Raw genomic sequence first — 57,671 nt, forward strand, 5'->3', positions numbered from 1 at the left:
TAAAGCGCAATTGTCTTTGTCTTTAGATAATTCTCCAAATTCAGATGAGGAGTTATGTCTGGAGCGGTATTTTTAACAGTTTGTAACGCTCTACTTCAGGTCTCAGATTGGCTTGCTGACCAGTTTGTGACTTTTGTCCTTTCCAGTCATCAAGATCCAGCCATCCAAATCTAACTAAATTGATTTGTGGGTTTAATAAACTAATAATTAATTTTTGGAAGTTAATTACAAGGTAATAACCTGATTTTGTTTTAGTTCCTGGATTTACAGTGGAGCTTTTTTGAGTATAGCTACGATTACCATATGTATTTCGCTTGCTAGAGGATGTTTTAATCTCTATCGAGAAGTAGTCATCAGGTACATAAACCAAGTCTTTTTCGTATTTATTTGACTGAATGCGCCAGATTTGCGGATATCTATAGGCAAATTCTAATGGTATGAGATCGTGTAAAAACGACCCTAAAACTTGCGGACTTGGAAAAAAGTCTACTCCAATTTTATATCCCCTACTGGTTATACTTGATTGAAAAATTTCACTCCATACTTGAATTACAACTTCATAAATTTCATTAGGGTCAAGTGGGTGTTGGTCTATCAGCTCTAGAGTCTTGGCTTGCCACTCTTGAACTAAAAGCCCTTCGTAGGGAGAGTTATTCATTCAATTTCTTTAAGCAATTCACTTGGTGACACACGCAAAGCTCTTGCTAATCTGACGATATTGACTAAGGCAACATTTCTCTCACCCCGCTCAATACCACCAATGTATGTGCGGTGTAAATCTGTTAGTTCTGCCAGTTTTTCCTGAGAAAGGCCGCGAGCCTTTCTCAACTGCCGAACTTGATCGCCAAATTTTTCTAGCTCAGGATTTGTCACCATTAGGAGAAAGGATGATGCTTCAGATGCCTATTATTCCACAGACGATAAGTATCAATTTGAGCGTCGCCCCCAAGCGGCGCGATCGCGCCGCTGGGGGGTGCCGACAGGCTACTCTCAAAAAGAGATACTGGATATATGGTTTATTGCTCTAATTAATCTGTGGAATTGTCTCAAAGCAAAGACGCGCAAAATCGCGCTTCTTCAACCCAACCGTTTAAATTTGACGCGATTGACGCCGCCTTGGCAGACCTGAAGGCTGGGCGGGTGGTCGTAGTAGTAGATGATGAGAGCCGGGAAAACGAAGGCGACTTGATTGGCGCGGCTCAGTTCGCGACGCCCGACATGATTAATTTCATGGCGGTGAATGCACGGGGTCTGATTTGTCTGGCGCTGACAGGCGATCGCCTGGATGAACTGGATCTGCCCTTGATGGTTAGCAACAACACCGACAGCAACCAAACTGCCTTCACCGTCAGCATCGACGCCGCACCGAATATGGGAGTTCGTACCGGCATCTCAGCGGAGGATAGGGCGGTGACGATACAAGTCGCCCTCAACCCATCGACCCAGCCGAATGACTTGCGCCGTCCCGGTCACATTTTTCCCTTGCGGGCGCGGGAAGGGGGCGTCCTGAAACGAGCCGGTCATACAGAAGCCGGAGTTGATTTGGCAAAATTGGCGGGATTGTATCCGGCTGGGGTCATCTGTGAAATCCAAAATCCCGATGGGTCGATGGCGCGGTTGCCAGAGTTAATCGAGTACGCCAAGACCCACCAACTGAAAATTATTAGCATTGCTGACTTAATTAGTTACCGCCTCAACCACGAACGGTTTGTCTGCCGCGAGACGATTGCTGAACTGCCGACTCAGTTTGGGAATTTTCAAATTTACGCCTACCGCAACAGCCTGGATCAATCCGAACACGTCGCCATTGTGAAGGGAGACCCAGCCGAGTTCTCAGACCACTCAGTGATGGTGCGAATGCACTCAGAATGCCTCACGGGTGATGCTTTAGGTTCCATGCGCTGCGACTGCCGAATGCAGCTACAAGCGGCGCTGAAAATGATTCAGAATGCCGGGTCGGGGGTTGTGGTTTACCTGCGCCAAGAAGGACGGGGAATTGGGCTGGTGAATAAATTGAAAGCTTACTCGTTGCAAGATATGGGGCTGGATACCGTCGAAGCAAACGAGCGCCTAGGTTTCCCTGCTGACTTGCGGGATTACGGGGTGGGGGCGCAAATTCTCAACGATTTGGGAGTAAAAAAAATTCGCCTGATTACGAATAATCCCCGCAAGATTGCAGGTTTAAAAGGGTACGGCTTAGAGGTGGTGGATCGGGTACCGCTGCTGATTGAGGCGAATGATTATAACTCGATCTATCTAGCGACCAAAGCGAAAAAGCTGGGTCATATGCTGTTGCAGACGTATTTAATCACCGTAGCGCTGCACTGGCAGGATGAGCCGGAGTCAGTCACAAAGCGCTACGAACGATTAGAGAAACTGCGGCATTTGGCAAAAACTCACGATTTGTTGTTGCAGGAAGAAACGCGACCTGTTGGGATCGCTTTGTTCGGCACGCCATCGTTAACTGTTCACTTGGGTTTTGATCAACCCAATCTGGCGTCACCCGATTGGTATCAGCAGGCAGGACATCCTTACGTCCGAGCGATCGCGCAAATTCTGGATGCTTTGAGCGCCTGGCCTCAGTTGGAATATCTGGAATTTATGGTTTCGACGGGAATAGACCCCCTAACAGGCTTACAAATCCAGCTAGACCGGCAGAACTTCCCCGTAAGTACCCTGCCTTCGTCGGTTTGCGACCATTTAGAAACCCAAAAAATCTACAGCTTTCAGAGTGGTGAGGGCTGAGGACTGAGGGTTAAAGACTGAGTAGAGTTAGGACTGAGGACTGAGGGCTGAGTAGAGTTAGGAAGATTTTTAGCCAACGTTTGTGAGCTTTTAGTTGATGAGCGTCTAAGTAGATTGGGACAACTAAACTTAACGAATAGGACTGTTTATCGTTGATGGAAGATTGAAAATTACCATGAACAATCAACGATGAACCGGCTTATTGAGTTATGTTTATTTTCACCCAGTTACTTAATTCCCTAATTTCTAGTAATGAAGCGATGCACTACGGATATAAAGCTATCACCGTTATAGGAACTGCCGCCTTACTTAGTGGAGGGACGACAGTTATCTATGCACAGACTCAGCCCCTATTGTTTCCTCAGCACTCTTTCCCTAGCACTCTTATAGTGGCTCAGTCGAGTGCAGAGGACTTATTCAATCGGGGGATGGAGAAGTATAACCAAGAAAACTATAGCGGCGCTTTCAATGATTTCACCGCTGCAATTCGCCAGGATACCAACCTGGCTAAAGCCTACTACAGCCGAGGGTTGGCAAGGCGGAAGCTAGGAGATAATCAGGGAGCGATCGCAGATTACACGGAGTTGCTGAAGCGAAATCCCCAGAATGCCGATGCCTACCTCAACCGGGGTGTCGTTTATGCTGACCAAAAAAAGTATCGGGAAGCGATTGAGGATTACACCAAGGCGCTGAATCTCGACCAGAAAAATGCGATCGCTTATTACAACCGGGGGAACGCCCGCAGTGCGCTAGGAAATCGTAGAGAAGCCGTTGAAGACTACAGCAAAGCGATTCAGCTTCAGCCTAAGGATGCCACCGCCTACGTGAATCGGGGGAATGCTCGCGTTCAACTGGGAGAAACCCAGGAAGCGATCGCTGATTTTACAAAGGCTCTAAGTCTCAACCCCAATCTAGTAGCAGCTTATTACAATCGCGGGATTATCCAACGGCGACTGGGAAATATCAAAGAAGCGATCGCGGATTACAACCAAGCTATCCAGCGCGATCCCAACAATGCAGCAGCTTACTACAATCGAGCGATCGCCCATCAGCAAATCGGCAATCCTCAAGCAGCCATTGCCGACTATACCGAGGCGATCTCTATTTCTCCCAACTTTGCTAAAGCTTATGGCAACCGGGGGCTGCTGCGCTACGAAACCGGCGATGCTACAGGCGCAAGTGAGGATTTACAAGCCGCTGTGCGACTTTTCTCCGAGCAAGGACTAACCGCTGACTCTCAAAAAGCACTGGCGCTGCTTAGACAGTTAAAATAGACCTCCTCCATCACCAGATCCCAACCGCGTTCTGAGGTCAAAGTCGGTCAGGGTTGTTACCTTTCGCAAACACGGGTGTAATTTTTTACGTAATCGGGTAGGCTGATCTCCGGCTGTAAACGAGAATCTGCAATTGGCGCAGCAGCAGTTAATTGCAGGGGAACAACACCCGCCCACACGGGTAAGCTGTAGTCTGCTTCGTCATCGTTAGGATCGCCAGTCCGCACCTTAGCTGATGCCTCATTTAGGGGTAGGGAGAGTACCAAGGTTCCTTGGATTTCCTGCCGACTTGGCGATCGCACCTCTGCCCATCGCCCCGGTATTACGTGTTCTGTAAAGGCGAGGAGTGCTTCCAGCTTTTCTTCAGGGTTATCCACAATCATCGCTGTGCCAAAAATTACAACTGAGCGATAATTCATTGAGTGGTGGAAGGCAGACCTCGCCAGTACCAGCCCATCAAGCAGGGTGACTGTAACGCAGACCTCAATCCCGTTGGAGAGCGATCGCAACATCCGGCTAGCAGGCGATCCATGAATATACAGCTTGTCTCCCACCCTCCCATAAGCAGTAGGAATGACAAAAGGCTGACCGTCTACGGCAAATCCAACATGGCACACCAACCCTTCATCCAAAATTTGATAGATAACCTGACGTTCATAATCTGCGCGTTGAGGAAGACGCTTGACCGTGCTGCGTTGCGTATGAGTAAGTTCCTCATTTATTTCATGTTCTAAAGAACTCATGATTTCCTCCTAGTAGTATTTAATACCTTTGACGGCTTACAGACGCTTGGTAAGGTATGTTTGATCACATCAAATCTAGCCGCATCCCGTTAGTTTCACTGAACCCAAGACTAGAGTAAACTGGCTTACCTGATGGAGAGGCGTGTAGGATAACCCTTGTGCAGTTAAGCGATTTCAGATGGTCGATTGCACAAAGTGTGAGTTTTTTGGCAAGTCCCTGTCTGCGGTGAGGCGGTTCAACGTAAACTCCCCAGATGTATCCATAGTTGCGATATTCCGGTTTGAGGATATGCGGGTAAAGACCAGCAAACAGCTGACAACTGGCTGAAGCGATCGCTCTACCATCAACCTCCGCGACAAAAGCTTTGTAACATCGCTCTTTTCGAGCGCCTTCTATAAACTGGAGGGTAATGTCGAGCCAGTCTGACTCAATAGAGTCAGAAGGAACATCATTATCCAGCCACATTTGATAAAAATGTTCAGCAATTAGGGAATCTTCCTCTGGAAAAGCCTCTCTGATATAGATTTCTTGTCCCATCACCACGATACGGGTTCACGCTTGTTTCACTGTTAGAGTAATCTTGAAAGTGGTCTTCTACAAGAGCCACTTTTGCGATCTAATATCAGTCCACTTCGGTCTGATTCTCTCAAGCGGGTAAGTATGGATTTAGCGATCGCCCTCGACAGCAATGCAATACCCTTACATCGACAGCTATACGAAGAACTGCGTCAAGCTATTTTGAGCGGACGTTTAGCGCCTAAAGAGCGCATTCCTTCAACGCGATCGCTCTCCAAATCTTTAGGGATTTCTCGTACTACCGTTACCCAAAGTTATGAGCAACTGCTCAGCGAAGGCTATATCCAAACCATCGTAGGTTCTGGGACGTTTGTCTGCGATCAACTCCCCGACTTGATGCTGCGAAGTACGCCTGTTGAGTCTCAAGAGAAGATTGCTCGTCCACTTTGCAAGCTGTCCAAGTATGGGATAGGTTTATCCCATACGGATGTCTCTTTGAGGAGTGTACTCGACACCGCGATTAGCTTTCGCTACGGACGACCTGCTTTTGATAAATTTCCAATGCAACTGTGGCGCAAGCTGCTGTTGAGTCACTGTCGCAAAGGCTCCTCTTGGCTGGACTATACAACCGATCCGCAAGGACACAGACCTTTGCGAGAAGCGATCGCCCGTTACCTGTCTCGTTCTCGTGCGGTGCAGTGCGACCCCGACTCTGTAATCATGACCAATGGCACCCAGCAAGCGCTGTATATGGTGATGCGCTTGTTGATTGATCCGGGGGATGCGATCGCGATCGAAGACCCAGGCTACCTCAGCGCACGGCGAATCTTTCTCTCGCAGGGCGCTAAACTCTTGCCTATCGGTGTAGATGAGTCAGGCTTATTGGTCAAGGATTTAGCCGCTGCAACTGAACCGATTAAACTTGTCTACGTAACACCCTCTCACCAGTTTCCTACTGGGGCGATACTATCGCTTCCCCGGCGATTAGAGTTACTGTCTTGGGCGCACTCTACGGGGGCGATGATTATTGAAGATGATTATGACAGCGAATATCGCTATGGCGATCGCCCGATTCCCGCCTTGCAAGGGTTAGATGAAAGTGACTCGGTACTTTACATCGGGACTTTCTCGAAGGTGCTGTTTCCCTCGCTGCGGATTGGCTATTTAGTATTACCTCAGAATTTAGTATCAATCTTTACCCGCGCCAAGTGGTTGAGCGATCGCCAGTTACCGTTGTTAGAGCAGTATATCCTGACGGATTTTATTGAAGAAGGGCATTTAGAACGTCATCTCAGAAGAATGCGATCGCACTATGACCAATGTCGAAGCGTGTTAGTGCAGGCTTTAAAGGCTCACTTTGGGGAACAAGCGACTATTTTAGGCGAAAAGGCTGGAATTCATTTGATGGTGCGACTGTTCACCAGCTTTAGCGATGAGGAGATTATTCATCGTGCGGCGAAAGTGGGTGTGGGGATGATGTCCGCCCAACCTCATTATCTCAAAGCGCATCGCCCAGGCGAGTTTATCTTTGGTTACTCTGAACTCACTTTGCCACAAATTGAGGAGGGTATTAGCAGATTAGCTGAAGTTTTGAAATAGAGCTGAAGCTGGAAGTAAAATTTATTACCCTTGGGTTAAGTCACCAAAGCGATCGCGATATCTCGCCAGTAACTCAGCCATTTCAGATGCTTGCTGTTGTGCTAACTCCCGCTGATTTCGCTCAATTTCAGTTAATTCCTCAGCAGTCTGATACCTCACACCTTGGGCATCGTACCAGTACAATACCTCGCGCTGTATGCCTCCGACTTGAGCCACAAATCGCCCAAGTCCTAAACCAATTTCTGGCATCCAGAATGGTTCTCCGATTTGTAAATGATATACGCCATTTACTAAACGGTAAACTTCAAAAGGTTGTTCCTGGTCGCGCCGCCAGAAATTCGGATTATAAATTACATAATACAACACACCTAAATTGGCATAAATTGCCATTTTTGTGTCGTATTCTCCCCCATAGGTGTGAGAGACAATTTCTAAGACAAAAATAGGCGCAATACTATTTTCTTCCCAGAGAACATAACTAGAGCGCGAACCATTGTCTTTTCTCCGTTCAACTCCCAAACTTAGAAACCCATCTGGCACCACGGGTACTCTCGGATTCACACCTGTCGTGTGATAGACGCCCATATCTACACCAAAATACCAGTCAAGGCGATTACCCCAAATGAACTCTAGCAAGAATAATAGAAAATTCGGGATAAAATTCTGGTCTTCGTTATCCACTGGTGTATCATCCGAACAAGGAAGTTCAGCGCTTGTTGGTAATCTAGTTTCCGGGTTGTGCTGTACCATAAAGATTAGCTCCACAAGCTATTAATATAATTATCCAATAAATATAGCTAAACTCCATCAAATCCATTTAAAAAATAATCCCTTTTCTCTTCCTCTGCGTTCTCAGTGTCTCTGCGGTTCGTTTAAAAAAGATAGTGTTCATAAATAAAATGAGATTGCTATAACATGAGTTTAGATGTAATTGTTATCGGTAGCGGAATTGGCGGTTTAACAGCAGGGGCGTTACTTGCCCGTTACGGAAAACGGGTGCTAGTGTGCGAAAGTCACGCGATCGCTGGTGGTGCTGCACACAGTTTCTCGCGGCAGGGATTTCATTTTGACTCTGGCCCCTCATTTTATTGCGGACTCACCCCTGAAAGCGGTCTAAATCCATTACAGCAAGTGTTAGAAGTTCTGGGAGAATCGTTGCAAGCTGTTCGCTACGATCCTATGGGACATTATCATTTTCCTGAAGGCACTTTTCCCGTTTACAGTAATGCTGAACGCTATCGGCAAGCTGTTGCTGAAATTACGCCTCAAGGTGCCAGAGAATTAGAACAATTTGAAAAACGTCTACTACCTCTTTACGAATCGCTGCGGGGGATTCCTACTATTGCTTTGAGAGCAGACTGGCAGATAATACAAGTAATTTTGGGGCAATATTTACCATCTGTATTGAAACTGCTACCGCATCTAAGAATCGTCCAAGGTTCTGTTGGCGATGTGATGGATCGAGAGGTGCGAGATCCTTGGGTGCGGCGCTTAATTGACTTGGAGTGTTTTTTACTTTCTGGACTTAAGGCGCACGGTACAATTGCCCCAGAGGTGGCATTTATGTTGGGAGAACGTTCTCGCGCTGGTGTCGAGTATCCGATTGGGGGAAGTGGCGCAATTGTGGATGCTTTGGTGCGTGGTTTAAAGCGTTGGGGTAGCGAATTGAAATTGAATGCCCATGTTGAGCAAATATTAATTCAATCAGGCAAAGTAACAGGCATTAAGTTAAAGAATGGTGAAGTTATTAACGCGCCTGTAGTAATTTCTAACGCTACCCTTTGGGATACTTATACTAAGTTATTGCACCCCGAAGATTTGCCGCAATCTTATCGTCAGCATTCTCTAGAAACCCCGGCGGTTGATAGCTTTATGCACTTACATTTAGGCATCCGCGCTGAGGGTTTGGGAAATCTGACCGGACATCATGTGGTAGTTCACGATGCGAGTAAAGATATTACCGAACCGGGGAATACTTGCATGATTTCTATCCCTTCAGTGTGGGATGCTAATCTTGCACCAGTGGGACATCATGTGGTTCACGCCTACACGTTGGAACCTTACGAGGGATGGCGACGAGATGAAGGGTATGAGGAGAGGAAAAAAGAGCGATCGCAATCTCTATTGGGTGCGTTAGAGACAGTGATTCCGGATATACGCGATCGCATTGTCTTAGAACTTATCGGTACACCGTTAACTCACGCTTACTACTTACGCCGCTACCAGGGAACATATGGTCCTGCAATTGCAGCCGGTAAAGGGATATTTCCAGGAACACAAACGCCGATTTCGGGATTGTATCGCGTAGGAGATAGCACAATGCCAGGAATTGGCGTTCCGGCAGTTGCTGCTTCGGGAATTTTGTGTGCGAATACTTTAGTAACTCCCCAAGAAACGGCAAAATTATTGGAAATTTGAAGTTCAAATCAAACTTTCTTAATTATCGGCTTTGGTGCGGTGCTGGACTACGAGAATGTCACTTGTTTGGGAATCGTTATGAATGGTGTAGATTACCCTGTAATCGCCTAGCCGAATCCCGCAAAAATTATATTCTCCAACCAAGCACCTAGAGGAACTTAGACAAAAACTGAAGCAAAAATGGCTTCAAATCCTCACCTAGAAGAACTTTCAGCTCAAATGGGAATAATCTAGTATTGACAAAGGTTTCCGGCGTTTTTAGGTCATTAACCTCTTTTCCCTGTCCAGAGAGCTTTTCAGCCCTTTAAGGGCTAGAAAATGTCTAAGCCTCATTAGTTTGCTTCTTAGCTAGAAGAGCGATCGCGCTTAATTACACTAATGTCACCGCTACGCTCCAAGCGAGCCTCTTGCACCTTGCTGGGGTCGGTGACATTCGCTTTGCTACGTAGCGCTCCCAGCAAATCCCGTTCGCCGATATGACTTTTTCGCATCGCACTCCACTGAATCTCGCCGTCGCGAATGAGTACGCGCTCTTTCCCCTTGACGAGTGTGGCAAAGTTGTCGTTGCGAAATGCGATCGCGGCAAACAGCCAGTGCAGCCCCACTAACACAATGCTCGCTCCTAAGGTGGGGAAGAAAGCAGCCGAGCCGTTGATCGCACGGCTTAATACTGAACCAACGATAATGCTCAGAAGCACGTCAAACGCGCTACTCTTGCCAAGAAAGCGCTTCTCACCCACGCGAATCATTGCTAACCCTGCAATGTAGACAACAACAGCCCGCAAGGACATTTGCAATATTGTTAAACTGTCTGCGTCTAGCCCCAAGAGTCCGTTGATACCTTCCTCAATTTCCTGAACCATATGCCCTCCTCTCAATAGCTAGATTAAAAGTTAATGCTTCTCATATGAGCGTTGCAGCGAAATATAACATGAGCTTTTATGTAATGGGGAGGATATAACTTCAAATCAGTTGTGAGAATCTAAAAGAATTGCAGGGTGTTTGTGATTAAAATTATGAGAACTTTATTTCAGCCTGAAACATTGAAGAAGCTTCCTTCACGTTCTCAAGAAAAAAGTAAGAGTTGTGAAGATATTTTAATTGTTGGTCAGCCGCTGCAAATCCCCTTAAAAAATCTAGCTCCTTCAGAGAATGTCATTGTCAGCCTCAAATCACAGGGAGAAATCGAAATTTACTCTGAGGCTGATCAACTCATTGATACAAAAACGTTGATTCTTCTCAATCAAGTTCCAACAATTACCCTTTTAGCAAGAACCTTTAGCGATCGCCAAAATGACCGCTCTTTAGAGATCACGTTTCAAGATGAGGCGGGTCATCAGCTGAGCCAAGTTCAACTTAAGCTAACCTGTCTTCGGATTTGTTTAGATGTGGATGCAGATCGAGATGGGATTGTTGACGACAATAATCCTCAAAAGGGGGATTGGCAATGGGGGATTAATGGTCATGGTGCAATCCTAATGGTCAACACCGATCGCGACCATGTTCATTCTGATAATCAATACGATAGGAAGATTAAAGGACTACTGGATCTAAAAGATTCGAGCTTTATGATTGTTCGTAGAGCCGGATTAAGAAATCTACCCTCTGGATGCGAGATTCACTTATCAGTTAGCGAAGACACTGCCAAACGAATTTGCATTTATGACGAACTAGATAAAAGTGGCTATGAGTTAATTAGCCCGAAGAGAACAAAAGCACAAATTAGAGGTACAGATCAGGATATTCTCCTGGCTATAAGGGGATTAAGCTATCCCGACATTGATTTTGATGGACGGGTTGAGATTACTTTAAATCTTGTAAAAGATGGAGAAACCCTCTACAGCGATCGCGTCGTTTTTCGAGTCGCTCCCTGGATGATGACTCCGAATACCTTATCTCCAATCACTGTGTTTGTTTCTCGCTTATCGAAGGGAAAGAACGAAGCATTCATTGAGGATCTGAGGAAAGTTGTTGCTAAAGCCAACGCGCAACTCGATCCGGTTCCTTATGAGTATCATAAAGACGATCCTTGGATGCGAGATGAAATTGAAATTGGATATACTCAAGCGCCTGGAAAATTCATTCACGTCGTCCTGGATTCGCCTCGCGATCGCGGACTAGATCACCTGACCAACCGCCAACTCATAGGCAGTGACTTTGGGTATGTGATTCGCAAAAGCCGCCATTCAGTCACCAAATTAGACTCTTTTGGAAATTTAGAAGTTTCTCCGCCAGTAATCGTAAAAGGGGTAAATTATCCCTTCGGTCGTCTGCTATTTGGAGGAACGCGCCCAGAAATTATTCCAGAACCGCGCCGAAAGTTAAAAGTCTTGCGAGATTTTTTCTTTGCTCAAAAAATCCAAGCCCCTTTTGAAATCTTTTCGGATTGGCTGAGTGTCGGGCATATTGACGAATTTATGAACTTCGTCTCTGCTCCTAATCCTAAAGGATTCAAACTAATTCTCGCCAGCCCTGATAAGTGTTACGACCTTCTTAAAGCGTTACGAAGCGAAGGACATTCTCAGGCGTTGTTGCGGCAGGGCAAACAAATTGACGATAAACCTGCTGATATTAGCGTGGCAGACGTGCTTGAAAATGAAACCTTAGCTCGCCAAAACCAACGCTTTCAGGAACACATTAGTTGGAATCGAGAGGTTTTGAAACAGGAATTAGATTTAGGTGAAGAAGATATTGTCGATTTGCCTGCTTTGTTTGAAGTGGATGACGATGGACGAGCAAAAAGTTTTTTTCCAAACATGGTCAATATGCTCGTTCTCAAGCAGCATCTTGCGATTCCCAAACCCTTTGGCCCCCAGGTTGATGCCCAATGCCAATTTGAAGCTTATGTCAAAGGGGTTTTAGAACCTTTGGGTTTAGTCTGTCACTTTATCGATGATTGGGACACTTATTTTCGAGATGGTGGGGAAATTCATTGTGGCACTAACACGAGCCGACAACCTTTTACTCAAAAATGGTGGGAAATCGAACCCATGTTCCTCGAATAATAGCTTTTGCAGATGAGTCATTGCGATTATTGATCCAGAGCACTCAACGCCAGCCGCCTAACAACTTGCTTGAAGCAGAATGAAGGTATATTGTAATTGGTTGCTTCCTTCAATTTAGTGCATCTTCATAGGAAACTGGTATTAAGAGTATGAAAAAAAAGCAGCAAGAATTATGGTGCTGATTCGATTTTGGAAACAAACCACAAAGGGGGAAGGAAAAAGGGAAAAAATGGTTTTGTTTGGGGTGCGATCGCACCCCAGTTTATTACCTTTCATCCTCTGTTGATTCAGCTAGAATTTCTTGCAATACGGGCGATAGTTGATTATTCAAACGTCCTGCACGGATAAGTTCGGCGTAGGTGTCGGCTTCAATATCCAAGAGTTTTTCTCGCAGTTGTTGCATATTAAGCGATCGCAACTCAGGATATTGATTTTGCAGCTTCTCAATTTCCTCCTCAATGCTTTTGAGTTGTCCTTGTACCAGATTTAACTCGTAACGATAAAACTCCGGATCGATTTCTGATTCTTTGCCAGCTTCCAATAAATAATTCAACACTCGATTTAAGGCGATGCGACGGGCAATCGCCTCTGAATATTGCTGGCGTATCGGCTGATCTCCAACCAAACCTAATCTTTCCAAAAACCACTGAGTTGTCAAACCTTGAACTAACAAAGTAAACAACACAACGCCAAACACCATATCAATAATTTCGTCTCTTCCTGGCAAGATAATGGGTACGCTTATCGCCAAGGCAATTGAAACTGAACCTCTTAAGCCACCCCACCAAAGTATTGTTTGATCTCGCCAACCTATTTGAGATTTAACTAACCAATTGCTCAAGGCACTGAGTCCATAAATAGCAATTGCTCGTGTTAGTAATACCGCTCCAATTGTCACCGCAATTAGACCAAAATTTTCCACTAGACGCGAGTAGCGGATTTGATCGCCAATCAAAAGAAAAACGATAGAATTTACAAAAAATGCTAGAAATTCCCAAAATTCAGATACCAGTAACCGGGTGCGCGGGTTCATACCAATGCGGGAGCCAAAGTTACCCAAAATTACGCCAACTGTGACAACCCCAATCACCCCAGAACCACCCAACTCTTCTGTTATCAAATAAGTGCCGTAAGCGGAAACAAGTGTTAGTGACTGTTCCACTAATGGCAAGTCAAAACGTTGCGTAAGGTAGGAAATTCCAAAACCAACTAAGCTGCCAATTCCAATCCCAACACCAACAAATATCAAAAAACGAGCAATGGTAGTATCTAGTGCAAATTCACTGGTTCCTAGCGGGATTCCTACTAGCAGCATAAACGCCACCACCGCCACGCCATCATTAAATAAACTCTCTCCCTCCATCAACATTGTTAAGCGTTTGCCAGCACCCAGTTCGCGAAACAAAGCTACTACGGAAACAGGATCGGTAGCAGATAAACAAGCACCGACAAGTAGGGCAGTTGTAAGAGGAACTCCAGTCAGCCAAGTGAGGGGAAATGCAATACCAACAACGGAGATGATGACACCGACAATGGCAAACAAACTGACGGGAAATAAATCATCTTTTAAGTCTCGCCAACGGATATTCCAGGCAGCTTCAAATAGTAGGGGAGGCAAAAAAATCTCTAGAATTAATTCTGGCGACAGATTCACCAACCGCACATCTACAAATGCTAAAAATAACCCGACAATTACCAGCAGCAATGTGTAGGGGATTTGGCGTAACCAACTGAAAATTCGCGAGAGTGTCGCCACACTCAAGGAAATAGACAACACTAGCAGAAATTGCTCCAAACTTTGCTTAATGGAAGCTTCGTCTAGGGTGGTTTCTATCGCCATAGGAAACTCCATATCGTAATTAGTCGTTAAAACACTGTAGCTTTTAATTTGCTCTTTAATCTAGAGGTTGTATAGGATAGTGTCTTGAATTGCCAACATCGTATCATTCAATATGTTTGGTGGTCATAAACATAATTTATTGCATCTATCTTAAGAAATATAAAACGTTATGTCAGACATTAAACAGTTAATTGCAGATATCCAGCAGGAAGCGCAACGGGAAACATTTCCCATTGATGAACCAGTTTATCAGGCAGCGAGTTTGGAGCCTACGCAGCCAATTCTCTATGCAGGCAATCTGGAGAGCAAGCTGTGCTTTTTTGCCCGCGATTTGGGAAAAGATGAAGTACGGGCACGTCAACCGCTTTGCGGCGCTGCTGGTGGCTTTGTGCGTCGGGGTTTGTACCGAGCGATCGCAGCCACCGAACCCAATAAGGATACCGATTTACAAGTTGTCCTCGATCGCGTTTTACTTACGAATACAGTACCTTACAAACCACCGGGTAACAAAGCATACACTGAGGCGGTGAAAAAACGATTTCGCCCCTTTTTAGAGCGATTATTGGTGTTGCATTGGCAAGGAGATAAGATTATTACGCTGGGGAATGAAGCGTTTAATTGGTTTGCCCTTTATGCTGCTAAGGGTGAGTTGAAGCAGTTTTTTACAAGAAGCGATCGCTATTCTGCTAGCATTCAAGTTACGCTTCAGGCGAAGGACACAGAAGGCAACCTACATCAACGTCCAGTGACGCTACTGCCACTCCCTCATCCTTCCCCACTCAATCAAAAATACTACGCCCAATTTCCCCAACTGCTTCAGCAGCGCCTCGCGGAAATATTGCCGTAACACACTAACCCTCAGGCATCGGATGGTTGAGAAAAGCGCTCTCTGACTTTATTTAAAGGGGGTATATATTCAGTTAATCATGATAGACGTAGCGTTTTTTCCCTATTACCTTGCCTTCTTCATCAAAAGACATTTCAAACGAAATCCAAGCAAAATCACCCCAAGGCGCTGCACCATCTACGCCATAGCTCCAATTATTACGCTCAATGCTATGTTCGGGAGCAGGTAATATTTTCAAAATTTCATCTTTCTTTATTCCTAATTGGATACTGGAGAATTTTTCTTCTGAAAATCCCGAGGGTAATTTTGTATCAATTAAAGGATAAGGCTGAAAATAACTTTCGGTATGGCAAACAAACCAGGCTAAAGTAACAATTCCGATTCCTGCAAAAAAGAAATAGCCGATTCTAGAAGGTGATTTCATGGATTTCCTCAATTCATAAAGGGAATATTGACGATATTGGAATTGATGACTACCCTGAATACCCTGTAAAATCTAATTTCACAGAACCAAATTTAATTAGTCTCCCCTATATTTTGGATTTATTTCAGTCTCCTAAACTTAGGAGATTTGGGTCAAGATAACTAGCGATCGCGCTTGGAGGACATTTAACAAGTGATTTCTCAAACGTTATGGGTTAGCGTTCACCCTAAATTCCCGGAACTATGGGAGATTTTGAAGATTTTCTCTTACAGCTACCAACTTAATCAGAAGTTTAATCGTTTAACTAAAATTTCGCCAGATAAGTATTTTAAGGCTTGTTGGAAAAAGTCAAACTAAATGTTGAGCGAATTCGAGAATCAGAACTTATAAGTATTGAGTTATTGTTTAAATTCAACGCTCAACACTTATAAATTCAAAACAGTTCCTTTCGCCTCAAATTGGTTTCAGTCGCGTTACCTTGAGCTTAAAAGAACCGCCGCTCGTTTCCCCAAAAGCCCGAACTCGAATAATATAATCACCCGGCTCGGTAATGCGGGAAAATAAAAGCGAGTTAGTGCTGCCGTCGGGACCGTCATCATTTTCCGCCACAGTAGCGCCATCCGACGACATCAGCGTCACAATTGTGTCAAAACTATCAGAGATCAAGTCAACCGCTACTTGATCTCCAGCATCCAGAGTTACCAAGTAATCACGAGCAAAACCTCCCTCACCAGTTGGAATATCTTTTTCAGTTAGCGTGTCGGAAACTTCATTGTTTGCCGGTACAGGAATGGGGCTATATACCTTATTTTGCGCTCTGGCTGATATAGTGGTCAGAAAAAGAGCCAGCAGCGTAGCAGGAACAATCAGGGTACGGTGCCATCTAAAGGCAAAAGCGTCAGTCATAAAAATTCCCGCTGAACACCCTTCCCTTTTAAGGGTTGGGGGAAAGCGGGGCGGGGTGTACCGCTTTCCAAACAAAGAATGTTTCTACTGTTTATTTTTTACTTTCTTTGACACCTGGAAGCGATTCGATAGAAGCGATCGCCTTGCTTCACGCAATTTGTGGGTAGTCCAGCACTTGGGAAGAAACCGGAAAACCTTATCAGCTATTGCTCTATTCAGTGTTACCGCCCGACTTGAGCTTTTTCCAGATGGGCAACAAAGCTGGATCTGGCTAGTTCACTAGCTTATCTCCTAAAGGCGATGGGTTGGCGATCGAACTCCTGTTCATTGATTGAGTGGTGGGAAAATCCATTCTTTTTATATCCTTCCTACTTTGTTTTGACGGACAGGACAATACAGCGATTTATCGCAGATTAGGACTTCTCCCTTTACACCGTCCAAACACTATAAACAAAAGCCTGTCGCCATTTCAACACTACCTGTGGTGGAAAAGTTGCCCCAGAAGTTAGCGTTGAAACATCTAAAGACTTGAGGAAGAGCTTGTTTCCTTTCAGGATCGTCCCTATGAAATCAATTGTCAAAAGAATTAACTTGTTGTTAGCACGACAAAAGGAAAAAGTCAAAAGGAAAAGGTCAAAATCTATCGCCTTTTTGCTTTTTGCCCTTCCACATCTGGCATTGGGAATATCCGTTTGCTTTCTGAGCGTGCAGGCACAATCGATCGTCCCGGCGACTGACGGCACCGGCACCATTGTCAAGCCCAATGGAACCCAATACGACATCCAAGGCGGCACTACATCCGCTGATAATACCAATTTGTTCCACAGCTTCACCCAATTTGGTCTTAGCCAAGGTGAGATTGCCAACTTCATTTCTAGCCCCTCCATTCAAAATATTCTGGGGCGCGTTACGGGGGGCGATCCTTCAGTTATTAACGGGCTTCTCCAAGTCTCTGGCGGCAATTCCAACCTCTTCCTGATGAACCCCGCGGGGATCGTTTTTGGCGCAGGAGCCAGTTTGAACGTACCTCGAAGCTTTACCGCTACCACAGCGACTGGAATTCAATTTGACGCTGAATGGTTTAATGCCATCGGCTCTAATAGCTATGCGGCTCTCGTGGGGACGCCCAATACCTTTGCCTTCGCCACCCCCCAAACGCCCGGAGCGATTGTCAACGAGGCACAGCTAGCCGTTAAAGATGGGCAGGATCTCAATCTACTCGGAGGTACGGTTGTCTCCCTCGGTAATCTCTCGGCACCAGGGGGGAGTATCACGGTTGCATCTGTACCCGGTGAGAAGATGGTTCGCCTTTCTCAAGCGGGAAGCCCACTGAGTTTAGAGATTCAACCTCTCTCGCCTTTTCTCCCCCTCTCCATCGCTTCTCCTCTGTCTTTGCCGCAGTTACTTACAGGTGGAGGTGCTAACAATGCGACAAAAGTAATGGTTAGCGACACTGGGGAGGTGAAACTAGCTGGCTCTAACATCCGGGTAGATGCTGGTGATGTCGTGGTGCAGGGAGCCACCGCTCAAACTTCTTTGCCCTCAACCGGGAGTTTTGTGGATTTAGCTTCTGCTAACAACATTACAGTCCTTGGAAAAATTGATACCTCCGCCACTTCTTTGGGGGCGCATGGGGGTTCTGTAACCATGTCCGCTTTTAAGGATATTAATATCCTGAGTTCGCCCTTAGACGGGATTTTGACAAATTCCAATTCAGGCAATGGGGGCAATATTTTCCTCACGAGTAAAGCAGGTTCTATTAACGTTCAAACTTTTCTAAATTCTTCATCCAATCTGGGGAATGGAGGTGCAATTACTCTTTCGGCACTTGACAAAATCAACAATGTTGTTGCACCCAACAATAGTCCAACGGGGACAATTAATATTGCCGGTTCTATCAATTCCTCATCCAACGCTGGAAATGGCGGCGCGATCGCGCTTTTGGCTCTAAACCAAATCAACGCTGGAGTCATCAACTCTAGTTCAGCAATCGGGAATGGGGGATCTGTCACCCTCGATCCACTTGGAGATATTCAAGTTACCTCCATCAATGCTCAAGGGGGAACGAATGGCGTGGGGGGAAACGTTAACATTGCAACGGGTCAATTTTTCCAAGCCACCGGCACTTTTCTAGACCAAGATGGGATATCTGCCAGTATCTCTACGTCCGGAGGAATTGGAGGAGGCGCGATCGCTATCCAGCACGGGGGCGGCGACAGTTTAGTTCCCTTTTTAGTCGGAAATCCGACAACGAACGGGACAGCCGGAGCGCTGAACAATGGGCAATTCACGATTTCGACCTTCCAAGCTTTTCCTGGGCCAGACACCCAGGGAAATCTTCAATTAATTACTGCCGATCCCGATCAAACAATCGATCCCACAATCTTAATTGACGAGCCGGACGAGGAGCCACCCAAAGAACTCCCGCCGGATATCCCAGCAATTGAAATTGACGCGGTCGTGACTGAACGCGAAGAAATTTTTACCCGTCAATTTGCCGAATATTTCGGTCTGAATAATCTTCCCGCTCGTGCTAATTCTCTACTCGATGCTCGTCAGACTCTCGCCAGAATTGAAAGAGAAACGGGAGTCCGATCGGCGCTGATGTATGTTGCGTTTGTTCCCAAAACCATTGCCCCAGAGGGACCGGAAAATAGGAGAGTACAGGGGAATGAAAAATCCCTCATTTCACTCAGCACTCAGCAGAGGCAGGAAACCCCAGCCTCTACAGCCGTTAGCCCTCAGAGCGACGAGCTGGAAGTAGTGCTGGTAACGGCAGAGGGTTCACCCCTCCGCAAGCGGTTATCGGGAGCTGTGCTAGGAACGCAAGGCGTATACGCTTCGCGATCGCAAGTTCTCAAAGTCGCCGATCAATTTCGCCAGGAAGTCATTCGGATCAGACGCACTCCCACCTACCTGACCTCAGCCAAGCAACTGTATCAGTGGCTAATCGCTCCGCTAGAAGGCGATTTACAAGCTAGAGGCATCCAAAATCTTGTATTCGTTCCCGATAGTGGGTTGCGTTCTGTGCCATTTGCGGCTTTATATGATGGTCAACAATTTCTAGTGGAGAAATACAGCGTCAGCTTGATCCCCAGCCTTAGCTTAACGGACACCCTCCAGCGCAACTTAAAAAGCTCTCAAGTTTTGGCAATGGGGGTATCGAAATTTCCCGACCAAGCGCCGCTTCCCGCTGTGCCAACCGAGTTATCGATCATCACGCCTGAGTTATGGCCTGGGAAATCCTTCCTCAACAACGCCTTCACTCTTAAAAATCTCAAGACTCAGCGCCGTCTACAACCGTTTAGAATTGTTCACCTGGCAACCCATGCAGAATTTGAACCAGGAGATCCGACGAACTCATACATTCAGCTATGGGACAGTAAGCTGTCTTTGAACCAGCTCTCCCAGCTTGACTGGAATGACCCGCCGGTGGATTTGTTAGTTCTGAGTGCTTGTCGTACTGCACTCGGTGATGAGCAGGCGGAGTTGGGTTTTGCTGGTCTGGCGGTGCAGACAGGGGCTAAGTCAGCGCTAGCAAGCCTTTGGTACGTCAGCGACCAAGGCACCTTGGGACTGATGACGGAATTTTACCAAGAATTGAAAAAAGCCCCCGTGAGAGTGGAAGCACTGCGGCAAGCACAGGTAGCGATGCTTAAGGGGCAAGTGCGAATACAGGGAGGTAAACTGCAAACTCCCAACGGGGTTATGACCCTGACGCCCGAACTTGCGAAGCTGGAAAATCAAAATTTATCTCATCCTTATTATTGGGCAGCTTTTACGATGATTGGAAACCCGTGGTAATCGATGAAAAATGCAGAATTAAAAATTAAAAATGAGGAGTTCTTCAGTTTTTAATTTTTAATTCTCTCTAAAATTGATAGTTAACGCTGAAATAAAAGCCCCGATCCTGGGCATTTTCGCCACGGTCTTCAATATCCACTAGCGGAATGCCATAGTCTAGTCGGATATTTAGCTTGGGCAGTGGTTGCCAGATTAGCCCTAAGCCAGCACCTGCTAAAAATTTCTCATCCTGTAATGTGGCGTTGTTGGGGTTATCAGACACATTCCACACCCAACCCAGATCCACAAAAGGAGCAAACTGCAAGGTGGCGGCACCAGCTTCATCTCGCTGAACGGTAATGCGATCTTCAATCGAAAGTCGCACTCCATTGTCACCGGCACGCACATTTTGCCGGTAGCCGCGCAACGATTGACCGCCGCCAATTACAAACTGTTGGGAGGGTAATAAGCCACTGGTTGATAGCTGAACATCTCCCTGCACAATTAGGAAATTATTGTTATTCAGGACTTGGACTCGCTGCACTTGACCCAGCCAGCTCAAGAAACGACCATCGGGTAGGGGGTCGGGATTAATGGTGGCATCCAACAAGCCAGTGCCGAGACTAAAGAGCGATCGCAATGCCCAAGCACCCTTGACATCTCGACGCAGATAGTCTTGTCCAAATTTAATCACGCTGGTGCGGCTCCGACCTTCTTCGTCGGGACCAAAACCAAAGGGGGTCGGCCCTGCAAAGGTAAAAGTCTGACCATTCTGGTGAGTAAACCCTAAAGAAAGGGCAAATTCTTCACGCGGCGAGCGGATTAAAGGCTGGCGATAACTGATTTCATAAAGCTGCGACTCTCCCCGAATGTCGAAAACGTCAAAAGGGGCTTGGGTAACTTCATTTCGATTGGGAGCATATCTCAGTTGCAAGGTGCCGTTCATCGCGTTGAGTGGCACTCGATAGTTTAAGTCAAGAACATCAGCGCCACCTGTAGTTGTATGGTAATAAGAGGCAGCAATTTCATCTCCAATGCCGGTGACGTTGCGATAACCCAGATTGACACCCAGTCGTTCTGAACCAACGCTCGGAGGCGAGTAGTTATCGACGCCGAAGCTGCCATAAAAGGACTTGGCTTCGGTAACGCGAACGACGAGAATACTTTGACCGACCCCGCTCCCAGAGCGGAGGCTGGCTTCTACATTTTTAAATAGAGGATCGACACGCAATAGTCTTAATTGATCTTCTAGCTTGCCGGTATTGAGCGGTTTGCCAGCCCCCAAACGCACGCGCGATCGCACGTAATTTGGATTCAACCGGCGCGTTCCTTCTACCCTAATCTCTTCTAGGCTGCCTTCAATGATGCGAATCTGGACGACACCATCCGTAATCGCTTGGTCTACAAGGATGGCTCTTGAGGTGATGTAGCCTTGGTTAAGGTACAACTGGGTAATCGCATCGGCAACGTTTCTGAGTTCTTCTAGGGTGACAGTACGCCCCTCTACAGTTTGAGTAATCGAGTTCAACTGTTCTGCGCCAAAGATAGTGCTGCCAGTGACTTGAATCTTTTTCACCTCAAGCGTGTCTGAGGACGGTGCAGCATCAGGCTGTGGCGTTGGGGGCGTCAGTACGGGCGACGGTGACTCTTCCGGCAGAGGTTCCGGGAGGGGTGCAGGCTGCGGAAAGCGATCGCGGTTAGGATCGGATTGGGGTTGCAGGGGTTGATTTAGCTGTGGTTGGTTCTGCGGTGAAGCCGGTATAGTTTGCGCTTGCAGCAGTCTATCGTCAGACCTCTCTGGCTCAGGATGAACAACTCCCACGCGCTTTTGCTGTATGCCCCTTGATGGGGCAATTGAACGCCTAGCAGGTTCTTGTTTTTCCCTTGCGTCGCTGGAAAACGCTTTCATCGTTTCCATTTCGCGATGAAAATTCAATCCATTCAGATCGGGCGTTGCCGGTAGTGTTTTGGCATTAGCACCGCTGGCAGAGACACAAGCGATCGCACCCTCAATTAACACTCCACACCAAAACCATTGAAACCTTGAACGCATGACAGCTGTGTTCTCCACGGGTTGAATTGTCTAAAAACTTCAATTAATACAATTTTTTTGCATCCAATCCGTATTTTCTTTACTTAATTCAACTTTTTCCCTTTCGCTCTCCAATCCGCTCTCCAAATGTAGCGATCGCTCTTACTAGAGAGAATGTTACTTTTGCCAACCAATAACCGGCATAAGTTTAGACTTTTTCTCAATCTTGCATCCATCTGAAGACATAAAATTATCTCATAATTATGCCATCAGATGTCAATGGTGTCTGCTCTTTGCTAGCTAGATTGGGCTGCTGGGAGGCGAGCAATTTGCTTAGAACAATATTCGCTTTGCGACCGTACTCACACACCTAATCAGTAATTTCTGCACTGAATGGGGTACACTCTCATGTCAGCTTGGACTCCTGATCCCCAAGACAACTGTATCGATATCACCGACGGCACCATTATCTAGCGACAGGGTATATTTTTCCACAGCCTCATCCAGTTTGGGCTAACCCAGGACGAAATTGGTATTTTTCTCTCCCACCCTGCTATCCAGAATATCCTGCTGAGAGTACGGGATGATGATGGCAAGAGGTAACAATGTGATGTGTACCTCTATACCGATTTAAATTTTAGATGGCAGATTTTGGATAGCACAAGTCCTGTCAGCAGACACTTCCAGCCCTTTATTTCGGGCGATCTTTAAGTGCAATGGATAAGGCGGGACCCTTGTTGCGTTTGGATATCCAGCCTTCAGCTTTATCCTATCCTCTGACTATTCATTTCACATTTAGGCCTCATGCACTGAAAGCTTGAAACCGAGATCCCCCTCAATACGGTATCGCCCTTGTCTCTACACAGCGATAATTCGGGCGTCTTTTGACTAACCGAACCGGATTGAGATCCCCCTAACCTAGGATAAATTGAGGGAACTGGAAAACTCCCCGATTTATCGAGGGATGTGGAGATATCTCTGCGGAAGTCCTCATATTTACCAAGAAACTGGGTGTCTAGGCGTACCGCTACATCCCTAATCCCTCTTTTGTTACTTTAGGAAAAGAGGGATTAGGGGCATAGGCTTTTCTCCTGCCTGTGCCCGTGCTAAATATCCAATGGTTAGAAATTCAGCAGAGTTTCATCCTTGGAGTGAGAACCGTTCGTTCAAGACTACTGATTTTCTCTAAAGCCCTGAAAGGGTGCCCTTTGGCTAGCAGATGTCGTCGTACTGGGAAGCAAAGGCTCTTTGGCAATGTTTTGGAGTCCAACCGCCTTCAAGAGTTGTTCCCACTCAGCAGAGTAGGCGGAATTGTCTGGATTGGAGCGGCGCAGCTCTGCCAGAGTAGTCAAGGCGTCAAACCACATCCCCGCCTCTGCATAAACGTCTGGACGCTTATTCGGTGTAGACACCCGCAACTGATTATTGAGCTGTGCGGTTTGTGGAACCCGCTGAATCGAACCTTGTACAAAAACATCAAGCGATCGCTGTTCGGAATCGCAAACCATCGACAAGAACCACTGATAATTCTTACCCACTTCCAAGGGTGGTAATCCAGCATAAGTCGGAAGGTTGATGCTGACAATACCCCCCTTCCCTGTGGTCATGAAGGTTGTTGTATAAACCTCTTGCTCGTTTCCATCCTTCAGTACAAACTCTAGTTGCAGTGGCGACGCTTGGGCAGGCACTGGCGGTACGTAGAATGAAAAGCTTGGATATGCTGCGACGGTAAGCCCAATATTATTGGCAGGGACCAGTGCGGTGAGCGGTTTGCCTGCCACTGGGCAGCTTCCAGGACTACGAGTTCCGCCCCCTTCCCTGCGCCCTGGTGCTCCAACGGTTTTAGGTGGATTATATCCAGCAACTATCCACCGATCGGGCATTCCTTGGGCAAGTAGTGTTGGCGGCGTCCCTATCAGAGTTGAGAAACCCGTGAGCAGTGCCACTTCCATAGAGATGGCTAAAGCTCGTTTTAACATAGGGGACTTCATCCAGTCCATAGCAGAACTGCTCCAGAGAATTTTGAGTTTTGAATGGATAGGTGCGGTTTAACCAACAAGATTCGACTGTCCCGCCCTAGATTGCCTGACTACCTACCCGTACATCGTTTTCTTGACTATCTGAACTCAGCTTTCTGCCTTCATCAAGTCACATCTTGGAGTCGAAAACTCTGGACAGGTAGGTCAAATCTTCCTATTTTTAGCAGATGTAACAACCGAAACACAGGGTACCGAAACACAAGGTACCGAAACACAGGGTACCGAAACACAGGGTGTGTTAGTTTGAGCGAGTCGTACTTCGACTCGCTGCACTCTGAACTAGAGGCTCGTTCGCAACTTTGTCCAGTTGAACCGACACTAGCAGCTTTTTCCAGTCAGATGCCAGGGTAGAATCGTTAGGACTCAAGCGGCGTAGCTCCAGCAGGGTAGCAAGTGTCTCATGCCAAAGACGAGCTTGTGCATAGAGACCAACGCGCTCTCGTAGAGTGGCTCGCTGGATTTGTCTGGTCAAGGCTGGATCTGGTGCGACGCGCCTGATCGCACCCCCTACGACAACATTTTTCTCTCGGTCGTTAGCATTACAAATCACCGAGACTTCCCAATAATATTCCTGATTCTGAGCCAGGGGTGGTAAATTGGCGGAGGTAGGAAGGTTGAGGCTGTAAATGCCCGGTCTTCCCGCGATCGCAAAATTCGCTTTGTAGACTTCTCGCTCGTTGGCATCCATCAGCACAAACTCCGCTGACCGAGCTGATGTTGCAGGCATATACCATGAGAAGGTTGGATACTCTGCAACCGTTAACCCAACACCCTTGGGTGTTAAGGCAGTGAGACCAAGACCCTTGGGTGCCAAGGTCGTTAAACCCGGAGGGCAACCGCCGCGGGTTGCACCTTGTTCTCGGTGGTCGGGGTTGCCTCTCTCTGGCGGCTTATATCCCCAACTATCCGGTAGGATGCTGAGGGGGGAAGGCTGTGCCTGTGCCTGGGAAGGCACATTCAAAACCAGTCCGAGCGTTAAGGAAACAGCCAGTGTTGTAATCTGTGTGTAGCGTTTCATCCAAATCATGCTAGAACTGTTTTCTGTTGAAATTCCCCAGAGCTTAAACGGTGGGATTTTTACTTCAAGGAGTCTACTAAAAAAATTGAAATTAGTTTGAACTTCTTTATCGGGGATTTCTCCCTTAAAGAGCGTATTGCGATCGGCTCCTAATTTTTGCGGCACTGTAGTTTCTTGAGTCTCTTGTGTAGACTTCATGAATCTAGTCTCTTTTAATTTCCAAACCTTTTCAAGCGGTGTGCCTGAAGATATTGCCCATCCAGACAGTTGTGGATGGCTCTGCACTCTCTCACTTTTGAAGGTTCTGTTTAACAACCAATCGCTAGATTGATATCGCTTTGGAGCAGCAAGCTTGTCCGATCGCGTGTCCATAATTATATATCAAACTCATGTACGGAAAATTTGTTTTTCTTTTCGGACATTGAGTCATGAAGTCTGCCATTCTGCAAGAATCCCCAGTGGGGGCATCTCAAGGCAACGGGTCGGCTCAGTCCTTAGTTGGTCATTCTTTAAGATGCCCTGATGCTTGTCAGAGTTCCCGACAGGCACAGTAAAGATAAGATCCTACTCCGGTTCGTATCAAGCAGTTGTCTTGGTTGCATTTTTGGTAACTTAGGCTAGGGCTAGGGTCAAACCAATTTGAGAATGGCGATCGCTATTCTAGATTGACTAAATCCTATAATCCCAAATCCTAATTTTTAAATCACTCTGCCTTCCTGGGTATCCACTTCTACATAACCTTCACTGAGATTTGAGATGATTCCTGATTCAGCGGCTCTACCACTCAAAGAAAATCCTTGGCATCGGACAATTAGACCGATTGCAGCTGCTGCCTTGCACGGCATTGCTTCTCAGAAAGATACACTCATCGCCATTGATGCCACTAATGGGTATCTGTTGCAAATTGATCCCAAGAGCGACAACACTACGATACTCAATGCCAATCATCTGCCAGATTTTCTCGGCGTGACTGGCTTGGCTCTTTGGGAAGATACTCTCTGGTGTACCCAGGAAAATGGTGTTTTCTTTTGTCCAAATGCTATTAATGGCATCTCCACCACTGATTTGACCCCCCAGTCCTTTATAAAATTGCCCTACCCAGCCAATGGGGTTGCTGTTTGGGAATCAACTGTTTACGTGACTTCTCAGAAAGCGGGATATATTCTAGTTTTTAGTCGGGAGACGGGTCAAGAGATTACCCGGTTTTATTCACCTGGGGTAGGGGTAGAAAATATTACAGTCAGGGGTGAGGAACTCTGGGTTTCCGATAGCATTGAGCAAACCGTTTACTGCCTTGACCGAGCTACGGGTGAGATTAAATTCAGCGTGCTGACGCCCTTTGAGTGCCCGACAGGGTTAACTTTTTACACAGAGCCTCAAACTGGGCAGGATATTCTCTACGTGGCTTATGCGGGTGAGGAGCCTTACCTGCGCGATAACCCGAACGCCGATCCGAATTACGAATTACAGTACCGCGATCGCACGTTTATTCACCCGTTGTATTTTTACTACAACGAGGCTGAAGGCTATGCCCTCTCGAATGGCTACCTGATGGAAATTTCCTACGTCGAGGAACTTTCCCCCCTCGATGAGGTGGATTTAGAAAATGTGGAGTGGCGAATTGCCCTACCTTCAGAAACTCATCGGCAGAAGATTAGAAAAATTGAACCAGTCGGATTGCCTTTCACCGAAGAAATTCAAGACGGACAGCGGGTGGCTGTATTTAAATTTAACAGTCTCAAAACTAGCGATCGCTATATATTTGGCTGGAAAGCACTGATAGAAGTCTGGAGTATCAAATATCGCCTGACACCCAAAGATGCCGAACAACTTCCCGACCTTTCGCCTGAGTTACGCAGCAAATATCTGACGGATGATGATGATTTGGCAATGGACACCGATATCATCCTCAATGCTGCCAAGGAAGCGATTGGCAGCGAAACCAATATGCTGCGGAAAATTTTCAAAATTCGTAATTATGTCTATGACCGTCTTTCCTACGGGATCAAGCCTTATATTGACCCGCCAGATATCGCCTTAGAAAGGGGTGTTGGTTCCTGCGGCGAGTACCTAGGGGTTTTACTTGCCTTGGCGCGGCTGAATGGCATTGCCTGCCGCACCGTAGGTCGCTACAAGTGCCCTCCTCATCCTGAATTGATGAATTTACCCTTGCAACCCGACTTTAATCACGTCTGGATGGAGTTCTACTTGCCTGGATTTGGCTGGTTGCCGATGGAATCAAATCCGGATGATGTGGTCGAAAGAGGCCCCTATCCATCGCGGTTTTTCATGGGTTTAGCTTGGTATCACGCTGAGATGGGCAAAGGTATCACGTTTGAAAGCCTGATGAGTCACGGGGAAAGAGTCAATAAGCAGGACATTTCCATTGGAGAATTATCTCTAAATCATGTGAGATTTACGATTTTGGAGGAACTAGCACCGTCCTCATAAGCATGAATAAAGTCAAAAGGGTGGGTACGGCCCACCCTTTTTCACTCACTACCCATCTTACCAAGGCAGTTTGAAAATCTTCATCAGCGCCACTGGGAACCGATTGATTGGCAAGCAATTAATTCTAGTCAACTTATCGGTGTCGCTTCCAAATTATTTGTTGCCACAGTTGTCAATGCGGTGGAGATTGAAACGCCGATTCGCGCTTATGCTAAGGAAAGCTGGGATTATTTGCAGGCAGCACACTTTCCAATGGCACGATTTGTGGGCGGTACCTTTGCAGCGGATAACTCAGTGCTAGAAGTAGGAATATGGGAGAAAGAAGAACGGCAACAGCGTCCCACTTTTAGCAAAATTTATCAACAATTAATGGGTAAAAAACTGCAATCCCATCCAAACTCAGTAAAAGGCTATGAATCGAGTGGAAATCTGCGAGAAGATGTTTATCAACACGCGATCGCCCAAATCACAACCGAGTGGCGAGCAACGTCCGTATATCTCTGGTTAATGGCTCATTCGATAGGGGCATTGCAACAAGCGATCGCTCAACCCATGCAAGACGAAATTAACCATCTAGCAAAATTTTGGGGGATTAGTCGTTGGGCTTTTGGAGATTCCTATCTAACCCGTTTGCAGGGAAATACTAAAAATTTAATGGGTCTTCTCAAACATCACCAGAGCGAACGTCCAAAAGGCAACGATGTCTTGCAAATCGGCTATGCTTTGTACGCGCTAGAATTAGTTTTCACATTTGCCCGACTCATGGTGCAGCTACGTCACTAGAACCAAACTCTGACGCCCGATTATCTCGAAGAGTTGTTTGGGCTGCCACAACAATTAGCTGCTAGCTGATAGCTGTTAGCTGATAGTCTGGACTGAGTAGGGTGGGCGCTGCCCACCCTACTCATTTGATTATTTGAATAGCTGAAGATGAATGTAATTCCAGCGATTGATTTGCTAGAAGGTCGGTGCGTGCGGTTATATCAGGGAGACTATGCGCGATCGCAAGTTTTTGATGACAACCCCGCAAATATTGCTAAACAGTGGGTAGAACAGGGGGCAACCCGACTCCATATCGTAGACCTAGACGGTGCGAAGACAGGTCAACTGGTCAACCGACAGGCAATTGAAGCGATTTTACAAGCAGTACCCGGAGAAATACAAGTCGGGGGCGGCTTGCGCGACAAAAACTCAGTCTCTCAGCTGCTAAACATGGGTGTGAAGCAGGTAATCTTGGGAACCGTAGCCGTAGAACAACCCCAACTGGTAGAAGAACTTTGCCAAGAATTTCCAGGGCAAATTATCGTAGGAATTGACGCCCGGAATGGACGAGTTGCCACGAGAGGCTGGTTAGAAACGTCTGAAGTGGCGGCTATCGATTTGGCTAAGCAAATGCAGCAATTAGGGGCTGCTGCCATTATCTACACCGATATTCATCGAGATGGCACGCTTTCTGGCCCTAATTTAGAGGCATTAAGAGAACTTGCCAATGCTATTTCTATCCCCATTGTTGCCTCTGGCGGTGTTAGCTCGATTACTGACTTGTTAAGTTTATTAGGACTCGCACCTTTGGGAGTCAGTGGTGTGATTGTAGGTCGCGCCCTCTACACAGGTGATGTTTCGCTCAAAGCCGCCTTGCAAGCAATCGGGCCAGGACGCATCCAAGATGTCCCGCCAGATTTGGGCTTTTCTACTTTTGCTTGACACTTGCTCGAAAGACGCGCAACTGCGCGTCTTTCTCTATCTGGATACTGCGAGTGAATTCAATTTTTGACCTCTCCCCAAACCCCTCCCCGACGTTAGCATCAGCGGCACAGAGTGCGGGGCTAGGGGGTTAGTCCGGTTGGGGAAGACGAACGGGCAGATCAATGCAGAATTCCGTTCCTTCTCCTGGTGCCGACTGGCACTTCAGGACCCCGCCGTGTTTTTCAACAACAACCTGGTAGCTGATTGACAACCCTAATCCGGTACCTTGACCGACTGGTTTGGTGGTAAAGAAAGGGTCAAATATATGTTGCTGCACTTCGGGTGGTATCCCCGGACCATTATCAGTAATCCGGATGACCACTTTATTGTCATTTGCCAGTTCCGTGCGAATCCGAATGGTAGGAACGTCAGTTGCTTTCCGACTGACTACTGACCATTGACCATTGATGATTGACTCTTCTAGGGCATCAATCGAATTACTCAGGATATTCATAAATACCTGATTGATTTGCCCAGCATAGCAATCAACACGGGGCAGATTGTCATACTCTTTAACTATCTGGATCTCAGTGCGTCCTGCTTTTGGTTTCAGGCGATGTTGCAACAAAAGTAAAGTGTTATCAATACCATTGTGAAGATCGAAAGGCTCTCTTGCCGCCTTATCTAGACGAGAGAAGTTCCTCAAGCTCAGCACGATTTGCCGAATCCGTTCAGCACCCACTTGCATGGAATTCATCAGTTTTGGAAGGTCGTCACTGAGGAAATCTATATCCAGTCCTTCCGCTGCTTCTTGAATAGCGGGTGTTGGTTCTGGATATTCCTGTTGGTAGAGGTGAACGAGGTGTAGCAGGTCTTGAGTATACTCAGTGGCGTAGGGAAGATTCCCGTAGATAAAGGAAACGGGGTTGTTAATTTCGTGGGCAACACCTGCGACTAACTGCCCCAAACTGGACATTTTTTCGGTTTGTACCAGTTGACTTTGAGTTTGTTGCAGTTCGTGTAAAGCTTGTTCCAATTGAGCCGCTTTTTCTCTCAGCTGGGCTTCCGATTGAATTAAAGCTGCCTCAGCGAGTTTGCGATCGCTAATGTCACGAGAGTTCACCACAATGCGAACCCCTGGTGCATCCATCACCAGATTGCTGTGGGTTGCTTCGATATAACGCCACGAACCATCTTTGTGCTGAAATCGAAACTCAATGGATATAGCAGTTGTTAAATTTTCGAGGACACCTTGAAAATCGCTTTTGACTAAAGAAACGTCCTCTGGGTGAACAAGATCAAAGGTATTTTTGCCGATTAATTCTTTTGGTTTGTATCCTAAAATGCCTTCAATGGCAGGACTGGCGTATTTGATGGTGCCATCGGCTTCCAAAATGGTGATCAAATTAGAGCTGTTTTGCAGTAGCGATCGCCATTTCCCCTCATTTTGCGCCCACACCACTGCTTCCCGCTTGCGTTCTTCTTCTACACCAATTGCGGCAGCCATAATCCCCATCAGCTTCTTGTCAGATTCTGTGGGAACAAACTGGTTCTGATAAACCACGCAAAGTGAGCCGATATATTCACCCGCGCATCTCACAGCTTGCCCTATGTAGCTTTGTAATTGGTAAGGAATTACCCAAGGATCGGTTTGTGCGTAGGAGGTGTTTGGCAAATCCTGAACAACATAGGTCTGGTCACTTCCCTGCTGAATTACGTCATAACAGAGATGCCCATCCGGATCGCCTACATTTGAAAATTCCGACGGGGTTTGCCATTGACCCCAAGACCACAGTAACCCTTGATGCAGCCGATTGTAGACTGCCCAAGCGCCACCGAGTAATTCCCCTGCGGATGCCGTGATGCGGTTAATATTCTCATCCGGGTCGGAACCAAGACCCGAAAAACATTCATTGATTTTTGAGAGTTGTTCGCTTGCTTTTTGGTTGGTGATTTCACTCAGCGTGCAGACGACTTGCTCGACGCAACCATCGGGATCTAACTGCGGTTCGGTATTCACAGATAGCCAGACGCGATCGCGCTTTGTCGGTCTATAAACCCCTAGCACCAGCTTTCGCAGCGATTGTCGGGTCGAAAGCAGCAACAACGCTTGCTTTGCCCGGACTGGTGCCGTATGGAGTTTCATCTGAAATGGTGTTCCATTCTCTTGGATGACGTGCCAAGCGGGATCGAGCGGCGTTTGATCTAGCATCTGGTCTGCCGTTAAATCCAGCAAGTCCAGTGCCGCCTGATTTGTAAAGCGGATTTCCCCTTGCGCTCCCATCACCAACACACCAACTGGCAGTTCGCTCAGAAGTACCTGAGGAAAAGTATCCATCCTGGGCGCTGATTGGGCAGCGCCTTGCTGATTCGCTTGTAAACTTCGCATAGCTTTCAATCAAGGCACTGGCTGAGTACCTGGAGTTTTTGTTATGTCAATTTTTTTTAACTCGTTCAGCCGTTGGACTGGATACACCCTTTTCTCTCTACTCTGGTATAGCCTTTTTCTCTGTAGACCTGCATATACCCTGAGTCGTAACTTCCAAAGTAGTTGATTTAATTTTTTGAAGCCACCAAATTAACACGTCTGTCTACAAATAGATAGATGCTTATTTTTTCTAAAAGTTACATCATTCTTTAGCGTATCTAAGGGTTTTGAGCTTGTCCTGGTATCCGTTATAACCTTCGATGGGAATTTTTAGTCTGAAAGAAGTTGTTTCCAGAAAATTTAGTTAAAGGAATGAGTAAATATTCATCATTTCTGTACATATTTTCAAATATTTAAATAAAAATTGTTTTTTCTTCATAGTAACAAAGCTAATTTTTGCCAGTTATTCTTCAGCATTTAGCATAGGAACTGTCTCAAAAAATTTAATCGGTCAATGAAAAGCCAGTACTCACTATTTTTTACACATAACCTTACGGAAACTTTTAATAAAAAAATTAAAGTGAAAGGAAAAAACCAGTTTTTATACCTATTTATCGATTAAGAAAAAACAGATGTACAAATGATGAAGATTCGCCCGATTGCACAAATACGATTGCACAAATAAATGATGGGGCAGTGCTTCGGAGACTGCCCCATCGGTTTATTCTGTAGCGGGTTGAACAAAGGGAGGGTAGCAGCGCTTGATACTTCATGCCAATGGAGAGCGATCGCCCTTTGGGCAAAATTTGTGCAAAAGCAGCCGCGTCTTGTGGTTGAGATAATCAGCGTGAAGCTTGGTGGAGTAACTTTGCCAGCAGCAGCAGTTGCTCTTTATTAAACACTTGAGCCAAAACCTTTGCCGCTGCCCTAGGTTCTACAGGCACAGCGATTTGTTTGACAGAAGTCGGAGTGGGTTTTGGCTCCCCTGGATTGGCTGCCCCCGGTGCCCCTACCCCAACTGCCACCTTTGCCGTTGGTATGGGAGCGGCAGTTGCGGCTGGGGACGCTGCCAACAGCCGCAAGCTGGCACTCGGAGCGATCGCATCAGTTTTGCCGTGTGGCAACAGATCGCTAGCCTGCTTGAGTTCCTTAATCACAATCGGTGCCAGGGTGGCATAATTATTTTTAGGATTCGCGATCGCTCGATGTGCAGTTTTTACTAGCACTTGCCAAGTTTTGATTTCCGCACTCATTGGTAAGAGGCGACTGCACAAAGTGCAAAGTTGTTGACGATTTGCGGGCGTTTCTGCTTGTTTGAACAGCGGCAACATTTGTTTTAGCACCCCAGTTACCTGAGCAGAAATATCTGGAGTTGATGTTTTGCCCGCTTCTTGCCCACTTCCTGCCGGCCCAAGCAGACGGTTAAGGTGTGCCTGTAACTCAGCGAAATGAGGTTCTGCCGCTTGCATGATTTTCTCGCCCTCCTCTTCCCGAAGACCAAATGGGCCTTGAAGGCGGTCAACTAAGTCTTTAAGGGTGTCATACCCTTTTAAAAACATGGACTCAAGATCGCTATCGATGTTAACTGGGTGTTCTTTGAGGAGCTTGAAACAATCCTCAAATCGATGGGAAACTTTTTGAATACTGTTAAAGCCCAGCATCGCTGCCCCTCCCTTGACGGAATGGGCGGCGCGAAACATTTCATTAATCCTTTCTTGATCTGCCATCACGGCTCGCAGATCCAGTAGCCCTTTTTCCAAGGTTTCGAGGTGTTCTTTTGCCTCCTCGATGAAAAAGCCCAAAATTTTTCCCGATTCCACGGCAGCATTCCTCAAAACAACAATTTTGTGTAGTCACCCGATTAGGGGGGAGTCATTCCTGGCAGCAGATTTTCCACTAGGCACTGTTTACCCCTGTTCCTGTCGGCACGCCTCAGATTGAAGCGCAGCTAAGTTTGATATGCATTGGAGACTGTTCCTAAAATAGCCGAAACAGCCAATTTAAAGCTTGGTAGCAATACTTAAATTAGCAAGTGCTAATTCTGCCATTACGTGAAAGTATTTTATAACTAAGGTTCAAAAAGGCGAAAGGCGAACGATCGGCTTGTAAAACAAACAACACTTCACAGGTGCCTGTTTACGGGTGAAGTCACTGGATTCAATTTTCGCGTTCCTTGTCTTATGCGCTCAGCCATGCGCTCTCTTCGCGATAGGACGCAGAGAAAAGAAATAGAGAATTTTCCACATCAGTTAGGAATGCTATCAGCATTCTTGGATTCCACCTTGCTCAATGCCACCTACGATCAAGAGCGATCGCGCACTGAATGAGCATCATCCTAAGTGAATAGCTTGATAGGCTGAATGCAAGTACCATCTTCTCTACGTCACCCCTCGGCCCTAAGTCCTCAGTCCTCAGCCCTTACTCCTCTTACCAAGGATTGCCAATCATCGTGAAAGCTGCCCAGTAATAAGGATGCGTCATCGGCATATCGCCCCGATTGGCGAGTTCGGGTGGCAGCTTGATGTTTCCTGTGGGAAGGCGCAGTTCGCCTCCCTCCAAGCGTACCTTCCCCTTGAGCATTGCTACCTGCGCTTGCCGTAATGCTTCTGACTTGATCGGGGCTGTTTTCAATTGAGCGTAGAAATCCGCCATGAATCCTTGAGTTCCCTCATCACTGACATACCATAAACTGGCTACAGATGACTTCACCCCTGCCAGCACTGCTAAGCCACCAAAGCCTAACTCTGCTTGTTCATCGCCCAGCGCGGTGCGACAGGCACTCAGTACCAACAATTCCACTGCCGGGTCATTCCAGCCCAATTGGCGCAGCTGGTTGAGTCGTAGCTTGGTATCCCATAACTGAATGTAGGAGTTTTCCATCTTCCCAGGTTTAAATTCGCCATGCGTTGCCAGGTGGATAATTCCATAAGGCTGTTGCTGACGCTGTGCCTTGAGATTTCCTAGAGTAAATTTCTCGTTGAGGAAAGATTTCCCCGACCACAGCTTTGGAGTGATGATAGATAATTCTATGGGCACGGCTGGTAAAGGATTCAGCTCAGTAAATTTCGACGCGCCCATTGCTAAAACTTGAGCGTTCTTGATACTCACATAGCGGGTATCGGTGAGGCTGAGACTGGGCATCATGCCGATACTGTAGTTTTCTACCAAGAACTTTTGACCATTGTGGAGGGCAGCCATTGGGAGCGATCGCAAACCCGTATCCATGATAAATACCAGATTCTGGATACCTCTGGCTTGTAAATCGGCTTCTAAGGGTGCCACCATCCACTGATAAAGTTCTTGAGATGGTTCCAGGTAGCCATTGGGTTTTCTGAGGTTGGTGATTTCGCTGCGGAATTTTTTAGCGACTTTGAGAATTTCCTCGCGTGTTGTCCCCTGCACCCGTTTCCGAATCGGTTGCCCTTTGGCAGTGACGACGATTAATTCGAGTTGGTCATTGTCTTGGGCGGGGGGACTGGTAGAGGGAGTAGCGGCGGGTTGCGGGGATGCTTGAGTAAGGGCAAAGCCTTGGGGATTGAACTGCCAAAGGATGCCTGATTCTGGCGATGTTGCGGGTAATAGAGTTTTGTCTGTGGCTGAAGGAGGTGCCGCCGTGGCAGGAACAAAAGCGATGTAGATAACTGCCGGTCTTATCCCAGTCGATTTTTCAATGTTTTGAAGAATCTCACGGGCTTCGGTGAGGGTTTTAATCGGAGTATCCGCACTTCCACTAAAATATTGCTCAAACTGGCGCGTGAACTGTTCGTCTAAATCAGCCAACAAGGTGTCAACTTCCGCGAGATCCAGACTGGCAGACACCGAAAATTGGGGCGTTAGCGTTTCCTGTGGAGGCTTGATTTCCTCTGGCAGGGGACTCGGTGAGGATGGTTGATCTGCGGTGATGATTTGAATCTTTCCCTGAGTATAGCTGCCGGGGAAAGAGCCTGAAGCAATTGTATTGCCTGACCCAGTTGTTAATACTCCGGCTGTGCCGTTATTACTAGCTTTGCCGACAACGAAGGGAACGTCTTTGGAACCGCCTCCGTGGCGCAGGATGATGGCACCTTCACCGGCACCCCCAGCGGCGGAAATACTTGCTTTTTGCCCATTTTGGTCGGTGAAGGTACCCGTAGCCCGAAACAGACTTTCGGTGGTAATGTCAACGATGCCCCCTTTGCCCCCAGTTCCGCCTTGGGCATTAATGAAGCTAACTTGAATGTCGTTTTCGGGGTCAAGGGTGACATTGCCAGCATCTCCGAAGCTGGCGCTGGAATTAATTCCCAGCGTTGTAATGCTGTCAATGGCAGATACAAAAATATTCCCGCCTTTAGTGGTGCCTGAGGCGGTGAGATTTCCGGTGTTTATCGCGGCTGTTTGGCTGATGAGGGTGATATTTCCGCCAACCCCATTATCAGAGTGAGAGTCGATGTTAGCGGTAGTAAGGTTGTTTTTAGCAGTAAGAGCGATCGCGTCCCCATTTCCCGTCGTCTTGCTAGTATTGAGCGAACCTGTACTGATACTATTGCTTGCTGTTATTTTAATCCCGGCAGCCGTAATATCTTTTGCAATGACATTGTTGCCGCTATTCACGGTCAGACTATCTAGAAAATCACCATTTTCTCCCACTGCATCCTGGAAAGTGACATCACTGCTGGCACTGATGGTTAGGTCGCTAGCATTGCCGCTATTTGCGAGGATACCGCCAAAGGTAATTGAGCCAGCGCTACTGCTGAGTTCTATGGGGTTTTGAGTAACGAGGGAAACGTCGCCGCCATAGTTTTGAATTCCGCTGGTGGTGACATTTCCGCCAATGACGCTACTCCCCTGAATCGTCACGCTAGCTCCATTGATGCTGCCATCCAAGCTAGTGAAGCCACTGGTGTTAGCAGTTAAGGCTCCAATGGAGGTGCTGTTGCCTACTGCATCAGCGATTTCAATGCTGCCCGTACCGGCAGTTAGGGTGAGATTTTGACCGCCTGCGCCCGTTCCGTTTGTCTTGCCACTGAGATCAATATCACCACCCCCTTGAGCGCCGGTACTGAGGGTGATGTCTTTACCCAGAAGCGTATCGCCTTTGATAGTAATGTTTTGATCGGCGGTAGTGATATCTGCGTTGAGAGTGGTTAATCCAGCATTGAGGGTAATGGAGGCGTCCCCTGTGCCTGTAATCGTGCCATTAACCGCCACTGAGCCAGAGGGGGCTTGAATGGTGAGAGGATCTTTGAAGGTGACACCCGCACTGTCGATCGTAATGGCACCACTGCCGTCAAGTCGTCCAATCGTAATCGCGCTAAAGCCATCTTGCAATTGTCCCAACTTTGCCGCCGTCAGATTCAAACTATCGGTTACAGGAGTCGCATTCCCAACCTGAATATTTTTCGATGCCGTTGCGGGTGCCAGTCCAATTTGGTATCCTGCACCGCTGACAACCCCATTAAAGTCAATCTCGTCTGCGGTTAGGGTTGCATTGTTATTCAACGTCACGGGAGTGTTGAAACTGATGGTGCTGCCGCTAGTTGTGGTAACGTTACCGTTCAGAATCGCTTTGGAAGCAGTATTAACCGTCAAGTTGCCGATGGGCGTAATGTCCCCAATCGCGCCACCGAATGTCACGTCAGAATTACCTGAACTCAAGGTCAAGTTTTGACCGCCTGCACCCGTGCCATTGACCGTTCCAGTGATGGTGATGGGTTTTAATCCCGCACCATTATCTGTATTCAGAATAACATCATTACCTAGTAATAGATTGCCTTCAATCGAGATGAGTCTTCCCAAGGTGTTGATGTCTGCGTTCAGAGTTGTGGTTGGTGCAATCAGTTTTACAAAACCGCTGCTGTTGGTAATCGAGCCGTTGACTGCGATCCCATTCTGCGTTTGCATCGTCACTGCGCTGGGGAACAGGATGCCCCCAGAATCGACGGTGATAGTGCCGGTAGCGTTGGCTCCTCCGATTCTGAAGGGTCTCGTGAGGGTGGGCTGAAAGGCGTTAAAATCGCTCGTTGTTAGGCTCAAAGAGCCTGGTACATTGTATGCTCCGCCAATTTGAATATTGCGGTTCGCTGTTGCAGGTGCGAGAACGATCTCACCTGCTGTCGTACCAAAAGTGTCAACAACTGACCCAACTCCCCCGTTAAAGTCAATCTCATCTGCTGTCAGCGTCATGGTTCCGGGAGCATTCAACGTCACCCCCCCATTGTTGAAGCTAATGGTGCTGCCACTGCTTGTAGTAACGCTGCCGTTTAAAGTGACATTTGAGGCACTATTAACAGTCAGGTTGCCGATGGGGGTAAGGTTGCCCACTGCGTTCCCAAATGTAATGTCACCCGTGTCTGCATTCAGCGTCAGGTTTTGACCGCCTGCACCCGTGCCATTGACTGTTCCGGTGATTTCGATGTCACCGTCCCCATAACCAGTTCCACCGATTGTGGTAAATGTGGTGTTGTTGCTGAGCAAGACATCGCCAGTGAGGGTGATATCGTATCCGGAACCATAAGCACCCCCAGAGGAATTGAGATTGCCTCCAATTGCGATCTTGCCACCTGCACTTGTTATTAGGTCAATATTTCCACCATTAAAAAAAGTAGAGCTGGCGTTGAGGGGGCCTGTGGTAATGTTGCCAGTAGCATCAATGTTGATATTCCCGCCTTGAGTGGTAATGGTAGTAGCGCTACTGTTAAAAGTGTTGCTCAGGCTACTGAAGTCACCGCGACCCGTGTTAATGGGAGCATTAATTGTTACATTGTTAGCTCGACTGTCCGCACCTCCTTGACCTCGAAGCACTACATTCAGTCCAGAGCCAGTGCCGGTGATTGAGCCATTGAGGGTAATGTTATTGGCTGCTTCCAGGGTGAGAGTGACAGTACCAGAAAAATATCCTGCGCCAATATTTACCCCAGGCAGCAGAGTAATGTCACCCGCCTGACTACCTGTAGTTCCCGTCGTGATAGTGACGTTGGTTCCTCCATTTAGCGAACTCTCAATAGTTGCCTTATTAACTACTGCGTCATCACCAGTGGGAGTGAAAATATTTTCAGGAAATCCTTCATTAAAAATACCGTTACTGGTAGGAGCTGCGTCAATGGTAACGTTACGAGGATCAAGCAGCCAGGTGCCGGGAAGACCTTTAGGGGCACTCGCATCTGCTGCTTTGGTGACATCTAGGGAGACTTTGCCGGAAGTTTCGATAAATCCGCCGTTACCTCCTTGAGCGCCGCCACGGGCGGTAATGGTGCCATAAGTACGGGTGGCTTGATCTGACCAAACAATTACTTTACCGCCATTGCCATTGGTAATGGCATCGGCATTGAGTGTCACATCTGCGCCGACAAAGGTGAAAGTAGCATTGGGTACGCTGCCTTTGCCCAGATAATCTCCGCCAATCAATACTTTACCGCCGCCTGCATCTCCGGAGGCATTAACGCTGGCGTTTCCGACTAAACCAACTTGATTACCTAATACAGCGATCGCACCGCCCACTTTACTGGCTTGGGTGTTGGAGGCATCCAGCTTACCTGAGACAATTGCAGTTCCCGGTTCTGTGGGAATGGTAATCCCCGATCCGCTTAGCACCACTTGTCCGGCGCTATTAACGGTCATTTTGGTGGCATTAGCGACATCTCCACCTGCTAGTAATTGCGGTAGGGAGGGGGGATTGGGTAGCTGGGCGTTGAAGGTGGAGGGTAAGGCGGATGGCTGAATTTCTAAACTCAGCACGTTTCCCGCTTGCGATATCTGCACCGTCTTCTTGCCCGGTACGGCGGCTACGGTGATATTACCGCCTGGTGCTTTGAGTTGTCCGGTGTTAATGACGGTACCGCCGATGAGAGTGAGATTTTTTCCCTCTCCCACGGCTAAATTCCCAGCATTGATAATGCTACCCGGTTGGGATGTCGTAAAGGCAAAGAGATTGGGTGTGCCTACTAAGGCAGCATAATTGTTCGGATCAAAGGCATTGAACCAATTGCCACCAATTCCAATTCCTGTGGCGGTAGTGGCGGTAAAGCTTCCGGGGACGTTCAAGCTGGCACCCGAACCAAACACAATGCCAGCCGGGTTCATCAAGTATAAGTTAGTGGAGTTGCTGCCGGAAACTTGGATTAGTCCGTTGATGATAGAGGCGTTGCCACCCGTGACGCGACCCAGGATATTGTGAATGGATGGATTAGAAAGAAAGTTGGCAATTTGATTCTGTTCCAAGCCAAATTTGTTGAAGCTGTGGAAGAGATTTCCCCCATCGGCTGAAAGTTTTCCACCAGTAATATTAAATTGATTGCCAGAAGTAGTGACGTTGGTGTTGGTGCCATCAGGTGCGGTGGTAATCGATTGTGCCTGGGCGAAAGTTGGAAAAAGGCTACAGGTGAGGGCGAGAAGACAAGAGGCGATGTTTTTGGCAATCGGTAATCGAGAATTGATAATTGAGAATTGGTAATCGAAAATTGATTGCTTTTTGCGAACTAATAAAACTTTGTAGTTGAAAGGGAAATGGCTGAGGATGTGCAGTTTTACAAAGAAGCGATCGCTTAATCCTCTTCTTTGCAGTGCCCGCGCGATCGCTTTGCAGGAGTTTTTCGCCTGCTGCTTGGTGTAGGTGTGGGAGTCACTCGCCTGATGGCAACGATAGTAGTAAAGTGGCTTGTTAATATGCCGTACTTCGGCAACTTCTGACAGCTTCAGGCACAGATCGTAATCTTCAACGTAGTCGAAGGACTCTTCGATTCCCCCCACTTGGTCGAAGAAACTGCGACGCATCAACCGGAAGTGAAAGGTCATGAAATCGAGCAAAAGCCGCTCTTTGGAGTAGGGGATGCGACAGCGCTTCCCGTAGTCGATGACTTTGCCGCTTTGGTCGATGTCGATGTAGTCAGTGTAGACAAAACCTACCTCCGGGTTCGCCTCCAGCACGGTTGCTGTCTCTTGCACTGCTGTAGGGGCAAGCAAATCGTCGCTATCTACCAAACCGATGTAGGTGCCGGTGGTTTGCGCGATCGCTGCTTGCAAGGCGCTGACTCGCCCTTGATGTTCTGCCGCAACTACCCGAACTCTGCGATCGCGGGCTTCGTAGTCACGGGCAATTTCTACGGTTCTATCTGTAGAACCGTCATCCCACACCAGTAGCTCAAAGTCTTGCCTAGTCTGCGCCAGAATACTTTCAATCGTGGCAGCGAGATAATGCTCCCGGTTGTATGCCGTGATGACTAGGGAAATGGGTAAAAGCATGGGAAGACTCCGGAGGTGTTAACTCTCGTTGCCGAAAGTTGTGCGAGTGCTAACTAAATTATTTTATTTTCTAGAATACTCCTATGGATAGTTGCATTGGTGAAATTATTGATATCATCCCTCGTGGAGATTTACCTCACCTCTTCCTCCGAGCGGTTGAAATCACACAGCGACAGCAAGCACACAAACAAAACCTGCCGAGAGCAGGTTACAGCAGGTTCCATTTGATCGCTCGCTGAAACTCTAAAAATCTACGCCACGCTTCAAGTCCACACCTCTGTCAGCGTAATGCTTATGACAAATCATCTCTGAATGGACGCTGGCAAGGTCAAAATACGCCGGACGATTTAGACAACGCCCCGTGATAATCACTTCCGTGTCGCGGGGTTTGCGTAGCAGTGCGTCTACGATGGGTTGTTGATCCAACAGTTCTAAGTCAACGGTGGGATTGAGTTCGTCCAAGATAATCGTTTTATAAAGCCCAGACGCGATCGCTGCCCTAGCAATTTCCCAACCGCGTTCAGCTTCCACATAGTCTAGCTCTTGCTGTTGTCCGCGCCAGACAATCGCATCTTGTCCGCAGCGCTGATGATCGACTAAGTTCGGGTAACTTTGTTGCAAAGCTGCGATCGCAGCATCCTCCGTATATCCAGTCCCGCCTTTGAGCCACTGCATAATTAGCACTCGGTGCGACTGATCCTGACTAATCCCGCGCCCAATCGCCTGCAATGCTTTACCCAATGCACTGGTAGACTTGCCTTTACCGGCACCCGTATAGATTTCTATTCCCTGTAAAGGCAGGAGAACTCCGTCCCGACCTTCAGTAATCGGATGGTGCGGCTTCATCTCCGAGTGCAAATCCGCAATTTCTAGCAGTTGTTGGGGGGCAGCCCGACCTGTAACAATTACTTCCAACTCCTGCGGTTTGTGCTTGAGCGTCTGAACCACTTCCTCAACTGGCAATAAACCCAAGTTCAGTAACGGGTTCAGTTCGTCCAGAACTAGGACAGAATAGAGGTCAGATGCGATCGCGCCTTTTGCCACATCCCAACCGCGCTGCGCTTCCTGTCGGTCAAAGCGGGTAATTTCCTCCACTCCAAAAAATTCTGACCGACCTGTGCGAACTTGGTCAATCAAGTGAGGGAAGCCCTGTTGTAAGGCTGCGATCGCTCCATCTTCATCGTAGGAGCGTCCCGGTCCTTTGAGAAACCGCAACAGCAGCACTCTCGTTGCTGAATCAGTATTAATTCCTAGTCCAATTGAGCGTAACACCACGCCCAGCGCCGCCTGGGATTTTCCCTTCCCCGCCCCGTCATAAACATGAATTTGACCGACGAGACGCTCAGAACGCACTTGAGCCGTGCGAATGCCGATCCCCATTCTACTCATAATTCTCATGAATCTTAGCTGTCACAAACTGTTAACAATAGCAGCTTAGAAGGGTAAAGTGAAAAGAATTAACAGTCGCCGTTCCCTAAAGCTAAAGTGGAGACTGGGAATGGGTCGTAGGGGATAGGGAGTCAATTGTCTATCGTTCACTTGTTAGTTGTTTTTTCGCTTCTCCTGAGCCATAACCCGCAAGCGACTACTCCCGGTTCTATTTATTTAGGAATATTTCAAATATGCTTTATTTATCTAAAAAACCCGTGGGTTTCCTCAAATCGTTAGGAGAATAAGAATGGAAGGGCAACCCGCCCTAACCCCGGTCAAAACGAACGTCAAAATTTAATTAACCAGGTGTCAGAGAGACAACCTTATGCTTTCCAATGTTTTCCCGCTCCAAGCAATTTTATTTCAATTTTTATTTTTGCTGATTGCGATCGCGATTGAATCCTTCATTTTATACCGGCGATTAAATCTTAGTCGTAAAAGAAGCATTGACTATGCCATTTCGATTAATTTACTTTCAACCATTCTGGGTTGGATAGTGTTCTTTTACATACATCCTTGGCTTCCCCGGTCGCTGAAATCTCAGTTAATGAGTTACATCTTTTTTGACCGTTTCTTTTCATTTGCTCAGTCACCCAATATTGTGACAGAGCTAATCTTAAGCAGTTTTGTTGCCTTCTTTGCCACCTTTATCGTTAAATTGAAAGGATTGGAAATTTTACAACTGTTACTAGAAGTGCCAACTCATGTGGAAAGAGCAAAAACAGATAAGTCTAACCCTCGCTCTTTTCGGCTACTGGCTTTCAACTCCGATATTCTTTTAATTAACGCCGTTTTTCAGGCCAACATTTACAGTTTCGCCGCAATTACAATCATGTTATTTATTCGGACTAGATTTAGTTAATCGCTAATCGTCTTCAACCATTTGGCTTGCTTTCAAATAAGCACTTATTTATCAGATCGTCGCGAAGTCATCAATCTAAGTCTAATTGAATAAGGATTTTTAGCGAATATGGCATCGATTCTTGACTTTTTTATCTTTAAATATTTAATCAACACTTTTAAAGAATTATGGAAAAACCTAGCTCCTACCCGTGCTTATTCCTGGAAAACCTTCATTTATCTCAGTTTCTTTTCTTGGTTAATGTCACTTTTGGCAACTGATTTAGTGCATGGTATTATCACCCATTGCGCTTGGATATTTTTAATTATTGGAGTGAGTTGGGCTACGACAGAAAACCCCTTTAAAATTGGGAAAATTCCGATTGGACCCTGGATTACGGGTGCTTTAATCTGTATGTTTTTATTTGGCGATTGGACGGGGAGCATTCCCCCAATTGCTTTAATAATTTGGCCTACGCTTTCATCAGTGATTGCTGTCTTCCCAACATTTTTTGATGAAAGGATAAAATTAAAGGTGCCAGCACCGCAATTTCGTCAAAATATTATTATTTTGATTGGCAGCAATATGGTAATTAGCTGCTGGATTCAATTTTATTTTGTTGCTCAAGATTGGTTTGAACAATATCCTACCTTGCTTTCCGATCATTTTGGAAAAACAACGATGGTATCTGACTCGGAATCTCAACAAACGAGACTTCTAAGAGGTACCGTCGTTCTAGAATTTATGGAACCCTTGTTAGTACAAGAATTAGAGAATAAGTCTTGGTCAGAAGTGGAAAAATGGCTGCTAGAACCACAACCTCGAATTGAAGCTATTCGGGCAGAAGCAGTCAAAAAAGTTCCGAAAGTAGAAGAAGATTTCTGGTGGCGTTATACCTATAATATCGGGTCAATTAACTCAGGGTATAACTTACAATTGCGGGCGGTTTGGCAAGGTCCTCGTTCCCAAACCGAAGCCTATTATGTTGAAAAAAATTGTCAAATTACTCAAAGCTATCAACCCATCGTAACTCAATCAAGTGCGACGCCCGGTCAGACAGCAGTACAAAATATTGCGGTTGCAAAAGTCAATTGTCAACCCATCAGCGAACTAAAAAGCTATGAATGACGAACACTCTATCTAAAGACTTTTAGATAGAGTTAGGAGGCGGTTGATAAAGGGGAAGAAGTTCATTACCTGAAAAATTAACTATTAGTAACAGAAATGCTATTTTTTCTTCGTGCCAAGGATAGAATATAAATCGTTGAGAGAAATCATCAATGATGATATAGAAGGACGATGAGTTTAAGCACAGTAGAATCGAGGAAAACCAATGGGTTTCAGGCAGCGATCGAAAGTTTGAAGAGAATTTGGGCGATCGCAGTGAATGGGTTTCGGGAAGTCATCCGCGATCGCGTCCTCTATATCATCGGATTTTTTGCGCTGTTAATGGTGGCGGCGTGGCGGCTGTTACCGGAAGTAGCAGCAACCACAGAAGATAAAATTCTCAAAGATGTTGGATTAGCCGCAATGGATGTACTCGGAACCATTGTTGCTGTATTTGTGGGCACTGGGTTAATTAACAAAGAAATCGAAAAGCGCACCATCTTAGTGTTAATTCCCAAACCGCTCAGCCGCATTGAATTTATTCTTGGCAAGCATCTAGGGCTATCAGCCGTTTTAGGCGTCTTGGTGGCAGCCATGACGGCAGTTTATCTTGGCATCCTCAGTTTGAGTCAGATTTCTTACCCGCTACGGAGTATTCTGATTTCAGCGCTGTACCTGTTTTTTAAGCTGTCGTTACTGGCTGCTGCTGCGTTGATGTTTGGCGTTTTTACAAGTTCGCTCCTAGCAACCTTGTTTACATTTGCAGTGTATTTAATGGGGCATTCCAGCCGAGATTTAGTAGAGCTGGGAAAATTAAGTCGGAATGTAGACATCGAACGGATCGCCAATGCTTTATATGTGATATTGCCGGATCTATCTCGGCTAGACCTAAAAAATCAGGCGGTTTATGGTCTTTTACCTTCTTCCGTGGCGCTCCTAACCGACGCTTTGTATGGTTTGGTGTATACCGTCCTTCTCTTAACGATCGCTATCATAATTTTTTCGCGGCGCGAGTTTTAAGCAGAGACAGGTTCCTAGCCTCGCGATACAAACTAGATAGAAGCAGCACGAAAGTAAAGGAAGCGAACTAGCCCCTAATCCTTCGTCTGTTACTCCTTGTTTCTAGATCGTACCTTTGTCTCGTGATACCACAACTGCAACAAGCTCCGTCCCCAGATGTCCTCCGTCTCTTGATTGTGATAGCTTCAAGCGAGGATGTCGGGCTGATTACACATCCACTGCGGGAAGCAGACATCGTTTTTACCTACGAGATTGCCGCTACATCTGCCGCTTGTCGAGAACAATTGCAGCAAAACACCTACGATGCAGTGTTGTCAGTACAGCGGATCGGGGATATTAGCTCAATAGCAGATGGGAAGACGGGCAGGCAGGGAGAACTAGAAAATTCCCCTTCTCACCCCCTGACAGATACCCCAAGCTCCTTAGAAGCATTGGAATTAGTCCAGCAATCGGGGCAGTTTATTCCTTTGATTGCGATCGCGCCGGAAGCTGAAATCGCCGACTCTGTTCGCTCAGAACAGATGAAACATCTGCCAAAGATTTTGATGCGATCGCTCCACGAATTTGAACAACACCGAATCGAGCGCGATCGCCTTGCCCAAATTCAGCAGCAAGCTCAACGAGAGGCAATTATCAACCGCATTGTGCAAGCAATGCGAGAAACGCTGGTTCTCGATGACGTGCTGCAAACCACCGTCAATCTACTCCACGAAGCACTCAACCTCAGTCGGTGTCTAATTTTTCTGCCCGATCCTAATCATCAAATGCAAGCTTGTCTCGTCAGCGAATCTACCCCTCAAAAGCAGAGCTTGATTGGCGTCTATTGCGACTTCTATAAGTATTACCATTCCTCCCTTGCCCAAGGTGAGCCGCTGATACTCAACCAAATTGACGAGCGCATTCCACCCAAACTGCAAGAATTAGCCAGAGAGTATGAAGTTTGCTCCATGATTACAATGCCGATGTTGTATCAGCAATCCTTCGTGGGAGGGATTAGCCTGCATCAATGTGTTCGCGAACGGGAATGGACAGAAGATGAAATTGCTCTGGTAAGTGCGATTGCGAATCAATGCGCGATCGCTATCCACCAAGCGCAGCTATTCGATCAAGTTCAACGACAAGCGACGCGGGAGCGATTGTTAAATAATATCTGTCAGAGCTTAAATTCTAGCCTCGAGCCGCAACATATTTTGCAGGAAATCGTGAATCTGACTGGAGAATTTTTCGGGGTTGACCGAGTCGCTATCTTTGCCTTAGAAGCAGAGGAACTTAAGATTCTCAAAGAATGGCGAGTCAGCGAACAAGTCATTTCTCTTTTGAACCACCGATTCCCTTTATCAGAAAACCGCGATGTATTAGATCCTGGCTCCCCGTCTTCGATTCATCGGGTTTTTCATGCTCCAAAACTCGCAGACATCCCCTCTTCTCCCAACCGCGAAGAGCAAATTCAACAGTTACAAATCCTGTCTATGCTGAGAGTGCCGATTTTTATTCGCGGTCAGCTGTTTGGTGGCGTTTCGTTACAATCTATAACCCGTTACCGGACTTTCACCGAAGACGAAATTCATCTGCTCGAAAGGATTGCTAACCAAGTTGCGATCGCGCTTTACAACGCCCAAAGCTACGAAGCAAGCGAGCAACTCGTCAAAGAACGTACCCAACAATTAGAGCAAGAAAAACAACTTTCAGAAGCCGCGAATCGTGCCAAAAGCGAATTTATCGCTACGATGAGCCACGAACTGCGAACTCCGCTAACTGGTATCTTGGGGTTTTCTCGTCTGCTATTAGAACAAGTTATTGGATTGCTCAACAACAAGCAGCAAGAATATCTCACGTCCATTACATCCTGCGGTGAACAGTTATTGGAACTAATTAACGACCTTTTAGATTTATCTAATATTGAAGCGGGTCGAGAAGAATTTAGCCTAGAAACCCTGTTAGTGGAAGAAGTGTGTCAGGCATCTATTTCAGTCGTGCGCGAACCAGCACAAAATAAAGGATTGCAATTAATTGTAGATATTGACCCAGGCATCACCACCTGCGTAGGCGACCATCGGCGCTTGAAGCAGATTTTAGTCAATCTGCTCTCTAATGCGGTGAAATTTACACACGTTGGCTCAGTTACGCTAAAAGTAGAAAAAACCGCAGACGCGATCTTATTTTCAGTGATTGACACCGGAATTGGTATCGCCAAAGCCAATCATGCCACCCTTTTTGAACCATTCCTACAGATAGATAGTGGTTTAAATCGTCAATATGAAGGAACGGGTCTCGGCTTAGCTTTATCCCGCAAACTGGCATTCCTTCATGGCGGCAATATCACCGTAGATTCAGAACTTGGACAAGGCAGCTGCTTTACTTTTCACTTACCGATCCAGCCACCAGACGAATTGAATAAAGCTTGAAATTCGTTAGCCTAATAATAAAGGCTACCTCTTCGGCTACCAGTTTAATGCGGGTAGTAGAATCCCACCCCTACCCCTGCCCGTTAACCTACCGTGTACACACAAGTCTTCTAATGTTGTCCCACAACGTTTTGATCCCCCCTACCCCCCTTAAAAAGGGGGGAAATCCAATCAAAGTCCCCCTTTTTTCTAGCGTAGCGGCGCGTTAGCGCGGGGATTTAGGGGGATCGGAGAGCGTTTCGCCTCCTGTACGAGATGTGTGTACACGGTAGCCCCGTTCACAGAGAGGGGAATATGTTTCTCCCTTTCCGTGAAGGTCGAAGGGGCAGGGGGTGAGGTTTGTCCTCTCTTTCTTCGTGTCCGTTGTGATTCGATTAAAAAAAACCATGATAAAGCAGAAACTTGAGCAACTAAAAACCCTCTTTGCAGAAATGGATCGGGCATTAATTGCCTATTCTGGGGGCGTCGATAGTACCTTGGTTGCCAAGATTGCTTACGACGTTTTGGGCGATCGCGCTTTAGCCGTCACCGCCGTTTCTCCTTCCCTCCTCCCAGAAGAACTCGAAGACGCCCAAATCCAAGCAGCAGCGATTGGAATTGCCCATCAAGTGATACAGACGCACGAAATGGACAATCCCAATTACACCTCGAATCCTGTCAACCGCTGCTATTTTTGTAAAAGCGAACTCCACGACAACCTCAAACCCCTGGCACTTCAACTGGGTTATCCCTACGTTGTAGATGGCGTCAACGCTGACGATTTGGGGGATTATCGTCCGGGAATTCAAGCAGCAAAAGAGAGGGGTGCGCGATCGCCTTTAGCAGAATTAGGCATTACCAAAGCTGAAGTCCGCCAACTTTCTCAACACCTCGGACTTTCCTGGTGGGATAAACCCGCCCAACCTTGCCTGAGTTCCCGCTTCCCCTACGGCGAAGAAATCACCGTCAGCAAGCTGCAACGAGTCGGACGCGCCGAAATCTATCTGCGTAAATTAGGGTTAAAAAATCTCCGCGTTCGTTCCGAAGGTGACACCGCCAGAATCGAGTTACCGTCAGAACAAATTAAAGAATTTGTTGTCACCACCGATTTACCCACCCTGGTTTCCGCCTTTCAAGAATTCGGCTTTATTTACGTCACCCTCGATTTAGAAGGCTACCGCAGCGGCAAACTCAATCAGGTGTTACCGCTGGCAGTAAAAGCCTAAAATTCTGGCGTTGTATAAAGTTAAGTTGTACAAAGTTAAATAGATTCTAGGGGATGGGGACGTTTCTACCCCCTCAACGCCGATCGAGATTACGATCCCCCATCCTCTCAAAAGTTGCGATCGCTGCCAGCAACTAAATCAGGTTTTAATACAAATCGATCGACAATAATCACTCATGCCCTAAGATAGTAAGTCTCTCGCAGCATAGGCACGATGCCTAATGGTGCGAACAAATGTTGTGAAAGCTTCGGCTTTGTCTACATCATCTTCGATCGAGAACAAGCGATCGCTCTGGCAAGCGGAATCAGCTTGAATCGGGAAGAATTGTACATCAAAGTCTGACTTCTTAATTGACAACTTAACCAAAAAGTAGGGTACCTGATTGCCGTACCCTTAAAATTAAAATAACGAGGCGAAGTGCGGCGACGATACTACCCGATTATAAGCTTAGGCAAAAAGGCAATTCCAGCCAAACAACGATTCCTCATGAGTTAGCTGTGTGGCAACCAATGGAGGGCAAGGCTAGGGAAATGTATAAACTCTCAGAAATGGTATATGCGACTGTATTTTGGTTAATTTCCGGCTTACTTGTGTGGCTGGTAGTTCTGCCCGCAGCACTCATTACTTTACCCATTATCTTACTGGGAAAAGTAGTCAAACAGCTACTTTTCAAGATACCTCAAAAAAATATAACAGAAACAGAAATCTCATTAGAGAATCACTCCGAACAGAAACCTACGAATGCCGCAGAATCACTTTTGACTTCGTTGCTCATGACAACGCTTGTGGGAGTGCCTGCTCTACTAGCATCAGCCATTTCTTTGCAGCCAATGAGAGTCATTAAAAGAGAGCCAGAACTTGCCCCAAAGCCTCTGCCAAACCCGGAAAACTCGTGGGCAGACAGTGAGGAAACAGGTGAGACTTAAACTAGAAAGGGATCAGTGACATCGCCAGACCAAGAAAAAATGATAGTCATTTTGTAGATTCGGAGGCGTAGCATTTGAGGGACAAAACCCGGCATTTTCTGTAGGGGATGGCACAAACACGCCTTTACTAAAAATCCATTCTATTGAGCAAATTCTGGTGGCTCAAATTCAAATAGCTTGCTTAAGGCACTTTTTCATCTTGGTTGGTTGACTACCGGGCATTCGGTCATTTTACAATCAGCGAAGGAAAGTATGCGATCGCTCGAAACAAATGGGATTAAAACTTGAAAGCGTCATTCTTTGGGGGCGTTCCCTGGCAGAATACATCAAGATGTTCAACTTAACGCCTGACGACCTCCAGTTAAACATTCTAGATTGTGCCGGTGGCCCTGCCAGCTTCAATATTGAGATGACGCGCCTAGGCTACAACGTCATCTCCTGCGATCCGATATATCAGTTTACCAACCACGAAATCGAAGAGCGTATCCAGAAAACTTACCAAAAAGTTATCGAGGGACTCCAAGCCGATCTCGATAGCTACGTTTGGCAGGAGATCCAGTCACCAGAGGATTTGGGGCAAATTCGGATGTCAGCCATGCAGCAATTTTTAGAAGATTTTCCACAAGGAATTCAACAAGGACGCTATTTAACCCCTGAGTTACCTGTTTTACCCTTCAAGACTCGGCAGTTCGATTTAGCCTTATGCAGTCACTTGTTGTTCACCTATTCGGATTTTTTCTCAGAAGACTTTCACCTCGCCTCGATTGTGGAATTGTGCCGCGTTGCTGCTGAGGTACGGATTTTTCCCCTATTAAATATTTCCGGAGAAGTGTCGTCAGTCCTTCAGCCAATGATGAAGGAATTAAAAGCGCAAGGCTACAGTCTAGAAATCAAGCCAGTAGCCTACGAATTCCAAAAAGGCGGTAATCAAATGTTGCAGATAAAGTCAGTCGTGTAAATAGGTACAAGAAGTACTTTTTCCCCATTGTCCATTCCCATATGGGTCGCCTATTCAAAGGGAAATACTATTTCTTCAAAGAAATTTCAAAAAAGATTCAGGGTGTTCTTATTGAAAAGAACACCCTGAATCAGGTTAATTATTTATTTAGCAGCTTTTGATATACCAAATAAAGCTGCTACACCACTATGCAAGCGAGATAATACAAAAAAAACTAACTCTAGCCTGTTAACTTTAGCTCAAACCTAGCTCAGTGAAGCACCACTGCGGTCATAGCTAGAGCGGAAGCTTGGATGTGGCTGTCCTTGAATGTGATTCCAGTATTCAGATGATTCAACATCTAGACCCACTTCAGCAGCAGCGCGACCCAGCATAGATTGCTGACGGTTCTTGATGAGGTGATGATGACGCATCATGAGGGCGCGAGCTTGTTCTTGAGTAGACATACCAGGTTTCTCCGTATTGCTTCAGTGATGTTTGACTGACTTTATTTTCCTTACTTATTCAATATAACAGAAAATTCTGTATCTAAATTTACAAAACGCTTTTAAAAACAAAACTTTACAAAAAACTTTAAGCTTAGGGGCGGCATCTATCCGTTAGAGCGATTCTAAATGAGGAAAATCAAGAGGAGTCAGCGATTCCTATTTTGCATAGGAGATAATAGCCAGAACTCAAAAACTGTAAAATTTGACAAGCGCCCTAAAAAATTAAAGAGTTACATCCTCCAAAAGTGAGATTTAGTAGTTCCCCTTGGCACGCTAAAGGGATCGTGGAATGATGTGAAGTTTGTGCGCCAATCCAAACCCAAAAGAGACAGCTGACCAGGAGATAAAACAATGGCTACCCCCTGTCACATTCTTGTAGAAGACAACCCGGTCATCATCTATGCTTCCCGGAATGGCAGCCCTAAAAAAGTTTTGCCTATCCTCAATCGCTTTCTAGAGAAGTTTTGGCAAGAGAGAGAAACCTGCGGAGAATACTGCGATACGCCTGGGTGCTTAGTGGCTCAGATTCTGGTTCGCTTTGGCTACGAGATATGCGAAGATGATTTTTCTAACCTGCGAGTGGGAGTGAGTTTCGACCCAGCAGTGGAATATCTCTACTGTGTTTCTTTGGATTACAAAGTGAGTATCTGGGTTCCAGAGGTGTCCTACCGCGATAATCCCTCTTTGGGACTGCAAGGCTGTCGCCAGGACTTAGTTTTGAGTACTATCTAAATGCTGCGTGCGCGATCGCACTTTTTGTTTGCATTTTATTTGCGCTCCTCACCCCCATTCCTGACCTAGCTGCACGCCAGACAACAACGAAAACGACTAATCTGTATACAGACGGATAAGACCCATAAACTTAGAATTGTGGGCTTTCTTCAGCCGATTTTGATAAGCAGATAACTATCTAGCCGCCTAAAAGATACACATATTATGTTCGACGCACTTTCTGAACGCTTAGAATCTGCCTGGAAAAGCCTGCGGGGTCAGGACAAAATTTCCCAATCCAACATTCAAGATGCCCTGAAGGAGGTTCGTCGCGCTTTATTAGAGGCGGATGTCAATCTCCAGGTCGTCAAAGATTTTATTGCCGATGTTGAAACCAAGGCACAGGGAGCCGAAGTTGTTTCTGGAGTGCGCCCCGACCAGCAGTTCATCAAAATTGTCTACGATGAGCTAGTCCAGGTGATGGGGGATACCAACGTCCCCCTGGCTTCAGTAGATAAGCCTCCCACGATTGTACTGATGGCTGGGTTGCAGGGAACGGGTAAAACCACAGCCACAGCAAAGCTAGCTTTGTACCTACGCAAGCAAAATCGCAGTACCTTGCTAGTCGCAACTGATATCTATCGCCCAGCCGCCATCGATCAGCTGGTGACGCTAGGGCAGCAAATCGAGGTGCCAGTGTTTGAAATCGGCACCAATGCTAACCCGGTAGAGATTGCACGGCAAGGGGTTGAGCGAGCCAAGGCAGACGGCATCGATACAGTGATTATTGATACCGCCGGACGCCTCCAGATTGACCAGGACATGATGGCGGAATTAGCCCGCATCAAGCAAACCGTCCAGCCGCACGAGACGCTGCTGGTGGTCGATGCCATGACCGGGCAAGAAGCGGCGAACCTCACCCGGACTTTCCACGAACAAATCGGGATCACGGGTGCCATTTTAACGAAGCTGGATGGCGATAGTCGCGGCGGTGCAGCCCTATCAGTGCGACGGATTTCCGGTCAGCCGATTAAATTTGTTGGCGTCGGGGAAAAAGTCGAGGCGCTGCAACCGTTTTATCCAGAGCGCATGGCTTCCCGAATTCTGGGCATGGGAGACGTGATCTCCTTTGTGGAGAAAGCCCAGGAGGAAATAGACCTGGCAGATGCCGAGAAGATGCAGGAAAAAATGCTCTCGGCTAAGTTTGACTTCAGCGATTTTCTCAAGCAGATGCGGCTGCTGAAGAATATGGGTTCGCTGGGGGGCATCCTGAAGATGATTCCAGGGATGAATAAGATTTCCGACGAACAGCTGCGCCAAGGAGAAACCCAGCTAAAGCGGGCTGAGTCGATGATTAATTCCATGACGAAGGAAGAACGCCAAAACCCAGACTTATTGGCGAAGTCTCCTAGCCGCCGTCGCCGGATTGCTCGCGGTGCTGGCTATCAGGAGACAGATGTCAGCAAGCTGGTAACTGATTTCACAAAAATGAGAACCGTCATGCAACAAATGGGTCAGGGCGGTTTCCCCGGTATGCCCGGAATGGGCGGTATGCCCGGAATGGGTGGTGGTAATCGTCCTTCCCAAGCCGGTTGGCGGGGCTATGCCCAAGGAAGCCCCGGCAAGAAAAAGAAAAAGGAGAAAAAGAAGAAAGGCTTCGGCACTCTCTAGCTGGAACCGTGATGGCAATTAGCTTTTAGGTTGGGCAAGTAGAATTTGATGCCAAAAAATGGTACAATCAATGACTCTGCGTCTAAAATCTAAAAGCTAATCGCTAAAGAGCTGATGGCTTAAAATCCAAACAGGAACATTCTTCATCAACATGATCAAACTGCGATTAAAGAGATACGGCAAAAAGCGGGAAGCTAGCTACCGGATTGTGGCAATGCAAAGCACTTCCCGCCGTGATGGGCGTCCTTTGGAAGAACTGGGATTTTACAACCCCAGAACTGATGAAGTTAGACTAAATGAGCCAGCCCTCACCAAGCGCCTCCAACAGGGAGCGCAGCCTACGCCAACGGTGCGCCGGATTCTTCAAAAAGCTAATGTCTTGGAACAAGTCAGTGCCCCAACTACCGCATGAGTCCGAGTTGGATTCCTCAGCTTCAACCAGTCAGCCTATAAGGTCATCCCACGGGAGTTCGCTACCCGATTATGCCGCTCTCGTGAAATTTTTGGTGCAGCCGTTTTTAGAATCACCAAAATTGCTGAGCGTGGACTGCGAAATGTCGCAGGGGAATACTAAAGCATGGGTGCGGCTGGCTTTTGAAGGCGAAGATAAGGGAAGAGTTTTTGGTCGGGGAGGGCGTAATATTCAGGCTATTCGGACGGTGATTGAAGCGGCTGCGAAAGCTGCCAATCAATCTGTGTACCTGGATATCTATGGGAGTTCAGCGCGATCGCTTGAAAGTACGCCGGGAAGTCCAGAAGTTGCGAAAAAAGATCCACCTCGCCGGTCTTCCTCGGTAGCAGCTCCCAAATTCCGCTCCCGTTAAAACTTTAGACGGTTAGCATTGAGGAGGTGATGGATCGCCTCCGATTATGGATATCTCCTAAGTAAATCGCCTGTTATCTTTCGCAAAAGGGGCTATTAACGTGGCATTGGAACTAACCAAAAGCTAGTGTTGATGGTTAACCTCAGCAAAAAAGACAGCGAGTGGCTGCAAGTCCGTTTGGTTGAACACAAGTCGATTAACTCGGCGTGAAGATGCAACCAACTAGAAAATCTAGCGATGCGGAATTTTCTAGGAAGTTCAATCTCGCCAACGGTACGAAAAGCCGAGTATTCGTCGAAAGCGGAAGCCTCCCGTCAGTGCCTATGCTCTCATTGAGGATCTGTAGCCAATTAAATTGGGACGCCTGAGCTGTTATGGCAATGTCTATATATCGGGCGTCTTTTCGCATCATAGGGGCAGATTTTACCAACGATCCCCTCCTCTCACCGACGACTGCTATAAACTCGCCCATAATATTAAGATGACCGAGGCATTTAAAACAATACATCTACCAAGTGCCAATAGCGCGATCGCCTTAGCAGGCGATCGAGAAGAAAACCTCAAAACCCTGGCAAAAACAACTGGCGCGATTCTAGTGTTGCGGGGTCAAGAACTGATGGTTTCTGGGACTCCTAAACAAGTAGACCGCACCAACGATCTGGTGAACGCCCTCAAACCTTTCTGGAAAGACGGGAAGCGGATCTCCAAAGTAGATATCCGCACGGCTTGTCAAGCCCTGGATACGGGACGCCAGGTGGAATGGCAAGCAATGCAAGAGGAAGTTCTTGCCCGAAACCGTCGCGGCGAAGATATTCGAGCCAAAACATTTCCTCAGTGGCAGTATATCCAAGCAGTACGCAGCCACGACCTCACCTTCTGCATTGGCCCAGCAGGCACCGGCAAGACCTACCTAGCAGCCGTTCTGGCAGTTCAGGCGCTGCTGTCCGATCAGTACGAACGACTGATTCTAACCCGTCCAGCAGTGGAAGCTGGGGAAAAATTGGGCTTTTTGCCTGGGGACTTACAGCAGAAAATCGATCCATTTCTGCGCCCCCTTTATGACGCGCTCTATGAATTTATCGATACAGATAAAATTCCTAGTTTGATGGAACGCGGGGTGATTGAAGTCGCTCCCCTGGCTTATATGCGGGGACGAACCCTCAACAACTCCTTTGTAATTGTCGATGAAGCCCAGAACACCACCCCGGCACAGATGAAAATGGTGCTGACTCGCCTGGGGTTTCGTTCTCGCATGGTGGTCACGGGCGATATCACTCAGACCGATTTACCACTTAACCAACAATCTGGGTTAGCCGTTGCCCAAAAAATCCTCCAACGAGTTGAAGGGATTGCCTTCTGCAATCTCTCCAAAACTGATGTTGTCCGCAATCCGTTAGTTGAGCGAATTGTAGCGGCATACGAAAATGATGCGTTATGAGGGATGAGTGAGGAGAACTGTTCGGGTTTTCTAACCAAGAGAATGACGGTTCGCAGACTATTTGAAAATTTGCTTGCAGTTCTCCACCCAAAGCAATCAGGGAAGAGGTTCTCGAATTTGTGTGTCAAGAGTGCCTCAATTGCGCTTGCCCGATGGGGAGTGAATCCCTTTTAGAGGTAAAAAATGAACGATACCACAGTACTATTTCGTCCGGTGGGTCAAAAAGAGCTAGATTTAATCGGAGAAAGCGGCTACGCTGCCTTCCCAGCTCGGCTTCCCTACCAACCGATATTTTATCCAGTGCTAACTGAGGCGTATGCTGTGCAGATTGCTAGAGATTGGAACACGAAAGATGAAGCTTCTGGCTATGTAGGTTATGTCACCCGCTTTTATGTAAAAACGGAATTTCTAGCGCAGTATGACGTGCAGACAGTGGGTAGTTCTCAACACCAAGAGTATTGGATACCGGCGGAGGATTTAGCAGAGTTCAACCGGAATATTGTCGGGAAGATAGAAGCGATCGCTAAATTTCAACCCAAACCAGAAACCGCATCATAAAATGTTTTTTGTCTTAGCAGATACGACCTCGCTTCCCTGCGGCTGAGTGACCAACAGGGTTGTTGCCTACCCATCTTTCATCCACGGGTTCCGAAGCTAGCTGATAACGGCTATCTGAAGAAAGCCGAATTTGCTGAGAGTGGTTATCTAAGCTGGCATGAATTGTAAACATACCGAAAATCAAAACATCTCCAGCTTTGAAATCGGCGGTTAGCCAACGTCCTCCGTATTTTTTCCGCAGAGAAACAGGGTTTTTTGATAACGCCCCATTCCACCACTTTTCGCCAAAGGCATACAATTGGGCAGTCTTTCGGTTGGAACAATAACTATCTACATCCTTTCGCCCATAATTGTTTTTAATCCTTTCCAGCCGATGCGAGTTTTCTAAAATTATCAACCCCCCCATCTCCAGAGACACATCGCCCAAGGGTGTCCAAGTTGTGTAAAGGTCATGAGTTCCCCGCCCCATGTACACGATATCGCAGTGAGCATAAGTACCATGACCGGGGGCAACTGCCCTTAACCAGGTGTAATCGAAAGGTCGGACATCGCCGCCTAAAAAAACTTGATAAAATTCCATCATTCGATCCGAATAAAGCAGTTTTTTAATTGCCTGACTTTGGACTGCTAAATCGGGTCTAAAATGCATTTTCAATCCCGGTTTTGCCACGCATTCTAGAATCGGGTGTCCGGGTTCGAGACAATCTTCTGCGGCTAAGCGTTCGGCAATCTGCTGACGGCTGTGCCAAACCTCTTGGGGATTTAGAAGTGAGGGAAGGTATAAATACCCGTCCTGATACATCCGCTGGCACAGTTTCTCAGGCTGATTGAGTAAATTTGAAGAATCGCTTAAATAACCAAAAGCCTCACTGCTGCAATCGAGTTCGTAACCTAAAGAAGTGAGGATAGTTTTCTCAGGAATCACGAGCATAGCTTACGTATTTAACGTTGTTATTTTCTAGATTGCCCTAAAATTTTTCCTACTAGACAGATAAGTCATGTTCAATCAAGGACAATAATTTTCTCCTTTGAGAGGCTCTTCAACCCAGGTAGGCAGGGTCGTTCATCCAGCATTCATCCAGCGAAATTGTGCGATGAGGCAGGTTCATTGCCATTGCTAGAGTTGTGTTAAACTCTAAACTCCGATCGGGTAAAACCCAGTTGTCAAGCAACCACT

47 protein-coding genes (1 of these 47 cut by a window edge) are annotated in these 57,671 nt (G+C 46.8%); 28 read left to right on the forward strand and 19 right to left on the reverse strand.

Annotation, left to right across the window (positions count from 1 at the left end; genetic code table 11):
* Positions 1-76, forward strand: the 3' end of a protein-coding gene (locus H6H02_RS01940) for a site-specific DNA-methyltransferase (RefSeq protein WP_190814068.1). Its footprint begins 824 nt before the window's first position; only the last 76 of its 900 coding nucleotides appear in the window; the start codon falls outside the window, past its left edge; the stop codon is at positions 74-76.
* Here the strand turns inward: H6H02_RS01940 and H6H02_RS01945 are convergent.
* Both H6H02_RS01945 and H6H02_RS01950 read right to left on the reverse strand, forming a co-directional pair.
* Positions 53-658, reverse strand: coding sequence for a ScaI family restriction endonuclease (locus H6H02_RS01945; protein ID WP_190666777.1), 606 nt, complete (start codon positions 656-658; stop codon positions 53-55). The two genes, H6H02_RS01940 and H6H02_RS01945, sit on opposite strands and share 24 nt — an antisense overlap.
* A complete protein-coding gene (locus H6H02_RS01950) occupies positions 655-876 on the reverse strand; it encodes a helix-turn-helix transcriptional regulator (protein WP_190432221.1) in 222 nt (73 codons plus the stop codon). The genes H6H02_RS01945 and H6H02_RS01950 overlap by 4 nt, the downstream gene beginning before the upstream one ends.
* A 23-nt stretch (positions 877-899) precedes the next feature.
* Here H6H02_RS01950 and H6H02_RS27475 point away from each other — a divergent pair, with 23 nt between their 5' ends.
* The 3 genes from H6H02_RS27475 to H6H02_RS01965 all read left to right on the forward strand — a co-directional run bounded on the left by H6H02_RS27475 (position 900) and on the right by H6H02_RS01965 (position 4,019).
* Complete coding sequence (locus H6H02_RS27475) at positions 900-1,028, forward strand: hypothetical protein (protein WP_277922496.1); 129 nt, start codon at positions 900-902, stop codon at positions 1,026-1,028.
* Positions 1,029-1,035: 7 nt separating this feature from the next.
* The gene (ribBA, locus tag H6H02_RS01960; protein WP_347342557.1) at positions 1,036-2,745 is read left to right on the forward strand and encodes a bifunctional 3,4-dihydroxy-2-butanone-4-phosphate synthase/GTP cyclohydrolase II; all 1,710 of its coding nucleotides are present in this window, start codon (positions 1,036-1,038) and stop codon (positions 2,743-2,745) included.
* A gap of 209 nt (positions 2,746-2,954) precedes the next feature.
* Complete coding sequence (locus tag H6H02_RS01965) at positions 2,955-4,019, forward strand: tetratricopeptide repeat protein (protein ID WP_190814071.1); 1,065 nt, start codon at positions 2,955-2,957, stop codon at positions 4,017-4,019.
* Positions 4,020-4,075: 56 nt separating this feature from the next.
* Here the strand turns inward: H6H02_RS01965 and H6H02_RS01970 are convergent, their stop codons facing one another.
* Both H6H02_RS01970 and H6H02_RS01975 read right to left on the reverse strand, forming a co-directional pair.
* A complete protein-coding gene (locus H6H02_RS01970; RefSeq protein WP_190814073.1) occupies positions 4,076-4,762 on the reverse strand; it encodes a pyridoxamine 5'-phosphate oxidase family protein in 687 nt (228 codons plus the stop codon).
* A 64-nt stretch (positions 4,763-4,826) separates the two neighbouring features.
* Positions 4,827-5,300 (reverse strand): GNAT family N-acetyltransferase, encoded by a 474-nt coding sequence (locus H6H02_RS01975; protein ID WP_190814075.1) that lies wholly within the window; start codon positions 5,298-5,300, stop codon positions 4,827-4,829.
* 123 nt (positions 5,301-5,423) lie between these two features.
* Here H6H02_RS01975 and H6H02_RS01980 point away from each other — a divergent pair, with 123 nt between their 5' ends.
* Entirely contained in the window at positions 5,424-6,878 is a 1,455-nt protein-coding gene (locus H6H02_RS01980) for an aminotransferase class I/II-fold pyridoxal phosphate-dependent enzyme (protein ID WP_190814248.1), read from the forward strand.
* A gap of 24 nt (positions 6,879-6,902) precedes the next feature.
* On the opposite strand, the gene H6H02_RS01985 is transcribed toward H6H02_RS01980, so the two are convergent.
* Positions 6,903-7,628, reverse strand: a complete 726-nt coding sequence (locus H6H02_RS01985; RefSeq protein WP_190814077.1) for a Uma2 family endonuclease — start codon at positions 7,626-7,628, stop codon at positions 6,903-6,905.
* A 165-nt stretch (positions 7,629-7,793) separates the two neighbouring features.
* Here H6H02_RS01985 and H6H02_RS01990 point away from each other — a divergent pair, with 165 nt between their 5' ends.
* Positions 7,794-9,296 (forward strand): NAD(P)/FAD-dependent oxidoreductase, encoded by a 1,503-nt coding sequence (locus tag H6H02_RS01990; protein WP_190814079.1) that lies wholly within the window; start codon positions 7,794-7,796, stop codon positions 9,294-9,296.
* 344 nt (positions 9,297-9,640) lie between these two features.
* Here the strand turns inward: H6H02_RS01990 and H6H02_RS02000 are convergent, their stop codons facing one another.
* Positions 9,641-10,159, reverse strand: coding sequence for a YetF domain-containing protein (locus tag H6H02_RS02000; protein WP_190814083.1), 519 nt, complete (start codon positions 10,157-10,159; stop codon positions 9,641-9,643).
* 153 nt (positions 10,160-10,312) lie between these two features.
* Between H6H02_RS02000 and H6H02_RS02005 the strand changes: the two genes are divergently transcribed.
* Positions 10,313-12,301, forward strand: a complete 1,989-nt coding sequence (locus H6H02_RS02005; RefSeq protein ID WP_190814085.1) for a protein-arginine deiminase family protein — start codon at positions 10,313-10,315, stop codon at positions 12,299-12,301.
* A gap of 265 nt (positions 12,302-12,566) precedes the next feature.
* On the opposite strand, the gene H6H02_RS02010 is transcribed toward H6H02_RS02005, so the two are convergent.
* A complete protein-coding gene (locus H6H02_RS02010) occupies positions 12,567-14,141 on the reverse strand; it encodes a Na+/H+ antiporter (protein WP_190814086.1) in 1,575 nt (524 codons plus the stop codon).
* A gap of 169 nt (positions 14,142-14,310) precedes the next feature.
* Here H6H02_RS02010 and H6H02_RS02015 point away from each other — a divergent pair, with 169 nt between their 5' ends.
* On the forward strand, positions 14,311-14,988 hold the full coding sequence (locus H6H02_RS02015; RefSeq protein ID WP_190814088.1) for a uracil-DNA glycosylase family protein: 678 nt from the start codon (positions 14,311-14,313) through the stop codon (positions 14,986-14,988).
* A gap of 73 nt (positions 14,989-15,061) precedes the next feature.
* Here H6H02_RS02015 and H6H02_RS02020 read toward each other — a convergent pair whose 3' ends face one another.
* Together H6H02_RS02020 and H6H02_RS02025 are read right to left on the reverse strand one after the other, a co-directional pair.
* Positions 15,062-15,412, reverse strand: a complete 351-nt coding sequence (locus H6H02_RS02020) for a hypothetical protein (RefSeq protein ID WP_199328921.1) — start codon at positions 15,410-15,412, stop codon at positions 15,062-15,064.
* A gap of 453 nt (positions 15,413-15,865) precedes the next feature.
* A complete protein-coding gene (locus H6H02_RS02025) occupies positions 15,866-16,318 on the reverse strand; it encodes a PPC domain-containing protein (RefSeq protein WP_190814090.1) in 453 nt (150 codons plus the stop codon).
* Positions 16,319-16,882: 564 nt separating this feature from the next.
* Here H6H02_RS02025 and H6H02_RS02030 point away from each other — a divergent pair.
* On the forward strand, positions 16,883-20,122 hold the full coding sequence (locus H6H02_RS02030) for a CHAT domain-containing protein (RefSeq protein ID WP_190814092.1): 3,240 nt from the start codon (positions 16,883-16,885) through the stop codon (positions 20,120-20,122).
* A 67-nt stretch (positions 20,123-20,189) separates the two neighbouring features.
* Here H6H02_RS02030 and H6H02_RS02035 read toward each other — a convergent pair whose 3' ends face one another.
* The 3 genes from H6H02_RS02035 to H6H02_RS02045 all read right to left on the reverse strand — a co-directional run bounded on the left by H6H02_RS02035 (position 20,190) and on the right by H6H02_RS02045 (position 25,388).
* Complete coding sequence (locus tag H6H02_RS02035; RefSeq protein ID WP_242040502.1) at positions 20,190-22,154, reverse strand: ShlB/FhaC/HecB family hemolysin secretion/activation protein; 1,965 nt, start codon at positions 22,152-22,154, stop codon at positions 20,190-20,192.
* A 1,151-nt stretch (positions 22,155-23,305) separates the two neighbouring features.
* The gene (locus H6H02_RS02040; protein ID WP_242040503.1) at positions 23,306-24,112 is read right to left on the reverse strand and encodes a DUF928 domain-containing protein; all 807 of its coding nucleotides are present in this window, start codon (positions 24,110-24,112) and stop codon (positions 23,306-23,308) included.
* A 298-nt stretch (positions 24,113-24,410) separates the two neighbouring features.
* Positions 24,411-25,388 carry a DUF928 domain-containing protein gene (locus H6H02_RS02045; protein ID WP_190814096.1) on the reverse strand — a complete coding sequence of 326 codons (978 nt, stop codon included), beginning with the start codon at positions 25,386-25,388 and terminating at the stop codon, positions 24,411-24,413.
* Between the two features lie 230 nt (positions 25,389-25,618).
* On the opposite strand from H6H02_RS02045, the gene H6H02_RS27480 reads away from it, so the two are divergent.
* The 4 genes from H6H02_RS27480 (at position 25,619) to hisA (ending at position 29,345) form a co-directional block, all read left to right on the forward strand.
* The gene (locus tag H6H02_RS27480; RefSeq protein ID WP_277922497.1) at positions 25,619-25,744 is read left to right on the forward strand and encodes a hypothetical protein; all 126 of its coding nucleotides are present in this window, start codon (positions 25,619-25,621) and stop codon (positions 25,742-25,744) included.
* Positions 25,745-25,946: 202 nt separating this feature from the next.
* Positions 25,947-27,641, forward strand: coding sequence for a transglutaminase domain-containing protein (locus H6H02_RS02050; protein WP_190814098.1), 1,695 nt, complete (start codon positions 25,947-25,949; stop codon positions 27,639-27,641).
* A gap of 180 nt (positions 27,642-27,821) precedes the next feature.
* Positions 27,822-28,424 carry a hypothetical protein gene (locus H6H02_RS02055; protein ID WP_190814100.1) on the forward strand — a complete coding sequence of 201 codons (603 nt, stop codon included), beginning with the start codon at positions 27,822-27,824 and terminating at the stop codon, positions 28,422-28,424.
* A 147-nt stretch (positions 28,425-28,571) separates the two neighbouring features.
* The gene (gene hisA / locus H6H02_RS02060; RefSeq protein WP_190814102.1) at positions 28,572-29,345 is read left to right on the forward strand and encodes a 1-(5-phosphoribosyl)-5-[(5-phosphoribosylamino)methylideneamino]imidazole-4-carboxamide isomerase; all 774 of its coding nucleotides are present in this window, start codon (positions 28,572-28,574) and stop codon (positions 29,343-29,345) included.
* Positions 29,346-29,475: 130 nt separating this feature from the next.
* Here hisA and H6H02_RS02065 read toward each other — a convergent pair whose 3' ends face one another.
* Complete coding sequence (locus H6H02_RS02065; protein ID WP_190814103.1) at positions 29,476-31,716, reverse strand: PAS domain S-box protein; 2,241 nt, start codon at positions 31,714-31,716, stop codon at positions 29,476-29,478.
* Positions 31,717-32,537: 821 nt separating this feature from the next.
* Entirely contained in the window at positions 32,538-33,515 is a 978-nt protein-coding gene (locus H6H02_RS02070; RefSeq protein ID WP_190814105.1) for an Hpt domain-containing protein, read from the reverse strand.
* Between the two features lie 372 nt (positions 33,516-33,887).
* Between H6H02_RS02070 and H6H02_RS27485 the strand changes: the two genes are divergently transcribed.
* Positions 33,888-34,022 (forward strand): hypothetical protein, encoded by a 135-nt coding sequence (locus H6H02_RS27485; protein ID WP_277922498.1) that lies wholly within the window; start codon positions 33,888-33,890, stop codon positions 34,020-34,022.
* A 100-nt stretch (positions 34,023-34,122) separates the two neighbouring features.
* On the opposite strand, the gene H6H02_RS02075 is transcribed toward H6H02_RS27485, so the two are convergent.
* Positions 34,123-40,911: a CHAT domain-containing protein gene (locus H6H02_RS02075; RefSeq protein ID WP_190814107.1), complete on the reverse strand. Its 6,789-nt coding sequence runs from the start codon at positions 40,909-40,911 to the stop codon at positions 34,123-34,125.
* Between the two features lie 243 nt (positions 40,912-41,154).
* Entirely contained in the window at positions 41,155-42,300 is a 1,146-nt protein-coding gene (locus H6H02_RS02080) for a cob(I)yrinic acid a,c-diamide adenosyltransferase (protein ID WP_190814109.1), read from the reverse strand.
* A gap of 367 nt (positions 42,301-42,667) precedes the next feature.
* Between H6H02_RS02080 and fraC the strand changes: the two genes are divergently transcribed.
* The 8 genes from fraC to H6H02_RS02115 all read left to right on the forward strand — a co-directional run bounded on the left by fraC (position 42,668) and on the right by H6H02_RS02115 (position 50,804).
* Entirely contained in the window at positions 42,668-43,204 is a 537-nt protein-coding gene (fraC, locus tag H6H02_RS02085) for a filament integrity protein FraC (protein WP_190814111.1), read from the forward strand.
* A 108-nt stretch (positions 43,205-43,312) separates the two neighbouring features.
* The gene (locus H6H02_RS02090; protein ID WP_190814113.1) at positions 43,313-44,311 is read left to right on the forward strand and encodes a DUF5357 family protein; all 999 of its coding nucleotides are present in this window, start codon (positions 43,313-43,315) and stop codon (positions 44,309-44,311) included.
* Between the two features lie 171 nt (positions 44,312-44,482).
* Positions 44,483-45,310, forward strand: coding sequence for an ABC transporter permease (locus H6H02_RS02095; protein WP_190814115.1), 828 nt, complete (start codon positions 44,483-44,485; stop codon positions 45,308-45,310).
* A gap of 122 nt (positions 45,311-45,432) precedes the next feature.
* Entirely contained in the window at positions 45,433-47,715 is a 2,283-nt protein-coding gene (locus H6H02_RS02100) for a GAF domain-containing protein (protein ID WP_190814118.1), read from the forward strand.
* Between the two features lie 386 nt (positions 47,716-48,101).
* Positions 48,102-48,920: an ATP-dependent sacrificial sulfur transferase LarE gene (gene larE, locus H6H02_RS02105; RefSeq protein ID WP_190814120.1), complete on the forward strand. Its 819-nt coding sequence runs from the start codon at positions 48,102-48,104 to the stop codon at positions 48,918-48,920.
* 213 nt (positions 48,921-49,133) lie between these two features.
* Complete coding sequence (locus H6H02_RS27490; RefSeq protein ID WP_277922499.1) at positions 49,134-49,262, forward strand: hypothetical protein; 129 nt, start codon at positions 49,134-49,136, stop codon at positions 49,260-49,262.
* Positions 49,263-49,450: 188 nt separating this feature from the next.
* Positions 49,451-49,846, forward strand: coding sequence for a hypothetical protein (locus tag H6H02_RS02110; RefSeq protein ID WP_190814122.1), 396 nt, complete (start codon positions 49,451-49,453; stop codon positions 49,844-49,846).
* 271 nt (positions 49,847-50,117) lie between these two features.
* Positions 50,118-50,804, forward strand: a complete 687-nt coding sequence (locus H6H02_RS02115; RefSeq protein ID WP_190814124.1) for an SAM-dependent methyltransferase — start codon at positions 50,118-50,120, stop codon at positions 50,802-50,804.
* Positions 50,805-51,049: 245 nt separating this feature from the next.
* On the opposite strand, the gene H6H02_RS02120 is transcribed toward H6H02_RS02115, so the two are convergent.
* Positions 51,050-51,250 (reverse strand): hypothetical protein, encoded by a 201-nt coding sequence (locus H6H02_RS02120; RefSeq protein WP_190413235.1) that lies wholly within the window; start codon positions 51,248-51,250, stop codon positions 51,050-51,052.
* Positions 51,251-51,643: 393 nt separating this feature from the next.
* Here H6H02_RS02120 and H6H02_RS02125 point away from each other — a divergent pair, with 393 nt between their 5' ends.
* The 6 genes from H6H02_RS02125 (at position 51,644) to H6H02_RS02150 (ending at position 56,494) form a co-directional block, all read left to right on the forward strand.
* Positions 51,644-52,024 carry a histidine kinase gene (locus tag H6H02_RS02125; RefSeq protein ID WP_190814127.1) on the forward strand — a complete coding sequence of 127 codons (381 nt, stop codon included), beginning with the start codon at positions 51,644-51,646 and terminating at the stop codon, positions 52,022-52,024.
* A 204-nt stretch (positions 52,025-52,228) separates the two neighbouring features.
* Positions 52,229-53,674: a signal recognition particle protein gene (gene ffh, locus H6H02_RS02130; protein ID WP_190814128.1), complete on the forward strand. Its 1,446-nt coding sequence runs from the start codon at positions 52,229-52,231 to the stop codon at positions 53,672-53,674.
* 151 nt (positions 53,675-53,825) lie between these two features.
* Entirely contained in the window at positions 53,826-54,086 is a 261-nt protein-coding gene (gene rpsP, locus H6H02_RS02135) for a 30S ribosomal protein S16 (protein ID WP_190413229.1), read from the forward strand.
* The gene (locus tag H6H02_RS02140) at positions 54,049-54,498 is read left to right on the forward strand and encodes a KH domain-containing protein (RefSeq protein WP_190814130.1); all 450 of its coding nucleotides are present in this window, start codon (positions 54,049-54,051) and stop codon (positions 54,496-54,498) included. Before rpsP ends, H6H02_RS02140 begins: the two co-directional genes overlap by 38 nt.
* A gap of 481 nt (positions 54,499-54,979) precedes the next feature.
* Positions 54,980-55,936: a PhoH family protein gene (locus H6H02_RS02145; RefSeq protein WP_190814132.1), complete on the forward strand. Its 957-nt coding sequence runs from the start codon at positions 54,980-54,982 to the stop codon at positions 55,934-55,936.
* A 183-nt stretch (positions 55,937-56,119) separates the two neighbouring features.
* Positions 56,120-56,494, forward strand: a complete 375-nt coding sequence (locus tag H6H02_RS02150; RefSeq protein WP_190814134.1) for a hypothetical protein — start codon at positions 56,120-56,122, stop codon at positions 56,492-56,494.
* 13 nt (positions 56,495-56,507) lie between these two features.
* Here H6H02_RS02150 and H6H02_RS02155 read toward each other — a convergent pair whose 3' ends face one another.
* The gene (locus H6H02_RS02155; protein ID WP_190814136.1) at positions 56,508-57,425 is read right to left on the reverse strand and encodes a phytanoyl-CoA dioxygenase family protein; all 918 of its coding nucleotides are present in this window, start codon (positions 57,423-57,425) and stop codon (positions 56,508-56,510) included.
* Positions 57,426-57,534: 109 nt separating this feature from the next.
* Positions 57,535-57,666 (reverse strand): hypothetical protein, encoded by a 132-nt coding sequence (locus H6H02_RS27495; protein ID WP_277922500.1) that lies wholly within the window; start codon positions 57,664-57,666, stop codon positions 57,535-57,537.
* Positions 57,667-57,671: the final 5 nt, after the last annotated feature.

This window comes from Coleofasciculus sp. FACHB-1120 (genome assembly GCF_014698845.1).
Lineage (GTDB): Bacteria > Cyanobacteriota > Cyanobacteriia > Cyanobacteriales > FACHB-T130 > FACHB-T130.

Coding starts and splice junctions, on each gene's coding strand:
- H6H02_RS01945 (WP_190666777.1), bottom strand. CDS start 658: ATGAATAACTCTCCCTACGAAGGGCTTTTAGTTCAAGAGTGGCAAGCC.
- H6H02_RS01950 (WP_190432221.1), bottom strand. CDS start 876: ATGGTGACAAATCCTGAGCTAGAAAAATTTGGCGATCAAGTTCGGCAG.
- H6H02_RS27475 (WP_277922496.1), top strand. CDS start 900: ATGCCTATTATTCCACAGACGATAAGTATCAATTTGAGCGTCGCCCCC.
- H6H02_RS01965 (WP_190814071.1), top strand. CDS start 2,955: ATGTTTATTTTCACCCAGTTACTTAATTCCCTAATTTCTAGTAATGAA.
- H6H02_RS01970 (WP_190814073.1), bottom strand. CDS start 4,762: ATGAGTTCTTTAGAACATGAAATAAATGAGGAACTTACTCATACGCAA.
- H6H02_RS01975 (WP_190814075.1), bottom strand. CDS start 5,300: ATGGGACAAGAAATCTATATCAGAGAGGCTTTTCCAGAGGAAGATTCC.
- H6H02_RS01980 (WP_190814248.1), top strand. CDS start 5,424: ATGGATTTAGCGATCGCCCTCGACAGCAATGCAATACCCTTACATCGA.
- H6H02_RS01985 (WP_190814077.1), bottom strand. CDS start 7,628: ATGGTACAGCACAACCCGGAAACTAGATTACCAACAAGCGCTGAACTT.
- H6H02_RS01990 (WP_190814079.1), top strand. CDS start 7,794: ATGAGTTTAGATGTAATTGTTATCGGTAGCGGAATTGGCGGTTTAACA.
- H6H02_RS02000 (WP_190814083.1), bottom strand. CDS start 10,159: ATGGTTCAGGAAATTGAGGAAGGTATCAACGGACTCTTGGGGCTAGAC.
- H6H02_RS02005 (WP_190814085.1), top strand. CDS start 10,313: ATGAGAACTTTATTTCAGCCTGAAACATTGAAGAAGCTTCCTTCACGT.
- H6H02_RS02010 (WP_190814086.1), bottom strand. CDS start 14,141: ATGGCGATAGAAACCACCCTAGACGAAGCTTCCATTAAGCAAAGTTTG.
- H6H02_RS02015 (WP_190814088.1), top strand. CDS start 14,311: ATGTCAGACATTAAACAGTTAATTGCAGATATCCAGCAGGAAGCGCAA.
- H6H02_RS02020 (WP_199328921.1), bottom strand. CDS start 15,412: ATGAAATCACCTTCTAGAATCGGCTATTTCTTTTTTGCAGGAATCGGA.
- H6H02_RS02025 (WP_190814090.1), bottom strand. CDS start 16,318: ATGACTGACGCTTTTGCCTTTAGATGGCACCGTACCCTGATTGTTCCT.
- H6H02_RS02030 (WP_190814092.1), top strand. CDS start 16,883: ATGAAATCAATTGTCAAAAGAATTAACTTGTTGTTAGCACGACAAAAG.
- H6H02_RS02035 (WP_242040502.1), bottom strand. CDS start 22,154: ATGCGTTCAAGGTTTCAATGGTTTTGGTGTGGAGTGTTAATTGAGGGT.
- H6H02_RS02040 (WP_242040503.1), bottom strand. CDS start 24,112: ATGTTAAAACGAGCTTTAGCCATCTCTATGGAAGTGGCACTGCTCACG.
- H6H02_RS02045 (WP_190814096.1), bottom strand. CDS start 25,388: ATGAAGTCTACACAAGAGACTCAAGAAACTACAGTGCCGCAAAAATTA.
- H6H02_RS27480 (WP_277922497.1), top strand. CDS start 25,619: ATGAAGTCTGCCATTCTGCAAGAATCCCCAGTGGGGGCATCTCAAGGC.
- H6H02_RS02050 (WP_190814098.1), top strand. CDS start 25,947: ATGATTCCTGATTCAGCGGCTCTACCACTCAAAGAAAATCCTTGGCAT.
- hisA (WP_190814102.1), top strand. CDS start 28,572: ATGAATGTAATTCCAGCGATTGATTTGCTAGAAGGTCGGTGCGTGCGG.
- H6H02_RS02065 (WP_190814103.1), bottom strand. CDS start 31,716: ATGCGAAGTTTACAAGCGAATCAGCAAGGCGCTGCCCAATCAGCGCCC.
- H6H02_RS27485 (WP_277922498.1), top strand. CDS start 33,888: ATGCGCTCTCTTCGCGATAGGACGCAGAGAAAAGAAATAGAGAATTTT.
- H6H02_RS02075 (WP_190814107.1), bottom strand. CDS start 40,911: ATGCTTTTACCCATTTCCCTAGTCATCACGGCATACAACCGGGAGCAT.
- H6H02_RS02080 (WP_190814109.1), bottom strand. CDS start 42,300: ATGAGTAGAATGGGGATCGGCATTCGCACGGCTCAAGTGCGTTCTGAG.
- fraC (WP_190814111.1), top strand. CDS start 42,668: ATGCTTTCCAATGTTTTCCCGCTCCAAGCAATTTTATTTCAATTTTTA.
- H6H02_RS02090 (WP_190814113.1), top strand. CDS start 43,313: ATGGCATCGATTCTTGACTTTTTTATCTTTAAATATTTAATCAACACT.
- H6H02_RS02095 (WP_190814115.1), top strand. CDS start 44,483: ATGAGTTTAAGCACAGTAGAATCGAGGAAAACCAATGGGTTTCAGGCA.
- larE (WP_190814120.1), top strand. CDS start 48,102: ATGATAAAGCAGAAACTTGAGCAACTAAAAACCCTCTTTGCAGAAATG.
- H6H02_RS27490 (WP_277922499.1), top strand. CDS start 49,134: ATGCCTAATGGTGCGAACAAATGTTGTGAAAGCTTCGGCTTTGTCTAC.
- H6H02_RS02110 (WP_190814122.1), top strand. CDS start 49,451: ATGTATAAACTCTCAGAAATGGTATATGCGACTGTATTTTGGTTAATT.
- H6H02_RS02115 (WP_190814124.1), top strand. CDS start 50,118: ATGGGATTAAAACTTGAAAGCGTCATTCTTTGGGGGCGTTCCCTGGCA.
- H6H02_RS02120 (WP_190413235.1), bottom strand. CDS start 51,250: ATGTCTACTCAAGAACAAGCTCGCGCCCTCATGATGCGTCATCATCAC.
- H6H02_RS02125 (WP_190814127.1), top strand. CDS start 51,644: ATGGCTACCCCCTGTCACATTCTTGTAGAAGACAACCCGGTCATCATC.
- ffh (WP_190814128.1), top strand. CDS start 52,229: ATGTTCGACGCACTTTCTGAACGCTTAGAATCTGCCTGGAAAAGCCTG.
- rpsP (WP_190413229.1), top strand. CDS start 53,826: ATGATCAAACTGCGATTAAAGAGATACGGCAAAAAGCGGGAAGCTAGC.
- H6H02_RS02140 (WP_190814130.1), top strand. CDS start 54,049: ATGTCTTGGAACAAGTCAGTGCCCCAACTACCGCATGAGTCCGAGTTG.
- H6H02_RS02145 (WP_190814132.1), top strand. CDS start 54,980: ATGACCGAGGCATTTAAAACAATACATCTACCAAGTGCCAATAGCGCG.
- H6H02_RS02150 (WP_190814134.1), top strand. CDS start 56,120: ATGAACGATACCACAGTACTATTTCGTCCGGTGGGTCAAAAAGAGCTA.
- H6H02_RS02155 (WP_190814136.1), bottom strand. CDS start 57,425: ATGCTCGTGATTCCTGAGAAAACTATCCTCACTTCTTTAGGTTACGAA.